Here is a 55,710-nt window from a genome sequence, read left to right as displayed (position 1 = left end):
TTCGGCGACCACCACTTGGCCGAGCACGCTGAGTCCGGCGCCGCCGTACTCCGCTGGCGTCTGCAGCGCCCACAGGCCGAGCTCGCGCGCCTTGGCCTGCAATGCGACGAGCTGGTCGCGGGGGAGTCCGACGGTGTCGTGGTCCAGCTTCTCCTCGACGGGATGCACGTGCGCATCCATGAAGCGACGCACGGTGTCGCGCAGCAGCACGAGTTCCTCGGGCAGCTGCCAGGCGCCGGTGTCGTCGGACGGCAGTTCAGGCATGTCAGCTCCGCGCTGCGGCGATCGTCATATGTCTCTCCTGGTGGTCAATTGCTCAGCCGAGCGTGAACGGGTCCCGGGTCGCCCCGGATAGTTCGACCCAGACGGCCTTGGTTTCGGTGAAGTCCTTCACGGCGTCGATGCCGTTCTCCCGGCCGATACCGCTGTAGCCGATACCTCCGAATGGAACATGCGGGGCAACAACGCGATACGCGTTGACCCACACGGTTCCTGCTCGCATCTTCGCGGCCACCCGGTGCGCACGGTGCACGTCCTTTGTCCACACCCCTGCGGCCAATCCGAACTCGGTGGCATTCGCCGCAGTCACGGCTTCGTCCTCATCTGCGAACGTCATCACTGCGAGCACGGGTCCGAAGACCTCTTCGGTGACAGCCCGCATCGACGGATCCACACCGGTCAGCACCGTCGGCTTGACGAAGAAGCCGCCGAGGTCGTTCGCCGGCTCGCCGCCGTAGGCCACTGTAGCGCCCTGTTCGCGGGCAGAAGCGAAGTGCGACAGCACTTTTTCGTACTGCGCCTGATTGGACACCGGGCCCATCTCGGTCGCCGGGTCCTTCGGGTCGCCTAGCTTGATGGTCGCCGCGCGGGCCACGATGCGCTGGACCAGTGCGTCGGCAACGCTCTCGTGGACCAGAAGACGCGAGCCCGCCAGGCATGTCTGACCGGTGGCCGCGAACACGCCTGCGATGACGCCGTTGGCGGCAGCGTCGAGGTCGGCGTCGTCGAACACCACCTGTGCGGACTTGCCGCCCAACTCCAGGGTGAATCGAGTCATGTTGGCAATCGCCGCCTTGCCGACGTGAATTCCGGTGGCCGTCGAACCGGTGAACGCAACCTTGTCGACGCCGGGGTGCGAGGCAAGGGCGGCGCCGGTCTCCGGGCCCCAGCCGGTGACGACGTTGATGACGCCGGGCGGAAAGCCGGCCTCGGCGAACAGCTTTGCGAACGCCAGCGTCGACGTCGGCGTGTGGTCACTGGGTTTGACGACGAAGGTGCACCCTGCCGCCAGCCCTGCGGCGAGCTTCCAGGTCAGCAGCAGCAGCGGCGAGTTCCACGGGGTGATCGCACCGACCACGCCGACCGGCTCGTGACGGGTGTAGACGAAGAAGTTCGGCTTGTCGACCGGAACGACCTCGCCTTGCAGCTTGTCGGCCAGCCCGGCGTAGTAGAAGTAGTAGTCCGGCAACGCCTTCATCTGGCCGACCATCTCCCGGGTCAGCTTGCCGCCGTCGCGGACCTCCAACTCGGCCAGGTTCTCGGCCTCACGCGCGATGACTTCGCCCAACCGCCACAACAGCTTGCCGCGCGAAGTAGCGGTCAACTGCCCCCACTGGCCGTCCAGCGCCGCGCGGGCGGCGGCCACTGCGCGGTCGACGTCCGCGGCCCCGCCGTCGGGCACGCGCGCCCACGGGCTGCCCGTGAACGGGTCGACGCTGTCGTAGGTGGCTCCCGATGCGGCGGCGGTCTGCTCGCCGCCGATCAGCAAGTCGAACTGCACCAATTGCTCAGTCGTGGTCATATCGACCCCTCCTATCGGGTGCGCGGCGCTTTCTTGTTGGCGCGCGAGTCGGTCCGCCCCGCGCCGGCGTTGCCCAAATCCGTGTAGAACTTGCCGTGTCGTGCGGCGGCGCTGGGCGGCAGGTCGCGAGCCTCCCACATGGCGCGGACCGTGCCCTGAACCCCCAAGGGCCGCCGTGCGGCGATCTCACTCGCCAATTCGGTTGCCCGCGAACGCAACTGATCGTCTGGGACTACTTCGGTCACAATGCCAATCCGCAGTGCGGTTTGTGCCGACATTCGTTCCTCGCTGCCAAGGAGGGCCCACCGCATCACCTCGCCGTAGGGCACGCCGAGGGCGAGCATGCCCATCGGTTCCAGTGCCGAGACGATCCCGGCATTGGCATGCGGATCGAAGAAGGTGGCCGTCTCGCTGCAGATGGAGAAGTCGCATTCGTTGACGAAGTACATCGCGCCGCCCGCCACGATGCCGTGCAGCGCCGCGATCACCGGCTTCCACACCCGGTGGGCCTTCGGTCCCAGCAGTTCTCCGGGGTCTTCCTGGTTGAAGATCGACTTGTGCTTCCACCAGGTTCCTTCGGACACGTCGATGCCGGTACAGAAAGCTCGCTCGCCATTCGCGCGGAGCACCGCGACATGGATGTCGTTGTCGTCGCGCACCCGGGCCCATACCGCAGCTAACTCGTCTGCCATCTGCTCGGTGAAGCTGTTCATCCGATCAGGTCGGTTCAACGACACCGTGGCTACGTGATCGGACACTTCGAACTCGATGGTGTGCAGGTTCCCCAGGTCAGTCACGGGTCGATCATACCTGTATAACTTGGTTAGCGATCTCGCGTTTGAGGATCTTTCCGGCCGGGCCGAGCGGGAATTCCTCGCGGTATTCGAAACGACGCGGTTGCTTGTAGCCGGCCAACTTCTCGCGGCACAGCGAGGTGAGCTCGCGGGTCAGCGCATCGGTGTCGTCGACGTGGGATTTCGCAATGACGACGGCCACCGGGGTCTCGCCCCATTCCGGGTCCGGCACGCCTACCACCGCAACCATGTCCACGTCGGTGTGCTGCGCGATGACCCGCTCGATCTCGGCGGGGTAGACGTTGAAACCGCCGGAGATGATGAGGTCTGTGCGGCGGCCGGTGATGTGGAGGTAGCCGTCGGCGTCCAGGTAGCCCAGATCGCCGGTACGCAGCCCGTCGGACTGGAACGTCTCGGCAGTCTTCTCGGGTAGCTTCCAATAGCCGACGGAGTTGGCGGGACTGACGATGACGATCTCGCCGACTTCGCCGGTGGGGGCGTCGCTGCCGTCGGCGTCGATGACGCGAATCGCGCACATCGGTGTCTCCTGGCCGCACGACGTGGCGATGGACGTCCTGCCCGCAACGATGTCGCGGTGGTCCTGCGGCGTGAGAATGGTTGCCTGCCCGCCGCATTCGGTCAGTCCGTACCGCTGCTGTAGGTCGCAGCCGAGCAGGTCCATTGCCTTGCGTGCCAGGCCTGGCGGCACGGGCGCCGAACCGTAGGAGATTCGCCGCAGGCTCGACATGTCCCGTGGGGGACCGTCTTCCAGGATCGCCAACGTGCGGTGCAGCATCGTCGGGATGAACGTGGTGAAGGTGATCGCGCTGCGTTCGATCTCGTCGATGACCGCCTGCGGATCGAAGCGTTGGTGGATCACCATGGTCTGACCCAGGTAGAGCCAGGACACGGTGCGCACCATGCCACCCGCGGTGAAGAACGGGGTGGTGGCCAGCATGACGTCGGACCGGTTGGCCTCGGTCACCAGGTTGGTGTCCGCCGCCTGATAAAGCAGCCCGCGGTGGGTGTGCATTACACCCTTGGCGCGACCGGTGGTGCCGCTGGTGTAGAGGATGACGGCGATGTCGTCCGGCGAGATGTCGCCGCGCCCAGCGCTCGGCTGGGCTTGCGCCAGTGCCGTCTCGTAGTCGGTGACCAACTCGCTGAGGCCTTTTTGCGATTGGGCGCCGATGCCCAAAACCAGCCCCAGCCCGCTCAGTTCGCCGAGGAATTTGTCGAGGTGATCGGCGTGGATGATCACCGCGCTCGCGCCGCAGTCGTCGCGGGCGTGGGCCACTTCGTCGGGCGCCAGCCGGATGTTCACCGGCACGGCGATCAACCCGGCCTTGGCGAGCCCGAACGAGATCTCCGGCCATTCGATGCAGTTGCGCGCGATCACCATTACGCGGTCGCCGGGTTCCAGCCCACGCTCGGCGAGGAAGCCGGCCAACCGCCGGGCCCGCTCGTCGACCTGGGCCCAGGTGTGCACCCGGTCGGCGTCGACCAGGGCGCGCTTGTCCGGGTAGCGGCGGGCGTTGTTGGTGGCGATATCACCGATAAGCATCAGTTGCACAACCTCATATCAGGAATGCCAACGTATCGACGGCTCCGCCCGCGTCGACCAGGTGCACGACCTTGCGGACCAGCCGTGGGCCGCCCGGTGTTCGCCTGACCGTGTGGCGGACGCGGCCGGCCCAGAAACGTTGGCGGATACGGTATTCAAACAGCGAGAAGTTGGATTCGACCGTAATCAGACCGTCGGCATCCTCAATCACCTCACTGTTGGAGATGATGCGCCGCATTACCGACGGCGGCGTTTGGGAGTGCCGGTTGCCGGTGTTGAGCTGAGCGACGCGGCTCTTGATGCGCCGCCGGTTGTCGTTGATGTAGGCCAGCGTGGTCCGCGGGTCGTCATCGGGGTGCATGGGCACCCGATACTCGACGGTGTCGTCATCATCCGCCCACAGTGCTTCCCACTCGGAGTACCGGCCTTCGTCGGCGAGTCGAGCCTCCAGATACAAGAAGGACAGGATGTCGGCATCGGGCAGTGGCCGCAGCGTCGGGCGGGTCTGGGGCGCCGGCTGTTCCGACTGAGCGTTGACTGTCACGCTCCCGCCCCTCCACCGACGACGGCCGCCCACTGGGAATAGAACCCGCGCTGTGGCGTCTCAGCGCTCTTGTCCCGGTTGATGATTCCGGTCTTGTCGTGCACGTCGTTTTCGCTACCGCGCGCCAGTACGAGCCATTCCGGCAGTTCGGCGGCCAGGCCGGCCTGGTTGCGCATGCCGATCTCGCCGTCGTCGGCGATGAGGAACCCCGCCGGACCCATCGCCCCCTCGGAGCGCCGCAGCGTGCGTTCGTTTAACGCGTCCTGACCAGGTATCAATACCGCGGTGGTGTAGGCCACGGTGCGGTCGGGGGCCTGTGGCTCGACGAACATGACGTTCATCTCCGCCAAGAACAGGTTGGGCCAGATCAGCGTGTGGGGTGGACCCACCACGAGGGCGTCGTGTGCCTGCTCGGGACCGTAGGCCTGCTCCAATGTCTCGACGTAGGAGGCCAGCTTCGCCCGCGGGATCCGGCCGTACCAGACGAATTCCTCGTCGAGCTTGCGGTATTCGTCGCTGTAGTCGATCTCAGAGTGGCCGTTTCCGAGGTCGCGGACCAGCACGTCGACCTTGGTCGGTACGTGTGACACCTTGGCGGGCTTGATGGCGTCGTATACCGAGGCATGCGTGAAGAGCGCGTGGTAGCCGTCGACATTGTTCTCCACCACCATCTTCCAGTTGGCGTGGTGCAGGTGCTTCATCCAGTTGGCCCGCAAGTCGATCTCACGGTTCGGGGACAGGTTGAGCAGTCGATCGATGGCATGTGTCGCGTTGCCGAGGTGCTCGCGCAGCGAGATACCCTCAGCCGCAAGCGAGGCGAAGACGAAGCCGCCGTAACTGTCGACCCGTGGAGCCTGGGCAAGACCAAGTTCGGAGCGGATCTCGTTGAAGGCCTTCCCATACCCTTCCCGCATCGGAACACCTTGCAGCGCACCAGTGTTATTGAATGTCCAGCCGTGGTACGGGCACCGGAACGAGTTGGCGTTGCCCTTTTCCGCGTTGCACAGCTTGTTCGCGCGGTGGGTGCATCGGTTGAGCACCACCCGCACGACGCCGTCCTTGCCGCGCACCACGACGACGGGGTCATACCCGATCATCCGGGTGAGGTAGTCGCCCCGTTCACTCACCTCGCTTTCGTGCGCAACGAAGACCCAGCCGGTCTTGAAGATGGTGTCCATTTCCCGGCGGAAGATTTCGGCCGAGGTGTAGACCGACCCGTGTACTCGGTCACTCCGGATGATCTTGCTGACGTCGAACTCGTCAAGGGGCGGGGCTGATTCGAGTGTCGTCACTCGTCCTCCAAAATGTCAATGGCTGGAATTGCAATGTCGCCGAGCCGGCGAAAGCCGATGTGAACCACGGTGCCGATGGTCGGAGCCGTGTCCGCGGGGAGTGCGGTGGTCATCACCAAGCGGTGGCCACTCGAAAGTTCGACGTCGACGATGGGGTAGGGCCGTTGCGCACGCACCAAGCCGGGCTCGCGCCGGTGCATCAAGGTGGCCGAATGAACGGTGCCATGCAATTCCACAGTGCGCCAGCCACATTCGGCGGATCCGCAGGAGTCGCAGACTTCCTGTTCAAGGTCGAGCGGCTGAGCACATCCCGCGCAGAAGGGCAGGGCGAGCTCGCCGCGGGCTGCCGCTTCGTAGAGCGGTGCCAACCGGTCGCCGGCGGTCTGCGGCGCCAGCGAAGGGTCGAGCAGCCAGTCGTGGACTACTTGCGCGGCGGGCTTGACGGCAGCACTCATGTCGCCCGCTCCAATACCAGCGCAGCGTGGTGGTCGACACGGCCGCCGATGCCGCCGACCAGTGCGACCGTTGCGGCCGGAATCTGGCGGTCGCCGCCTGTACCGCGCAGCTGGATCACCGCTTCGGCCAGCGGCGTCATGCCCTGCAGATAGAAGCCGGAGAGCTGCCCGCCACCCGTATTCGTGGGCAGCGTGCCACCCCGGCCGGTGTGGCCGTCGCGCACGAAGGCGCCGGCCGGTACCTCGCCGGTGAGCCGGTACTCATCGAGCAGCATCAAGGTCACGATCGAAAACGGGTCGTAGAGCTCGGCGACGTCGAGGTCCGACCGTTGCATGCCGGCTTGCTCGAGCGCGTCGTCCACGGCCCGGCCGCCGCCCCCGAACCACGACTCGGCGCCTGCACGCCGTCGCCGTACCGGATGGTGGCGGCCAGTGCCGCGGATGCGAAGTCGTTGGGTGCCAACCGAACTGCGGCCGGTCAGCACCACCGCGACCGCGCCGTTCACTGGCCGGGCGCAGTCCAGCAGCCGCAACGGCTCCGAGATCATCGGACTCGCGTCGTAGCCGGCGTCGTCGAGCGGTTCGCGGTTGACGGCATCGGGATTGCCCCGCGCCCATCCGCGCGCCGTGGTGGCCACGGAGCGCAGTGCATCGGGGGTGGTGCCCGTCACGTGCAGCCACCGTTGCGCCATCAGCGCGTACGTCGGCACCGACCCGAGCAGACCTGACGCACGCTCAAGCCCGCGCACGCCTGAGTTGCCCCCACTGTGGGCGTAGGTCGATCCCGCACCCCGGTCGGCGACCAGCGGCGCGTCGGCGAAGACGCACAGCACGGTGGACGCCTCACCCGTGGTGATCGCGTGGCGCGCACGCTGGATCATGGCGATGGTCGTCGCGCCCTTGATCTCGACGTGCTCGAGGAGGCGCAGGTCCGAGAAGCCGCCCTGCGCGGCGAATCCGACACCCAGCCGGTCCGGCCGAATGCCCTGCGAGGAGCCGACCAGAAGCCCGTCGACATCGGCACGCCCGATTCCGGCGTCGGCCAGTGCGGCCGTGCTTGCCCTTGCGGCCAATTCGAGGGGCGCGGCGCCGGGGCGAAGCGACATCTCGGTCATGCCCAAGCCGACCAGGTCGACGGCCGAGGCGCTCACGGCGCTTCCCTGGGTCGACGTTCACCCCGGTAGTTGCCGACGCGCAGCCACTCCTCGCGGTCTTCGGGCGTAGCCAAGGTGAAGCTGGCCAGCTCCAGCGGACACAGAAACACGTGCTCGCCGCCCTCGAGATCCTCGACGAGCAGGCGCGGGCCATTGCCGCTGACGTCCAGCGACACCCGCACGGCCGCGAACTCGTTCACCAGCTCGGCGAGCACGCGACGTCCCGACGGAGTGTCCACCTGCCCAGTTTTACCGCATATGACTGTCAGAATCAATGGAAGGCGGCCAAGCGGTAGCCACATGATTGGATATCCTCAGGAGGGCATAAGTGTTTCTCTACATGCGAACATATCGACTATGCGACCATATCTGGACACGTAGAACGCCGGTGGCGTAAGTTGACATTGCTGTCAGAAACAAGGGTAAGAAGGGGCAATATGACCGGATCTTTGGGCCCAAACCTTGTACATCAGTCTGGGGTTAGCCCGTCGTGCGTATCGCCGGACGTAGCCCGGCGTTCAGAGTGGGCGGGTTTGTTTCTCGATGTACTGCTCGGTGATGGACAGAGGTGCGCCGCCTTAGGAGACGGTGAAGTAGGACGGCGACCAGAGGTGGCCGTGCATGCGGGCGCGGCGATAGGTCTGGGTTGTCAGTGCGCGGGCTTAGGGTCGGATCATGCAGATGCGCTACCGGTACCGCATCGAACCGACACCAGCCCAGCAGTCGATGCTGTCGCGGGTGTTCGGGTGTTGCCGGGTGGTGTTCAACGACGCACTGCGCCTGCGCGACGAGGCCTATCAGGCCGGGATCAAACTGTCGGACAGCGAGATTCAGCGCCGCGTCATTACCGTTGCGAAGAGCACAGAGGCGCGAGGGTGGCTGTGCGAGGTGCCCAGTGTGGCGTTGGTTCAGTCGGTCAACGACTCCCGCCGGGCGTGGCGCTACTTCTTCGACTCAATCAGCGGGAAACGCAGCGGCCGCAAGGTGGGCCGACCACGCATGAAGTCGCGCAAGGATCATCGGCAGTCGTTTCGGCTCACCCGCAACGGATTTTCCGTACGGCCCAATGGTCGGCTGTTTGTGGCGAAAGTGGGCGAGGTGCCGGTGCGCTGGTCGCGAGATCTGCCGAGCGACCCGTCATCGGTCACGATCATCCGCGAGCCGGATGGGCGCTTCTACGCCAGTTTCGTCGTCGACGTGCCGGCGTCACCGTTGCCGCCGGTGCAGCGGGAGGCCGGGATCGACGTGGGGATCACGCGGTTGGCGACCATCGCCGCGACAGATTGTGTGCGTACGGATGTGGCGAATCCGAAGCATTTGGGTCGCAAGCTGCGCAAGCTGGCGCGGTTGGAGCGGGAGAAGTCCCGCCGGCAGAAAGGATCAGCAAACAGGGACAAGACGCGGCGCAAAGTCGCGGTCGCACACAACGAGGTGGCGCGTACTCGGCGGGACTATCACCACAAGCAGGCTTTGGCGTTGGTTCGCGAGAACCAAGTGATCCACGTCGAGGACCTCAACATTGTGGGCATGGTCAAAAATCGCCGACTGGCCCGCGCGATCTCGGACGCGGGCTGGGGCCAGTTCGTGCGGATCATCGGCGAGAAGGCCGACCGCTACGGGCGCACCGTGCACACGGTGTCGCGGTGGTTGGCATCGAGCAAGACATGCTCGGAGTGTGGGCATCGGCTCGACGAACTCCCGCTACAGGTCCGGCAGTGGACGTGCCCGGCGTGCCGGGCGGTCCACGATCGCGACCACAACGCCGCCAAAGTCATTCTCGCCGCCGGGCGGGCGGAGAGACTAAACGCTTTTGGAGCCCCGATAAGTCCTCCTGCAACTCGGGAGGCACAGGGCGATGAATCAGGAAGCACCCCAACAGCGGCCTAGCCGTACGGGAATCCCCGCCGTTCATGGCGGGGAGCACGTCAACCAATCGCAGGCAACGGAGAAGAAGACCGACGCCGACGGCGTCACCCGGCTGGACACCGAGAACTACCGGAGCCTCTGGATGTATCTCAAGGAGCTGGAATTTCGGCAGGGATTCGTCGACGTGCCGGTCAACGGCGCGGTGGTTCGCACGCGATATGTCGAGGCCGGCAGCCCGGACAAGCCGCATGCGATCCTCCTGCACGGCACGGGCGGCCACTGGGAGACGTTCGCACCCAACCTGGCCGCGCTCTCCGAGCACTTCCATTGCGTGGCCATCGACATGGTCGGAAACGGATTCTCCGACAAGCCGGACTACGACTACGAGATCGCCGTCTACGTGGAACACGTGTTGGGTGTGATGGACCACTTCGGCATGACATCGGCCAACTTCGTCGCCATGTCCCTCGGGGCGTTCGTCGCGTCTGCAGTGACCGTCGGTCATCCCGATCGGGTGGACAAGGTGATCCTGATGTCGCCGGCCGGCCGCGAGGCGTCGGCGTCGAACATGGCGCGCATCCGGGCGGAACGGACCAAGGCGGTCAACGAGCCGACGTGGGAGTCCTTGCACGCCGTGTTCGCACATCTGATTGCTGACGAGAGCAATCGACTGCCCGACCTGATCGGCTTACGCCAAGCGGTATATCGGCGCGAGGACACTCGCAACACCATCGATCGGCTGCTGATCCTTCAGGACGAGAAGGTGCGCAACCGCAACCTGATTCCCGACGACAAGTGGCGCAGCATCACCGCGCCTGTGATGATCGTGGCCTCCGGCAAGGATCACGGCGTGTATCAGGACACCGCACGCACCATCGCCGATTTGATTCCGAACTCCGAGGTGTTCGAGATGGCTACAGTGCGGCACTGGCCGCACTTCGAGGACCCCGAGTCGTTCAATGCCGCAGCCGTCGAGTTCCTGACGCGATGATGAGCGCTCGCGCGAAGCGCATCCGATCATGACCAGGCCGGCCGAGAATGAGCTCGCGGACATCGCACGTCGGCTGTATGAGGCCGAGCAGAACCGCGCGCCGATCCGGCAGCTGTCGCTGGACTATCCCGACATGACGATCGAGGACGCCTACGCGGTCCAGCGGGCGCTCGTCGCGCTCAAGGTCGCCGACGGGCGAGAGGTCAAGGGCCGCAAGATCGGGCTAACGTCAAAGGTGATGCAACGTGCCGTGTCGATCGACGAACCCGACTACGGCGCGCTGTTCGACGACATGTTCGTCGAGGATGGCGGCCGTGTTCCGGTCGGACGCTTCATCCGGCCGCGCATCGAGGTCGAGCTGGCGTTCGTCCTCGGTGAGGAGCTCCGCGGGCCGGGCGTCACCCTCTTCGACGTGCTGCGGGCTACCGAGTTCGTCACCCCGGCGCTGGAGATCCTCGACGCCAGGGTGCAGATGTCGGACCCCGAGACCGGTCACCTGCGCACCATCGTCGACACCATCGCCGACAACGCGGCCGACGCCGGTCTGGTCTTGGGCGGGCGGGTGGTGCGGCCGCTGGACGTGGATCTGCGCTGGGTTGCGGCGTTACTGCTGCGCAACGGCGTGATCGAGGAGTCCGGGGTGGCGGCGGCCGTACTCAACCACCCCGGCAACGGCGTCGCGTGGCTTGTGAACCGGCTTGCCCCACATGGGGTTTCGCTGCACCCCGGCGAGGTGATCCTGTCGGGCTCGTTCACCAAACCGGTGTTCGCCGAGCCGGGGGACACCTTCGTCGCGGACTACGGACCGCTCGGCACGGTGACGGTCTCCTTTGATCGCGAGGCTTCGTGACAAACCGATGGACGGAGCGCATCGCAGCCGGAGCGCCGCGAATCGGCATGTGGCTGGCCTCGGGCAGCGGTTATGTCACCGAGGTCTGCGCGGGATCCGGAATCGACTGGGTGCTCCTGGATCAGGAACACGCGCCCAACGAGCTGAGCACCACACTCGAACAATTGCAAGTGCTCGCGGGATACCCCGACGTCGACGTGCTGGTGCGCCCGCCATCCGCCGACCCGGTATCCATCAAGCGACTGCTCGACATCGGCGCGCAGAATCTCATCGTCCCGATGGTCGATGATGCGAGCGCGGCCGCTAGGGCGGTGGCCGCCACCCGCTACCCGCCGGCGGGCATCCGCGGCGTCGGGAGCGCGCTCGCCCGGGCATCCCGGTGGAACCGCATCTCCGACTATCTGGCCACCGCCGATGCATCGGTGTCGCTGACGGTTCAGGTGGAGTCGCTGTCCGGTCTGGCGCATCTGGGTGACATCGCCGACGTCGACGGCGTGGACGCCGTGTTCATCGGGCCCGCAGACCTGGCGGCCTCGATGGGCAAGCTCGGGCAGCCGGAGCATTCCGACGTAGTGAGCACCATCGAGACCGCGCTGGCGACCATCGTGAAGCACGGAAAGAGCGCAGGAGTCAACGCCTTCAACAAGACGATCGCGCAGCGATACCTCGCAGCGGGGGCCAGTTTCGTTCTGGTCGGCGCCGACGTGGCCCTGCTGGCCCGCGGCGCCGAGAAGCTGGTGGACGAGTACAAGCAATCACGTTCATGATCGAGCTCGCCACCGAAGTTCGCTGGCACGACCGCCGGTTCAGCGTTCCCCTGGAACGCATTCGGTACTCCGAGGAACTCGGCTATGACGCGGTGTTCACGGCGGAAGGCTATGGATCCGAAGGGCTCGTCCCGCTGGGGTACATTGCCGGACACACCTCGAGATTGAAGCTCGGTACCCGCATCGCCCAGGTGACCAGCCGACCTCCAGCATTGGCGGCGATGGCATTCCAGACCGTCGACCACCTCGCCGGTGGTGGACGCGTGATGATCGGGCTCGGCAGTTCCAGTCCGGTTGCCGCGGAGGGCTTCTACGGCCGGAAGTGGGGAAGCCCTACGCGGCGGATGCGGGACTACGTCTCGATCCTGCGACAGGCGTTGAGGGGCGACACCATCGAGCACGAGGGCACCGAGTGGTCAGCACCTTACCGAGGGCAGGACGCCACTGGTGTTGCGCCGGTCGCCGTCGGACTGGACGTCTTGGCCGAGCTTCCGATCCTGATGGCGGCGGCGGGACCCGAAATGGTCAGTCTGGCTGCCGAAGTGGCTGACGGGTGGTTTCCGCCGGCATTCACCCCCGGCATGTTGCCCGCCGTTGTGCCACTGCTTCTACGCGGTTTCGATCGCAGGAACGACGGCAAGGGCCTCCATGACTTCGCGATCTGGGCCCACGTCGACGTGCTCGTCGACGACGACGTGCGAGCGGCCATGCACCCCTTCAAGGAGTTCGTCGTCACCTGGTCGGCGATGTTGCGGCCGTTCATGGAGGCGCGGGGCTATTCCGAGCTCGCGCAGCGGCTCGCCGACATGCTCGCCGACGTGGACGCCGTCGAGGCCGAAGCGCGAGTACAGGCCGGCGGCACATTGCTGGAGGGTGCGCTTTGGCAGGAGGCCCTGGACGCGGTGCCGGACGAATACATCGACGAGGGCTGGCTGGTTGGTCCGGTCTCCCGGATCCGCACGCGTGTCGAACCCTGGCTGGACTGCGGGCTGACGGGGCTCGTAGTCCGCTATGGACCCGAAATGACGCCTGAACCGGTCCCTGAGAACTTGGAGGTGTTCGCGGCGATCGCCGAAGCTGCAGGCAAACGCCCGATGGCGCGAACGTAGATAATTCTGACTTGAGTGTCACTCGTGTGGGCGTCTATCGACTGCAGTTCCAACGCGCATGCTGATCGCATTGATCGAGTGCAAGACCTTTGTTTCTGACTGTTGTGTCACCTATAGTTGGGTACCATGGATCTCGACTTCACGGCTGACCAGCTCGAGTTCCGCGATCGGGTCCGAACGTGGCTCGACGAGCACAAGCCGACCGAGCCCCGGCCCCGCGACGACGCAGGCATCCGCGAGTACGACCTGGCTTGGCAGCACACTCAGTGGCAGGGCGGCTGGGCGGGCATTGCCTGGCCGGAGGCGTACGGCGGCCAGGGCCTGTCTCTGATGCAGCAGCTGATCTGGTACGAGGAGTACGCGGCTCGGGGTTTTCCGGGAATCGATGCATGCTTCGTGGGGAACTCGCATGCCGGACCGACTCTGATCACCAGGGCGACCGACGAGCAGAAGTCGTTCCACTTACCGAAGATCCTTCGCGGCGAGGTGATCTGGTGTCAGGGGTTCTCCGAGCCCGATGCCGGATCGGATCTGGCGGCTCTGCGGACCAAAGCCGTCATCGACGGAGAGCACCTGGTGGTGTCGGGCCAGAAGCTGTGGACCAGCTTCGCGACCGTCGCCGACTACCAGGAGTTGTTGGTGCGCACCGACAACACCGGCAGTAAGCACAAGGGCATCACCTGGGTGATCTGTGACATGAGCACACCGGGCATCGACATCCGACCCATCGAGACGATCGAGGGCGGTTCTGAGTTCTGCGAGGTGTTCTACGACGACGTCCGCATCCCGCTGTCCAACGTCGTCGGCGACGTCGGGGAGGGTTGGTCGGTGGCGATGGCCACGCTGTCCTTCGAACGCGGCACCGCGTTCACCGCCAACCAGGTTCGGCTGGCGAAGATCATCGAGGACCTCATCGACTACGCCCGTGACCACGTCGGCCCTGACGGGCGCAGACCCGCCATTGCCGATGATGAGATTGCGCGTCGGCTGGCCAGGGCGCGCGCCTCGGTTGCGTCGCTGCGGGCACTTACCTACACCAACATCTGCGAGGCGATGAAAACGGAGACGCCGGGGCCGCGCGGGTCGATCGTCAAGCTGATGTACGCCGAATTGGCCAAGGAGATCGGCAAGTTGGCGTTGGACATCGTCGGTCCCGAATCCCTTCGGCACTCTTCGCGGTGGGACGTCGACGGGTGGGTCGGTTACTACTACTACAGCTTCTCGCAGGCCATCGGGGGCGGCACGTCTGAGATTCAGCGCAATATCGTCGGCGAACGTGTGCTGGGGCTGCCCAGGTGACCCAGACAGGAGATGACCGTGGATCTGCTTCCAGGACCTGAGCAACTCGAAATCGTGGCGGCGGCGGGAGAATTCCTTGCCGAGCGGCTGCCCGTGGAACATATCCGCACCAACCGTCACACTGAAGCGGCTGTGCCCGAAGCGCTTTGGCGAGAATGCGCCGAGCTCGGACTGCTCACGCTCGGACTCGATGAGGAGTCGGGCGGCTCGGGGAGGCCCTTCGACGACGAAGTCTTGCTGTTCATCGAACTCGGCAGGCGGCTGGCACCCGGTCCGTTCCTCGCGGGCACACTCGCCGCCCGGGTCGCGGCCCGCTGCGGGGACGCAGCGCTGGCGGAGCGGATAGGGGCAGGCAATGCGACGGTGGCGCTTGCGGTCCTTCGTGGCGACGGCGGGGCGCAACCTGTTAAGGGCACCTTCGACCTGTTCGAGCCGGCGGGGGCCTCGTACGCGTTGATTGTGGCCCGCGATGGCGCTGCATTGGTAAACATCGAGTCGTTTGGCGCGCTGACGCCGGTGGTCGCGGCGGATCCGGGAACTCGAATGGCCTCCGCCACAGTCGAGTCCGCGGAACCCCTACACTGGTTGCCGGCACGGGACGAATGGATCTGGGCGCGTGCCACGGTGCTTGCGGCTGCCTATCTCACGGGCTTGGCGGCGGCCGCGGCTGCCGCCGCGACGGAGCACGCCAAGACCCGCGAGCAGTTCGGTAAGCCCATCGGCGTGCACCAGGCCATCAAGCATGCGTGCGTCGACATGGAGATCGCCGCGGAGGCGGCGCAGGCGCAGACGTTCTTCGCGGGGATCGCCCTGGCCGAGGGACGCACGGATGCGCTGCTGCAGGTGCTGTCCGCCGCGACGGTGGCCGGCTCGGCCGCAGTCGACAACGCGGCTGCGGGCATTCAGGTGTTCGGCGGGATGGGCTACACCTTCGAGAACAACATGCACCTCTATCTCAAGCGTGCCCACGTAATTCGGCACCTCTTCGCCGAGCCCACCGATGTGCTTGCGGAGCTGCTCGCCCAGGACCGCGCTCAGTGAGCGGCGCCTCAAGAAACACCGCCATCGCGGGTGTCGCCCTGTCGGACGTTGGGCGGGTCGACGACAAGGGACCCTACGAGCTCATCGCTCAGGCCAGCCGCCGGGCATTGGCCGACGCCGGGCTGACGCCGGCGGACATTGACGGCCTGGCGTCCACCAGTCAGGGCACGCTGCCCCCGGTCGATATCGGTGAGTATCTCGGCCTGCGGTCACGTTGGATCGACTCGACGGCGGTCGGCGGCGCATCATGGGAGGTGATGGCCGCGCACGCGGCGGACGCGATTGCCGCCGGGCATGCCGATGTGGTGCTCCTGACGTACGGATCGACTGCGCGGGCTGATCTGCGAAAGGGCTTGCGGGGCGCCAACATCAACTGGGGTGCGCGCGGACCACTGCAATGGGAGGCGCCATACGGGCACACCCTGATTTCCAAGTACGCGATGGCCGCGCGCCGGCACATGCACGTCTATGGCACCACCATCGAGCAACTCGCCGAGGTCGCGGTGTCGGCGCGGTTCAACGCGGCTGACAACCCCGAGGCGTATTACCGGGACCCCATCACCGTCGACGACGTGCTCGCGGGCCCGATGATCGCCGACCCGTTCACGAAGCTGCACTGCTGCATCCGCAGCGACGGGGGAGCGGCCGTCGTGCTGGTCAGCGCGGAACGCGCCAAAGACCTACGAAACAAACCGGTCTGGGTGCTTGGCTCGGGCGAGACCACCTCGCACATGCTCACCTCCCAGTGGGACGACCTGACCGTCGGCCCGGCGTCGGTCAGCGGACCGCTGGCCTTCGCGCGGGCAGGCGTCTCACCCTCGGACGTTGACGTCGCCGAACTCTACGATGCGTTCACCTACATGCTGCTGCTCACACTCGAGGATCTCGGCTTCTGTCAGAAGGGGGAGGGCGGCGCGTTCGTCGAGCAGGGCGCATTGCGTCTCGGCGGCCAGCTCCCCACGAACACCGATGGTGGCGGGCTCTCGGCCTGCCACCCAGGCCAGCGAGGTCTCTTCCTGTTGGTCGAGGCGGCACGCCAGCTGCGTGGTGAATGCGGACCGCGCCAGGTCCCCGACGCCCGCATTGCCTGCGTCAGCGGAACCGGCGGATGGTTCTGTTCCAGTGCCACAATGATTCTCGGCGCCGAGGAGCCGTAGGTGGCACGCGCACCGCTGAGTTCCGACGTCGCCGACATACGGTCGATGTTGGAGTTCGCGGCCGCCGCTCACGCGGATGTCGAGGCCTACGTCGAGCCGGGAGCGCGAATCACGTTCGCGGAGTGGATCGATCGGGCAAGAGCCATTGCCGCCCAGTTCGTCGAAATTGGAGTGGCCAAGGGCGACGTGGTGGCGCTGTGGCTGCCCTCGGGCATCGACTATGCGACGTGCTACGCCGCGGCGGCGATGATCGGTGCGATCACCACCGGACTGAATCCGCGGCTGGGCTGGCGTGAGCTCGAATCCATTCTGCAGCAGGCTGATCCCAGGTTGATCGTCGCTGACGGCAGTTGCGGTGCGCTACCCGATGGGGGGCGCCGGATGCTGTCAAGGGCGTCGCTAGATACAGCTACCTCACGATCGGCACCCCCTGCTGTGGACTTGAGCAGACGGGATCCGGTCGCCCTCGTCTTCACCAGCGGGACTACGGGGACGCCGAAGGGTGCGGTGTACGACGCCGACCGGCTGGCAGCGGGTGCGGCGGCGGCCGGCGTCATGAGCGCGCCATACGACCGTCGCCTGACATCCACCCCGTTCGCCCACGCCGGTTACATGTTCAAGCTCTGGGACCAGCTGGTGTGGGGCAGCACCCTGGTGGTACCGCCGACGCCGTGGTCGGCGCAGGGCATGTTCGACGTCCTGCGCGCTGAACGGGTCACCGTGGCAGGTGCCGTTCCAACGCAGTGGGCCAAACTGCTCGAGGTCGACGACGTGAGCGCAGATACGTTGCCGCACTTACGGTTAGGGATCGCGGCCACGGCGCCGGCGCCCCCCGACTTGGTACACCGGGTCGCCGAGCGCGTCGGAGTTTCGCTCGTGGTGCGATATGCGATGACCGAGTGTCCGACCATCTGCGGCACCGAACCGACCGATCCCCCCGAAGTGCAGTTCCGTACCGTGGGGCGGCCCGCCACGGGAATGGATGTCCGCATCGGCTCCGATGGAGTGGTCGAGGTGAACGGACCCTGCGTGATGCGCGGCTACTGGCGCAACCCGGAGCTAACCGCCGAAGTGCTGCGGGACGGATGGCTGCGCACCGGTGACGTCGGCGTGCTCGGCGAGGACGGGAACCTCACCCTCGTCGGACGCAGCGGCGACATGTACATCCGGGGCGGATACAACATCCATCCCGGCGAGGTCGAGCGGACGATCGCCGGGCATCCCGGCGTGAAACAAGTTGCTGTGGTTGGCCGTTCCGCACCGGTGATCGGCGAGATCGGCGTCGCATGCGTGGTCCCCGCGGACGGCGCCGCCCCACCGACCCTGTCCGAGCTTCGCGAACACGTCACCAGCGAACTGGCGGACTACAAGGCGCCCGACGAACTGCTCATCGTCGACGAGCTGCCCTTGACGGCGATGCTCAAGCCGGACCGGATAGCCCTGAGTGAACTGATCATTCAGCGCGACAGCGACATTCAACGTCGACAACCGACAAGAGGATAGGACCGACAATGGGTAGACACGACGGACGGGTAGCGTTCATCACCGGCGCGGCGCGGGGTCAGGGCCGCGCACACGCGGTTCGGCTCGCCTCCGAAGGCGCCGACATCGTTGCGGTGGACATCTGCCGCGACATCGATTCGATGGACTACCCCAACGCCACGCCCGACGAGCTCGACGAAACCATCAAGCTCGTCGAGAACGAGGGCAGACGAATCGTCGCTCGCCAGGCCGATGTCCGCGACGCCGACGCGCTGCAGCAGGCCGTCGACGACGGCATCCGTGAATTCGGCAGGCTGGACATCGTGATCGCCAACGCGGGCATCATCCGCCTCGGCGGCGACGGGGACCGCCGCCAGATCTTCCGAGACATCGTCGACGTGAACCTGGTCGGGGTGTGGAACACGGTCGAGGCGGCGCTGCCCGCGCTTATCGACGGCGGCCGCGGCGGGTCCATAGTCCTGACGAGTTCCAGCGCAGGCCTCAAGGGCATTGGCACCGACCGGGTCGGCGGGCAGGCGTACACCGCCGCCAAGCGCGGTCTCGTCGGACTCATGCAGGTGTGGGCGAACGAGTTCGCGCAGCACTGGATTCGGGTGAACACGATTCACCCCACTGGCGTAGCGACCGGCATGGTGATGAACGAGACCATGGGCAAGCTGCTCGAGTCTGGCGACACTGCCATCGAAGCCATGCAGAACGCGTTGCCCATTCAGATCTTGATGCCCGAGGACATTGCCGGCGCGGTGGCCTGGCTGGTCTCCGACGAGGCGAAGTTCATCACCGGGGTGGCCTGGCCGCTGGACGCCGGATTCACGGTCCGCTGAAACAGGTGCTCAGGGTTGATCAGGGCGCAGCACGATGAACAATCCCTCGGCTTCTGCGCAGAGGGTGTCGCCGTGACACAGCTCCGCGCGCAGGATCCGTTTGCGTCCCTGCTCGCTGACGAACCACCCGCGTACCGTGAGTTCCTTCCCGATGGGTGTGATCGACCGGTAGTCGGTGTGCAGGTACGCGGTTCGCGAAGGCTCCCGATCCCCGGAGTTGGCGAGCTGACCCAACACCTCGTCGAAGAGCAGCGGAATGGCGCCGCCGTGGGCGGCGCCACCACCACCAAGGAAGTAACGGCCGAACGTGACGGTGCCGGACACGCCGTCGTGATCTCCCGCTGTGATCGTGATGCTGGGCGCCATGGTCTGACCGTGACCGGGGAGGTCGAGTCTTCTGGCGAATATCTGCCTACGCTCCGGAACGGCGTCGGGGGACAGTCTGTCGGCCCAACTCTTCAGGTCTTTGGTCAAAGCCTCGATGGTCGCTGTGTCCGGAGCGGCGGCGGCCACGTCGTCGAGGAAGTCCCGCAACGCGGCGATCATGTCGCCGTACTCCGGGCCACCGCCCGGGCTGCGGACAGTCGGTTCCTGCCAGGACCGCATCTGCGGGAAACCACCACGCTCGACGGGCTGCTCGGTCACGGTGCTCCTCGGTTTGTCATTTTTCAAGACTAATGCATTGACATTAATCTTAGGCGCTGCGATGCTGGCGTGGCGTGCGTCACAACACGTCGCGAACGAAACTGCCCGCACACCGTAGGAGCGAAAATGCCGGAAGTCGGAACGGGATCGGCTGGTCCACTGGCCGGCCTAGTGGTGGTCGACCTATCCACGACACTGCCCGGCGCGCAGGCGACGCAGTTCCTCGCCGACTGCGGCGCCGAGGTGATAATGGTCGAGCCGCCCGACGGCAGTCCGCTGCGCGGCCTCGCGAGCTGGCCCGCTCTGCTGCGTGGTAAGCGCAGCGTGACACTGGACGTGCATGACGACGCCGATCTCGACCGGCTGCGGGCGCTGCTGCAGCGCGCCGACGTCATGGTGAACACTATGCGGCCCACAACCGCCGAGCGGTTGGGTCTCACCCACGACGCACTGTCGCGGCGGTACCCGCGACTCGTGGTGGCAACAATCACCGGATGGGGCTCGACAGGTCCGTTCCGGGATTACAAGGGCTGGGAGGCGCTGGTGATGGCCAAGACCGGCGTCATGCACGAGAAGCGCGGCCTCACCCCGCGACCGGGTCCGGCCTTCGTCACCTTCTCCTATGCGTCCTGGGGCGCGGCGCACGCCGCCGTTCAGGGAGTGCTCGCGGCGTTGATCGAGCGGGAGACCAGCGGGCTGGGTCAGGTCGTCGAGACCAACCTGGTGACCGGAATGGGTTCGATGGATCCGTACAACTGGTTCTACGAGATGGTGCTCGAACGCTATCCGGGCGCATACGAGCCGATGGATGCCGCCTATGACGACCAGGGCAGGCCGCAGGCGTACCTCATTTACGCGCTGCTGGTGTGTCCGACCAAGGACGGCCGATGGCTGCAGTTCGCCCAGGTGTCACCCAAGCTGATCGGTGCGTGGCTCAAGGAACTGGATCTGCTGGGAGAACTCGCGGATCCGAAGTGGCAGGGCTTCCCCATGCTCCCAACTCCCGAACTCCGCACCGAGTGGTGGGACATGATGATCGAGCGGGTGCGGGGCCGCACGCTCGCCGAGTGGCAGCAGGCCATGGCGGAGAACCTCGACCTCAGCGGGGAGCTGTTCCGGACTCCTGAGGAGTCGCTGGACCATCCTCAAACCGCACACGAAGGCCGTGCCGTCACCGTGACCGACCCCGAGTTCGGGCCGGTGCGCCAGCCGTCGACCCTCATTCACGCAGAGGGCAGGCCGCTGACCGAGCTGCGGCCCGCCCCACGACTCGGTGAGCACAACGATGCACCGATCGTCGCGGATCCGGTGGAAGCCACGACGATCAACGGCGTCGCTGCGGATCGCCCGCCGCTTAACGGTGTGACGGTGCTGGAGTTCGGCAGCATGTTCGCGGGCCCGTACGGCGCCACGCTGTTGGCCGACCTGGGTGCGCGCGTGATCAAGGTCGAGCCGCTCGAAGGGGACAACATAAGGAGTCTGGTCGCGTTCCCGGAGGCCGGCGGGGGAAAGGTACTGCAGGGCAAGGAGAGTGTCGCCATCGACTTCACCAAGCCGGAGGGGCTCGACCTGGTGTACGAACTCGCGAAGCGGTCCGACATCGTGCTTCAGTGCTTCCGCGGGAAGGCTGCCGAGCGGGCGAAGATCGACGAGGCGTCGCTGCGGGCGGTCAACCCCGACCTGGCCTTTGTGACTACCTCCGGCTACGGGCTCGACGGCCCGTTCGCGCACCGCGCGGCTTACGCACCGTCGGTCGGCGCGGCGTCGGGCCTTTCGCTGATCGACAGCCACGATTCGGGTGACCCACCTGCTGACGTGGACGACCTTCACCGACGGGCAGTCCAGCTTCACGCGGGCGGCACCGTCCCCGCGGTGCAGTCCGACGGCATCGCGGCGCACGGCGTCGGTTCAGCGCTACTCGTCGCGTTGTACGCCAAGCGCCGCGGCATGAAGCTGACGAACGTGGTCACCACCATGCTCGGCACCGTCCAGCAGGCGATGATTCCGTACAACGCGAGCTACGCGTCGCGTCCGGCGGAACGTGCCGCCGATGACCAGTTCTTCGGAATGAATGCGCTCTACCGGATGTACCGCGCGGCCGACGGCTACGTCTTCCTCGCCGCACCGCTGCCGCGCGAATGGCCTGCGTTGGCCAAGGCCATGTCACCCTACGTCGAGCTGCACACCGACGAGCGATTCGCCGACGCCGACGCCCGCGCGGCTCACGACGACGACCTGATCGCTGCGCTGACACCGGTGTTCGCCACCAAGACCAAGTTGGAGTGGGAACACGAACTGACCGCGCAGGACGTCGGATGCGTCGAGGTGGTGGAGGCGAACTCAGAACTGGTGCTTCAGACTGACCCGTACTTCGAGGCCGGCTACGCGGTGGAGGCGGTCAGCCCCATCTTCGAGGAGCACCGTCGTCTAGCGCCGTTGTGTCGGTTCTCGCGATCGCGGACACGGGCGGATGCGGGCTGCACGATCGGTCAGCACACGGACGCAGTACTGCGCGAACTCGGACTCGACGAGAACGCGATCGGCGCCCTGCGGGAGAACGCGGTGATCGGCGGCGGCAGCTAGACCGTCAGGAGTCGTCGGCGGCGATCAGCGCACGGGTTTCGTATGACACCGGTGCGGTCAGCATGCCCACCCAGGTGTCCACATAGTTGTGCAGCTGCGCCTCGCTGACTCCGTGCCCGGATCGGGCGGACGCAGCCAGCACGTTGATCAAGCTGATGTACAGCTGGAACGTCCGTCCGCGCCTGATCCGCTCGGGCAGGTCCTGCAGCGCGGCGTCGACCAACTCCTCCAGCTGCTCCTGGGTCCACTCGTCGTCGACGTGATCCGGCCAATAGTCGCTGCGCGCCCGGGGATCCTCACTGAGCCGAGCCAGGAACGGCACGAACATCTCGCCCGCGGCGATGCTGTTGGCGAGCGGCCGCACCAGCAGCCACACCACGGCGCGGGGATCCGCCTCCTTGCCCTGCTCGCGCATAGTCGCGAGCATCCGCTGTCGATCGGCTCCGAGCGAGGCCTGGCGGTAGGAGACGAGCGCGCGGATGAGGCCGTCGCGAGAGCCGAAGTGGTACCTGATCACGGAGGTGTTGGACTGTCCTGCAGCTTGCTGGATCTCCCGCAACGTCACCGCCTCGATGCCACGCGTGGCGAATAGCCGTTCGGCGACCTCCATGAGCATCACGCGCGTGGATTCACCCGAGGCGTTGCGACGCCGCGTGGCCGCCTGCGAATCGGCGCTCAGTTCGCTCATCGCGGTTCCTCCCGTCCGTCACAGTTCTACCGCTGGCCACGCCGATGTCGAGATAATAATGGACAAGCATTAAAAATGCTGGACTTTCCTGCCCCCTGGCTGGCATCATCAGCAGCAGCGGCTCGGACCCTTGGAGGACGAATGAGCATGATCTGGACGAACTCGGGAGACTCTCACTTTCTGGAACCCGACGACCTGTGGCAATCGCGGTTGCCCAAACGACTCGCCGACCTGACGCCGCGCGCGGAGAAGGATCCCGACGGGGAGTACGAGACCGTCTTTGTCGACGGGCAGATCTTCCGGCGCAAGCTCCCGTCGTCGGCGATGACGGCCTTCTTCGAGGAGAGCATGAAGCCGCAAGGCATCCGCGATGCCAAGGCCCGCATCGGGGACCTGGATAAGGAAGGCGTCTGGGGTGAGGTGATCTTCCCCTCGCTGGGAATGTGGGGTTCGACGTTCCGCACCCCCGAACTGCTCAAGGCGTGCATGCGCGCCAGCAACGAATGGGCGCTCGAGGAGATCTGCGCCGTGTCGCCGCGCTACGTGGTGACCGCGCAGGTGTCGACGCTGGTTGTCGAGGACGCGATCGAGGAGTTGCACTGGGCCGCGGGACAGGGCTTCAAGGCGGTCTTCCTGCCGACCACACCGCACCCGAGCGCCCCCGACTGGCACCGAAAGGAATGGGAGCCATTCTGGGCCGCCGCCGAGGAAGCCCGCATGGTGATCGCCTTTCACATCGGCACCGACCCCGTGGACATGACGGTCGGCGGCGCCAGCGGTGGTGCGGGCATGGTCTACCGCGGACCGGGTGGGGCAGTGCTGAACTATGCGGAGACGACCTTCTCGGGGCAGCGCGCGGCGATGAAGATGGTCGCCTCCGGGGCCCTGGATCGCCATCCCGATCTGAAGGTGCTCATCTCCGAAGGTGGAGCCACGTGGGTGCCGTTCCTTGGCGACCGGATGCTCGAGGGATACCGCCAGCACCATATGGCGGTACGGCCCAAGCTTTCCCGCAGCCCCAAGGAGATCCTCTACAGCCAGGTCTACGCGTCGTTCCAGCATGACGAAACTGCCGTGGCCGCCTTCGACCACATGGGCTACAAGAACGTGATGTTCGGCAGCGACTACCCGCACATGGAGGGAACCTTCGGTCACACGCAGGACACCCTCAAGGGCCTCTTCGACGGCGTGAGCGACGAGACTAGGCTACGGATCACCCAGGGCACTTTCTATGAACTGTTCCCCGACGTGCCGCCGATCCCGGCCGAGAAGTTCTGAGCGCATGTCGAATACGTCGGGCCTACGCGATGTCGCCATCGTCGGCGTTGGCGCCACGCCCTACTACAAGCGTGGCGGCTCGCTGCCCAAGTCGATCACCGAGTTGGCCGGTGAAGCCATCCTGGCCGCCTGCGAGGATGGCGGTGTTCCGGTCACCGACATCGACGGTTTCGCCTATTACTCGGGTGCTAGCGCAGGCTACACCGAGAAGATGGACACCGCTGATTTCGTGGAAACCCTTGGCATTCCCGAAGTTCGGTTCACCGCGGCGCTGACGTCCGGCGGAGGTGGTTCGGCGGGGGCAATCGGGTTGGCGCGTGCCGCGATCGTGGCGGGTGACGCCTCGGTGGTGGTCACGGTGATGGCGTTGCAGCAGGCTAAGCAGCGCCTGGGGTCGGTGTTCTCAGCGATGGACCCGGATCCGATCAACTCGTTCCTGCAGCCGTCGGGCCTTTTCGGACCGGGCCAGCTGATGTCCGTCCTGGCCCGCCGGCACATGCACCTGTATGGCACCCGCCGCGAAGCCTTCGCGGAGATCGCAATGTCGACGCGGACCAACGCGTTGAACCGACCGAAGGCCATGCACCGCCAGCCACTGACGTTGGAGGACTACTTCAACGCCAGGATGATCGCAGAGCCCTTGTGTCTCTACGACTTCTGCCAGGAAACCGACGGCGCCGTCGCGGTGATCACCACCAGTATGGATCGGGCCAAGGACCTCAAGCAGCCGCCGGTACCCGTGGTCGCCGCCGCGCACGGCGGTGTGCGCGATTGGGGCAGAGCGTTCGCGTGGATGGGGATGCCGGACGAATACTTCGCGTCCTCCGGCAACGCGCCCATCGCCAAGCGACTCTATGAGCAGGCCGGCGCCGGGGCCGCCGATATCGACGTGGCGCTCTTGTACGACCACTTCTCGCCGATGGTGCTGATGCAGCTCGAGGACTACGGGTTCTGCGGCAAGGGCGAAGGTGGCGCGTTCGTCGAGAGTGGAGCCATCCGGTTCGACGGCGGCAGCATCCCGGTCAACACCCACGGCGGACAACTGTCTGAGGCCTACATCATCGGAATGACTCACATCCTGGAGGGGGTCGAGCAGATGCGCGGTACGGCCATCAATCAAGTGAAGGACGCCGAATTGGCTTTGGTCACAGGCGGTCCTGCGAGCTTGCCGGTCAGCGGCCTCATTCTGGGGAAGGCAGCGTGAGCACCGCGGCAGCAATTCTGGCCACCACCATCCCCGGCGAGCACGTCCGGATTGCGGTCAACAAAGACACCGAGCCTTTCTGGCAGGCCGCGAAGGAGCGTCGCCTCGTCGCGCCGCAGTGCGCGGAGTGTCAGACGTTCCGGCTGCCCCCGACACCGTTCTGCCCCAATTGCCAGTCCAAGGAAGTGAATTGGGTCGAGCTCAGTGGTGTGGCAACGGTGTACAGCTTTGCGGTGGTGCACGGGTTTCCCGGCATGCCGGACTTGCTGTTGGTGCCTGCCGTCCTCGACCTGCCCGACGCGCCTGGAGCCCGGCTGGTGTCCAATGTCGTTGACGTCGCACCAGCCGACGTCTCCATCGGCATGTCGCTGCGCGTGGACTTCTCACCCATCGCGGACGGTTGGCTACTGCCGATCTTCCGTGTCGCTCAAACCGATTAAGGAGTGGAACGCCATGTCCGACGACAGTGCGCTTCATGAGAAGCCGCTGGAGTTTCTCACCAGCATCGCCAATACCGGCGGAGACTGCGACGGCCAGGCCATTCTCCCCGTGAACGGTCACTTCCGGTGCACGTGCTCGTGCGGCGAGTGGGACGTGAATGTCGATGACCCGCAGGAAGGCCTGCGCCAGGCGAGGATTCACACAGCTAGCGCGACCGACTAGTTTCTGAGGAGCCGAACGCATGGGTAGTCTCGACGGCAAAGTTGTCTTCATCACCGGTGCAGCGCGTGGTCAGGGCCGCGCTCACGCGGTGCGACTGGCCGCGGACGGCGCGGACATCGTGGCGCTGGACATCTGCCGTGACATCGATTCCATCGACTACCCCAACGCCAGCCCGGAAGACTTGGACGAGACCGTCGAGCTCGTCGAGAAGGAGGGCAGGCGCATCGTCGCGCGTCAGGCCGACGTGCGTGATGCCGATGCCGTCGAGCAGGTCGTCGCAGATGGTCTCGGCGAATTCGGTCGACTCGACATCGTCATCGCGAACGCCGGAGTCATCCGGCTCGGCGCCGGTGGAGACCGGCGAAAGGCGTTCCGCGACATCGTCGATGTCAACCTGATCGGCGTCTGGAACACCGTGGAGGCCGCCACCCCCGCACTGGTCGAAGGGGGGCGCGGTGGGTCGATCGTGATCACCTCGTCGAGTGCCGGACTCAAGGGCACCGGCACCGACAGGGTGGGAGGGCAGGCCTACACAGCAGCCAAGCGCGGACTCGTGGGCTTGATGCAAGTGTGGGCAAACGAATTGGCGCAGTATTCCATTCGCGTCAACACGATTCATCCGACGGGCGTGGCCACGGGGATGGTGATGAACGACGCGATGGCGGCGATGTTCGAAGCAAACGACCCCGCGCTGTCGACGATGCAGAACGCGTTACCGATTCAGATCCTGATGCCCGAGGACATCGCGAACGCGGTGGCCTTCCTGGTCTCTGACGAAGCCAAGTTCATCACCGGCACTGCTTGGCCGCTTGACGCCGGCTTCGCCGTCCGCTGACCGCCCGAGAGGAAGTAATCGACAATGACGAGTTCCGTTGACGTAGAGCGTCCCAAAGTCGAATTGCGCATCGGTGCCGAACGGTTATCCACCGGCTCGGGCGGTGTGCGTCAGCACATCGATCCCACGACCGGTCGGCCAGACGCCGACGTCCCAATGGCCGGGCCGTCCGAGGTTGACCGGGCCGTGCGGGTGGCGCACGCGGCATATCTGAACTGGCGCCGCACCAAACCCGCAGACCGTCGGCAGCTGCTGATGCGCCTCGCCGATCTCATCGAAGCGCGCTCGGAGGACTTCGCGCGAATGGCCGCGCTGGACAACGGCACACCGATCGCGACCTCGTCGGTCATGCTCCCCGTGGCGGTCGAGTGGACCCGCTACTACGCCGGGTGGGCAGACAAGCTCAGCAGTGAGGTGACCGCGACGCTGCGGGCGGACGGCGAGTTCAGCTACACGCTGGCGCAGCCATGGGGCGTCATCGGTGCGATCATCACGTGGAATGGCCCGCTGATCTCGTTGGCGATGAAAGTTCCTGCGGCAATCGCGGCAGGAAACACCGTCGTCATCAAGCCGTCGGAGTTGACGCCCTTCACCGCGGGGCTCTTCGCCGACGTCGCCGCAGATGCCGGGATTCCCGCCGGCGTCATCAACGTCGTGCCCGGTGGGGCCGAAGCAGGCGCAGCGCTTGTCGAACACCCGTTGGTGAAGAAGATCAGTTTCACCGGCGGACCCGAGACGGCGCGAAAGATTTTGCGGTCCTGCGCCGATCAGATCAAGCCGGCGGTGATGGAACTTGGTGGAAAGTCGGGCAACATCGTATTCGCCGACGCAGACCTCGACACCGCATGCGGAATCGGAACGATGATGTCGGTCGGAATACTCAGCGGGCAGGGCTGCGCCTTCCCCACTCGAATGATCGTCGAGCGATCGATCTACGACGAGGTCATCGAGCGGGTGAAAACGATCGCCGGTTTCTTGAAGGTGGGCCATCCGTTCGAGGCCGACACGATCTCCGGACCGGTCGTCAGTCAGCAGGCGCTGAACCGGATCTCGGGAATGGTCGAGCGGGCCATCGCGGACGGCGCGCGCCTGGTAATTGGCGGCGGACGCCTGGGCGGTGAGTTCGCCGACGGGTACTTCCTCGAGCCCACCATCCTCGCCGACGTGGACCCGCAATCGGAGCTGGCGCAGACCGAAGTGTTCGGGCCAGTGCTCTCGATGATCCCGTTCGACGACGAGGAGCATGCGATCGAGATCGCGAACGGCACCCCGTACGGTCTGTCGGGCTACGTCTTCACAAACAATCTGCGCCGCGCGCACCGGGTGGCCGAGGAACTCGACACGGGCGAGGTGCTTATCAACGGCGCCCCTAACCTCGGTTGCACGCGCCCGTTCGGCGGCATCGGCATCAGTGGGATGGGCAAGGAAGGTGGCCGAGCGGGCCTCGAGGAGTTCCTGCATTTCAAGACCGTGAGCATGGCGTGACGGCGGCGACTGGTCAGGTGGCCTCCGACGAAGACGTCCTCGACCACGCCAGCGCTTCGCTAACCCTGCACGTGCGCGACCTGGACGCGTCAGTGCGTTGGTATTCCAGTGTTTTCGGGACCCGGCCCGTCCACCGCGGCACCGACACAAGCCTCGACGGCGTCGGCACGTCCTTCGCCGTGTTTCTTCTTGCGGGCATGAAGGTGTTCCTGAGCGAAACGGGAGCCGACCACGGCGATTGCGACCACGAATCACATCCGCCCACTCTTGTCTTCATGACGCGAAGACCACTCGGACCGCTTCGCCACCAAATCGAGAGTCGCGGCGCGCTTTTCAGAGATGAGACCGTGGATGGGTTCCCGGCCGATGCCGACGGCGTCCGTGCGGGTCGCAATGCTGAGTTCCTGTGGTTCTACGACCTCGACGGCAACAAGATGGAGTTTTGCCGAGTTTTGAAGAAGGACTGACGTCATGACGCGGGGGATCGAAATGCGCTGGAGGGGGCTGTCATGATCTTGCCTGCCGACTACATCCCAATGCCCACCGAGCTCAGCCCTCCCACCGGCTCGTCGGTGGGTTTCACCGCCGCAGCCGCCGTCATTGTGGTGGCGTTGCTGGTGTGGTGGTGGTTCTCAGGCGAACGCCGGAGGGGACCCATCCTGCCGTTGCTCTTCGTTGGCATCGCCATATCGGCCATCGTGGTCGAACCGGTCTACGACAACACCCTCGAGTACTGGTATCCGCCGGACAACGCGCTCGGATTGTTCAACACATATGAGCGAACCGTGCCCTTGTTCACCGTGATTGGCTATGCCTGGTTCTTCGGTGGGACGTCTTACATTCTGTGGCGGCTGTTCCAGCGCAGGGTGAGCAGACGACAGATCTGGGGTCTGTTCGGAATCGTGGTCGTTATCGACGCGCTGGCGACCGCCACGGCAGGCTGGCTTGGGATCAGCGGGTTTTACGGCGACCAACCGTTCATGTTCGGCGGAGTAAATGTGTGGTTCGCCTTCGCCGACGCGACCGGTTCGATCGTCGGTGCAGTGATTCTCTACCTCTTGGTGCCCCGGATGCAGGGCTGGAAGTGGCTGTGGTTGTTGGTGATCCCGACGATCTCGTACGGCGCGGTTCTCGGCGGCGTGACGTCACCAGTGGTCCTCGGCCTGCATTCGGATTGGACGACGTCGGGCCGATGGCTTGGCGGCGCAGGAACCATCGCGCTGTGTTGCGTCGTCACGTATGGGTGCGTTGCGATTGCGGAGAAGGGCTTGTCCTTCGGAGCAGTGTCGATTCCGCGCAACGACACGGCACCCGAACCTGCGACCAGCGTCCCGCCGCACTGATCATGGCTGACGCGCCAGTTCCGTTGACGTTCGACGTCACGGCAGGAGTGGGCACCGGTGAGCAGTTGACGCAGGCGGCATGGGCGTTCCTTCCCGACCGCCCTGCCGATGCGCGAGCGGTGCTTCTATGTCTCGCCGGTGGTACCTATGACAAGCACTATTGGCACATCGACATCGACGGCCATCGCGGGTATAGCTTCGGTCAGCACCTTGCCGATTCCGGCTTCATCGTGATCGCCGTCGATCACCTCGGCATCGGCGCAAGCAGCGACCCTGTTGCTTCGGGTCCTCTGGGATTGCGGTTGCTTGCCGCCGGCGACGCCGAAGTGGCGCGACAGGTCCGAAATCGGCTGAGCCGCGGCACCTTGCTCGACGGCGTCCCGCTGACTGATGCGCCGCTGGTAGGTGTCGGGCATTCGATGGGCGCCTGCTTGACCACAATGGTGCAGGCCACGGCCCACCCGTATGACGCCGTCGTGCTTCTGGGCTACGGCGTGCAGATCACCAACGTATACGAAAAGACCTCTGATGCAGCCGAACTCGAGCAACGCATCCAGCAAACGATCGAGGCGTCGTGCCAACTCACTGGTGCCGAGCCCACAGACAGTCACACCGTCGCGCCCCGCGATTACCTAGCTGATTTGTTCTACGCGGGGGAGGTCCCGCGCGAAGTGGTCGACGCCGACACCGCCGTACAGAGTCGCGTTCCGCTGCGGGCCGCCGCCGAGGTCACCACCCCGGGATTCGTCGAGGATTACACCTCAAGTGTTGATGTACCTGTCTTTTTGGCGTTCGGCGCAACGACTGATGTATCGCCGAATCCTTATGCCGAGCCAGCCAACTACTCCGCCGCTCCCGACGTCACCCTGCACCTGGTCCCGAAGTCCGGCCACTGCCACAACTTCGCGAGTCACCGTGCCCTGCTATGGGACCGCATCGCGGCGTGGGTACCGACCGTCGTCCGATCCTCCAACCGGTAGGAGCGCCGCATGACCGAGGTCATCGGTTTCATTGGCGCAGGGCAACTCGGAGAGCCGAGGGTGTCTCGTTTGATCGATGCCGGTCACCCCGTGCTCGTGCACACCCGCCGCCGTGAGGTGCGGGACCGGGTGGTGTCGCATGGCGCAGCCGTGGCCGATTCGGTGGCCGATCTGGCCCGATAGGGGCCGGGATTGCGGTCACGATCCTCTAGCGCGAACGCGTCTACCGCGACATTGGGGCGGGGAAGCGTTGGTGCCGTGGGGATCCAGGAGGCAATACGCCTAGACGTGGCGGACGTGGTTCCCGCGACTGAAGGCGTCCCCGTGATGACCAAGATGGTGTCCTATGACGAGTCGCAGAACGTTGATGAGGCCCAGCGTCGGTCCCGCGACTTGTCCAACGTGGTCGACGGCGGGTGTCGTCGGCGTCGGTCACCCGGAACTGCGCGAAGCGTTGGCCACCGCGGCCACCAAGGCCGCGGCCACGGTCATGGCCGCTCCGTTCGAGGCCTTCGCGCCCGACATCCTGACAACGCTGGCGTCGCCTGACAGCTTGTCAGATCCTGTCGAGGTAGTGCTCCACCAACGCGACAGACGTCCGCGGATAGCTCATCGCCGTCGTGGCGTCCAAGCCGTCGCGCACGAGTAATCGGGCGAGCCGGTTGTTGATCAGCGACAGCACGAAAGCCGCCACCAGTTGGTAGTAGGCGATATCGCCAGTCAGGCGGCCACCAAAGTCGAGATAGCGGCGCACGAACCCGTCGTCGTCGGGGATGCCGGGTAGCCGGGTGAAGCCCAGCGCTTCGCACAGAAAGCGCTCGAACATCAGCCACCAACCGAGGTCGATGTCCGGCGGCCCGGTGCCTGCGGTCTCCCAGTCGAACAGCGCGACGACCTCGAGATTGTCACCGAAGCACATGTTCCCCACCCGTGCGTCGCCCCAGACGATGGTGTCGGTGTCGGTGTCGGTGTCGGGCGCCGAGTGGACGATGACCCGCAGTGCCTCGGCCAACGTGTCGGCGCCCACCACGAGATCGGCGCGGCACCATTCGAACCAACCGCGGAGCTCGTCCACATAGCGGTGCAGCGCGGTGCGGGTCGGGTCGGCGTCACCACGGAGGAAGGCCAACGTGTCCGGGTCGTCGACGCGGTGAAGCGCAACCAGCGCCCGCAGTCCGTTGTCGCATAGCACTGAGCGCTCATCGGCCGACAGGTCGACCGTCCACCCGCGCTTGTGCCAGCTCGGAACGTCCGAAGGTGTCTGCCCCGACACCCGTCGCATCAGATAGAAGGGCGACCCGAGGACCGTCGCGTCGCGTTCGATTCCGATAACCTCCGGCACCGGAAGGCCATGCGCGCTCAGACGTTTCATCACGTCGGCCTGGCGCGGCGCGTCGGGAGTGGTGAACAGCTGGTGGTTCTCGGCCTGCGCGCGCAGTACCAGGTCCGCGGCGTGGTGTGCACCGAATGGGTCGGTCCAGGTGGCGGTGAAGAAAGCCGTCTTCCCGGAGTAGCCGGCCTGCGGAGCCGTGAACTCGGAGATCTCGAACGCGTTCACGCCACCGGGCGCCAACCGTTCGGGAAGCCACGCCCGCATGACCTCGCGCATGCGGTCGCCGACGTCACCGCGCGCGGATGTGTACGGCATAGACCTCCTTTGCAAACCTGAACACTACTGTCAGAATAGCGGTCATGGAGCGACATGAATCCGGTGGCATCGCGCTCGGCGCCTACGTGCTTCCCGGACGTGTCACTGATCCCGGCGCGGCCATCGGTCAGGCACGAGCCGCAGAGCGGCTCGGTCTGCGCACGGTGTGGCTGAGCGAGCGGTGGGGCACCAAGGACCTAGGAGTGATCGCAGGCGCATTAAGCCAAGTCACGTCGAGCGTCCGAATCGCTTCGGGTATCACGCATTTGCAGTCCCGGCATCCCGCGCTGCTGGCGTCGCTTGCGATGACGACTCAGGCGCTCTCGGACGGGCGGTTCGTTCTCGGCGTCGGGCGCTCGGTCGACGCCATGTGGACGGCCGTTGGGCTGCCGCGCTCCACCAGCGCCGCGATCGTCGACCACGCCGACATCTTCCGGCGGCTGTGCCGCGGCGAGAAGGTCCACTATGACGGACCCGCGGGGAAGTATCCGTCGCTGCGGCTCAACGACCTTCCCGACCAACCGGTGCCGCCGTTGGTCTTCGCCGCGATCGGCCCCAAGGGCCTGGAACTTGCGGGCCGTCACTTCGACGGTGTGCTTTTGCATCCGTTCCTCACTCCTGCAGCCGTTCGCCGTTCAGTCGAGCGCCTGCGCGACGCCGAACACGCGGCTGGGCGGCGGACGGGCAGCGTGCGGGTGTATGCCACCGTCGTGGTGGCGTGCGAGCTGCCCGCCGAAGCGGAACTCGCCGTGGTGCGTGCCCGGGCAGTGACGTACTACCAGATTCCCGGCTTCGGAGAGCGCCTGGCGGCGGTAAATGGGTGGAATCGGGAACCGTTGACACGGTTGCGATCCCATTCGTTATTGGCTGGTATCAAAGGCTCGGCGGACTCTGTGCTCACCCGCGAAGAACTGGTAGAAGTCGCGTCGGTATTGCCCATGGCCTGGACCGGCGAGGCGGCGGCGGTTGGAACGGCGCGTGCCTGCCACGCGATGTTCGAGCGCTACCGGGACGCCGGCGCCGATGAACTGGTTCTGCACGGCAGCACGCCCGACAGGTTGGGTACGCTGTTCGCGGATCCATTAAACTAGTTAAACATTGAGCGGATTATAGTTACGATGCCATCGTGGACCTCAAACTCCAACGCATCGCCGCGTGGGGCGGCATCGCCATGCTCGCTCTGTTCTTTATCTTCTTCATGCTCATCGCAAAGCTGATTCCGCCGCTCTCGCCGACCGCCAGCGCTGCGGCCATCACCGACTTCCTCATCGCCAACAAGCTGCGGGTACGGGTCGGTCTCGCCTTGAGCCTGCTAGCAGCCTGCGTCGCGTTACCCTGGTTGGCCACCATCTGCCTGCGCGTACGTCGCGTCGAAGGCAAGTGGGGAGTGCTGTCGATGACCCAGATCTTCGCTGGGGTCATCTTCGTACCGGGCTTCCTCTTTCCCATGATGGTGATGGCTGCAGCGGCCTTTCGTCCCGAAGAGCGCGATCCGCAGATCACCCAAGCCCTTAACGACGTGTTCTGGCTGATGTTCGTCGGGATCGTCGGGACCCTGGTGATCCAGGCCTTGGTCTTGACTTTGGCGTCCTTTCTCGATCGGACGGAACCGGAAACATTTCCGCGGTGGTTCGGCTACCTGAACGCGTGGTACGCGCTTCTGGCCTTGCCGGGTGGGGCGGTCATGATCTTCAACGACGGCCCGCTGGCTTGGAACGGGATTTTCGCCTTTTGGGTTCCATTGGTGGCGTTCTCTGTGTGGATGATCGCGGTGACCGTGGTGTTGATCCAGTCGATCAGTACAGAGCAGTCGGCGGAGCCGGTGACCGCCGCGGCGTCGTGACCGTCGAAGCGCCCTCGACCACTGCAGCGCCTGCCCGACGGCTCCCTGGCGAGAGTGGCACCTGGGTCTTCCTTCTCGGCGACATGCTGGTCTTCGGCGCGTTCTTCGCCACCTTCATGGTCGAACGCGACAAGGCGCCCGAACTCTTTGACGTCGCGCGCAAGACGCTCCACCTCGGGGTCGGCCTCGCCAACACGCTGGTGCTGTTGACGAGCTCACTGTTCGTGGTTGTCGCGCTGGGAGCGCTGCGCTCGGGAGCGCATCGGCTAGCGCGCTCAGTCGTGTCAGGTGCGATCGCTTGCGGCGCAACGTTCATTGCGCTCAAGGCCTTCGAGTACTCCTCGTTGGTGGTGGATGGGCACGGAATCGGGGCGAACCACTTCTACCTCTACTACTTCATCCTCACCGGCGTGCACCTGTTCCACGTCTGCGTCGGCATGGGTGTCCTGACATTCCTGCTGACCCAGACTGGGCGGCCCGAGCTCGGTGCGACGCGGATGGCTGTCGTGGAGGGCGGAGCCTGCTTCTGGCATCTCGTCGACCTGCTGTGGATCGTGCTGTTTCCGTTGCTGTACCTGGTGGCCTGATGACCGGTCCGTCGGCCCTCACGTTCGTCCGCAGCCGCGCGGGACTGTCGTGGCTGGTTCTCATCGTGGCGACCCTGATCTCTTATGCGCTGGGCGCCGACCACGGCACCGGATCGGTGATGGTAGTCGTAGTGCTCGCGATTGCCGCGATCAAGGTTCGGCTCGTCGGGCTCGACTTCATGGAACTGCGCAGTGCCCCAATACCATTGCGCCTGATCTTCGAGGGTTACTGCCTCGGGCTGTGGGCTATGCTGTCCGGACTGTACTTGTTCGGTTGACCATCAGTGCGACCGAACGCCGAAGTCGATGTCCTGGATGCCTTTGAACGGCGTGAAGCCGTCCTTGCCCAACCATGACGGGCTGGCGCTGTGCCCGGGCTCCGGCCGCGCCCAGTCGACCCACGGCCCCCAGTCCTCGCGGCGCAGTTGCTGTTCCAGCGTCTGCGGATGTCTCTTCGCGGCCGCGGAGTAGCGCCGCGCAAACTCCTTCATCTCGGCCATCACCCAGACGTCCTCCTCGGAACGCCACTTTCCGTCGCCGGCGTACTCGATGAACTGATAGGACGGGAAGTCGATGGGCGGTGCGCCGGGCTCCGGATTGTCGGCACGATTGAACACCTTGTAGGCGACCCGCGCCCCGTCGATGACGTAGAAGATTAGCGGGCTGTAGACCTGCGGCGCGGCACCCATCGTGCCTTCGAGGAATTTGGTGATCTCGTCGGGACCGGTGAAGGTTCCGTAAAAGTGGTCGAAGTAGGTCGCGTCGTCGGTGAACAGGTTGGCCCAGGCCGCCCAGTCCTCGAGCACGGGGCCGGTCATGAAGTAGCGTCGGAACTCTCGCTCGACTTCTTCGATGTCTGCCATGGTCGTTAACCTCCGAGTCGTAGTCCTGTGTTGCGTGTGCCGAATATCTCGGTAGCCATGATGGCGCCGAGTTTGCCTGCGTCCCAGCGCTTCTGGCCGTTAGATGCCGATGCTGCCGGATGCCAGCCTTTGAGCAGCTGAAGGTGTTCACCCATGGCCCGAATCACCTGACCGCTGACGTGTCCGGCCTCCGGGCTGGCCAGCCAGGCCACCACCGGGGAGCCGAGCGACGGATCCTTGGGATCGAACTCGTCGTCCGATCGTTCGTCGGGTTCGATGGGCGCCTGCGCTCCTGGCATCGACGCCGACATCCGGGTGCGTCCGCCCGGGCTGATCGCGTTCACGGTAGCGCCGATCGACGCCAACTCGAGGCTCAGCGTCTGGGTCAATCCCACGATCGCCGACTTCGCGGTGCTGTAGTTGGTCTGTCCGAAGTGACCGTGCAAGCCTGCTCCGGAGGTGGTATTGATGATGCGTCCGTACACCTTTCCGCCTGATGCCTTGGATTCCGCACGCCATTTGCGGGCAACGGCGCGGCTGGTGAGCCAGCTGCCGCGGACGTGCACCCGCATCACGAGGTCGAAGTCGTCGACGCTCATGTTCCAGATCGCCTTGTCGCGCACGATGCCCGCGTTGTTGACGACGATGTCGAGGCGGCCGAGCTGCGAGTAAGCCCGCTCCACCGCGAGGTCGACCTGCTCCTCGTCGCCCACGTCGCTGAAGTCGGAAACCGCTTTCCCGCCCCGGCTTTCGATAATGGCCACCACCTCGTCGGCAACTTTTCCGGTGCCTTCACCGGACAGACTGGTGCCGAGATCATTGACGATCACGGTGGCGCCGTGCTTGGCCAGCTCAAGCGCGTGACCGCGGCCGATGCCATGGCCTGCGCCGGTCACCAGGGCGACCTTGCCCTCGAGTAGTCCTGTCACTGGTTCTCCTCGCTAGGTGTGAACACCGTAAGGTAGGGACTTTCGGGATCGTCCTCGTCGACCGCACGAAACAACGCCGTGACCGGCATCCCGACCCGCAGCCGATCCGGCTCGACGCCGTCGATCGTCGTCATGAGCCGTGGCCCCTCGTCCAGTTCGACGATCGCAGCTACGTAAGGCAGCCGCTCCTTGAAGGGGGGCAGATCATTCACGTACACAGTCGAATACGTGTAGAGCGTTCCGAATCCGCTGGCCTGAACGGGGTGGACATCCTCGCTCCAGCAGTGCGGACAGAACGGTCGCGGGTAGTGGTGGACCTTGCCGCAGGCCGCGCATTCGGTGATCAGCAGTCGACCTTGCCGAGCCGCCTCCCAGTATGAAGCACTTGCGGCGTCGATCGTCGGAATATCTGCCCTTGCCACGGCCGTCACCACCCGGTGAACTCGGTCGGACGCTTCTCGACGAACGCCTGCACGCCCTCTTTGGAGTCGTGCGAGTACGACTGGAGTTCCTGCGCCATCGCCTCCGCGACGAACGCGCCAGGCCGGTCGGTGTCGGGGGAGTCGTTGAGAAGCCGCTTGGTGAACGCGATGGCACTGGTCGGCGCGCCGGCCAGCCGTCCCGCGAAGTCGGCGACGGTGGAATCGAAGTTCTCGACGCTCACCACCCGGTTCACCAGCCCCAGCCCCAACGCCTCAGAGGCCGTGAGTCGTTCGCCGAAGAACGCCATTTCCTTAGCCTTCTGCATGCCGATGCGGCGAGGTAGCAGGTAGCACCCACCGCCGTCGACGACGAGCCCGCGTTTGACGAAAGACTCTGCGAAGTAGGCGTTTTCGGTGGCAATCACTAGATCGGAGGCGTAGACGACATGCGCCCCAAGCCCGGTTGCGGCCCCGTGCACCGCGGCGATCACCGGCTTGTTGCAGTCCAGGACACACGCCACCAACTTCTGGGCCCCGTTCATGATGCGCCGCATGGGCTCCATCACGCGTTTCTCACCCTGCGCGCGCCGATCGGCCAGCGAACCCACATCAGCGCCGGAGCAGAAGTGTTTGCCGTTGGCGCGCAGCACCACGACGCGCACCTTCTCGTCGCCGTCGGCGGTGGACAACAGCGCGATGAGCGCGTCCCTGTCGTCGGGCCGGACCGCGTTGGCAGCCTCCGGCCGGTTCAGGGTGATGGTCATGACTCCGTCGGAGATGTCCGACAGGACCGTTTGGGGTGTGCTCACGGTGTGTAGGTCGCCTTCAGATGTTTGATGCCGTTGACGAAATTCGACCTCAGCATGACTGGCTCACCTGCCGCCGTGATGTCGGGGTATCGCGCATAGAGCATGTCGAAGGCCACATTCAACTCGAGGCGGGCCAGGTGAGCGCCCAGGCAATAGTGCGGACCCGGACCACCGAAGGCAATGTGGTTGTTGGGTTTTCGAGCAATATCGAAGATTTCGGGTCGGGCGAAGACCGCGGGGTCCCGATTGGCGGCGGGATACCACATGACAACTTTGTCGCCCGCGTTGAACGTATGGGTGACCTGGCCATCCTCATTGGTGAGCGTCACCCCGTCGCGGGTCACGGTGCGGCGCATGTGGATCACCGGACTGGCATACCGCAGAATCTCTTCGATGGCTGTCGGCGCCAGCTCTTCGTAGTTGGCCAGCAGCCTGTCGCGTTGGTCGGGGTGCTCGCTCAGGATCAGCAGGCCATGGGTGAGCGCGTTGCGCGTGGTCTCATTGCCCGCGCCGATCAGCAGGATGAAAAACTTGGCCAACTCCTGCGGGGTCAGGTTCTCCTCGTCTGAGGTGACCAGCTTGCTGATCACATCGTCACGGGGATTGGTTATGCGATCTTCGGCGATGCCCTTCAGCAGTTCGATGAGTCGCTCGCTCGTCTCGGTCACCGCCTTCTCGATGCCGGACACGGTCTGGTCGGGAACATATTCGGGGTCCGATGCGCCGAGCACGACGTTTGTGGCGCGCAGGATGAACCGCTCGTGCTCGCGCGGCACACCGAGCATGTTGTCGATGATGCGCAGCGGCAGCAGGGTGGCGAACGATGAGACGAAATCGCACTCGCCCGAGCGCGGCATCTCCTCGAGGATCTCGGCGGTGGTCTCCTGCACCTGGCCGCGGAGTTCGGACAGGATCCGGGGACTGAAGCCCCTCGAGACGATCTTGCGGAGCCGTTGGTGTTCGGGATCGTCCATGTCGATGATCGAGCCCCGGTATTCGCGCATTTCGGCGGTCTGGTCGAAAATCTGGGTGCCCTGCCCGGAAGCGAACTCGGCGGGGCGACGGCTGATGGCAATGACATCGCGGTGCGATCCGACCGCCCAGAATCCGCGCACGCGCGGGGAGCCGGGACGGTTGGTACGGACGAACACCGGGCCCCCAGCCTCGCGGAGGCGTCGGTACAGCTCCGTCCGGTCGCCAGGCCGCTCCTGCCACCATTGCAGGTCGACCAGCGGGGCGAAGTGCTGCTCATCGATGTCCGTCGCGCTCACAGCATCCGATTCTGGCACTCATGTCACTTTTAGGCAACGTCGCAGTACCGGCCGATATAAGCGGTTGACTTCGAATCGCACTCTTGAACACAGGAGTCATCTAACATTAGCGTCACTACTGGGTCCGGGCGCACCGAGCCGGGCCGACGGCAAGATTGGGGAGTGCAGATGACATTACGGGTCGGCATCATCGGCGTCGGCTGGGGTGCCCATGTGCAGGTGCCGGGATTCCGGGCGGCCAAGGGTTTCGAGCCCGTGGCACTCTGCGCACGCACTCCGGAGCGCCTCGCACGGGTGGCCACCAAGCTTGGCATCGAAGAGACCTCGATCGATTGGAAGTCGTTCGTTACGCGAGACGACCTCGACGTCATCTCGGTCGCGACGCCGACGACCCTGCACCACGACATGACGCTGGCCGCGCTGGCCGCAGGTAAGCCCGTGCTGTGCGAGAAGCCGCTTGCCGGTGACCTGGATGCGGCGCGTGACATGGTGCGCGCCGCCGCCGAGGCCAACGTGCCCACCGCCTGTTGCTTCGAGAACCGGTGGAACCCAGACTGGTTGGCCGTCGCGGACCGGGTGCGTTCCGGCTTCCTGGGCACGCAGTACCTCGCGCGCGTGAGCCGCAGCGCATCGTATTGGCACCCGAGCCATCCCCTGCAGGCTCACTGGATGTACGACCGTGAGCAGGGCGGCGGATACCTGGCAGGCATGTTGGTGCACGATCTTGACTTCCTGTGCAGCTTGCTCGGTCGGCCGGTGTCGGTGTGCGCGGAGGTGCGCACCAGTGACCCCACTCGTGAGCTGCCCGATGGTGGGACGCTGCGCGTCACCGCCGACGACACCGCGGCGCTGCTGATGCGCATGGAGTCCGGGGTGACCGCTGTCCTGAGTGTTTCGGTGATGGGCGCCCACGCCGACCACTACCGACTGGAACTCTTCGGCTCCGACGGCACGATCATCGGTGACGGCGATTTACGCTCTGCGGCATATCGTCTCGGCGCCGCGGCTGACGACGGGCTGAGGCCGCTGACCGTCGACGACCGCGAGCCTGCGCATCCCGAGCGGCTCCCCGACGGGCTGGCGGGCCATGCCAGCCGGGCGATGGCGCTGATGCTGCAGGACTGGCTGCCCGCGTTCGACGGGGGTCCGAGCGAAGCTGCCACCTTCGAGGATGGACTGCTGTCACTCGCAGTGATCGACGCCGCGCGCCGCTCCTCCGAGGGTGGCGGCTGGGAGCCCGTACAGGCCTGAGGCCCCTAGCAGTTGTGCCAGGCGGTCATCACGTCCCGGGTCGTCGGTGTGGGACCGAGTAGCCGGAGCGAATGGCGGAGCATGGCGTCGACGAATTCCGCTGGGAGCCCTGATACTCCGTCGCTGAGCACGGCGACGCGGTACCCGAGATTGACCGCCTCGATGGCCATGCCGATGATTGCCTCGTTCACCGACACCCCGCCGATCACGAGCGACTCGATGTCGAGGCTGCGCAGGATGGCGTCGAGGTCGGTGCCGGTAAAGGCGGACATGCCATGTCGGCGCGCATGCACGACGTCGGGTTCTAAGGGCGCCAATTCAGCGATGATCTCGGCCGCGGGACTGCCCTCCGCCATGTAGCTTGCGTCGTGTCCGAGCGTCGCGGCCAGTAGCGGAGTATTGATCCGGACGCCGACGTGATTGGCCCGGAACTGCAGGGTGGCATGAATGACCGGTACGTCGAGTTCGCGTGCCTGGGCGCAGAATTCAGCTAGCCTCGTTGGTAGTCGCGCGGCAGCGACCGCACCCGAGAGCTCACGCATTGCCTCTGGCGCCAGGTCGCCGACGATGCCGCGCTGCATCTCGGAAATGATGACGGCCGTGCCTCGGCGGGGGATCAGGTCAGACAATTGCATGCGCGTACCGCGGTCAGCCCGCTGACGGCTCCGCCGGCGGGTAGAGCAGGACGCCGCGGATGTTGGCTCCCGCGTGCATGTCGGCGTAGCCGTCGTTGACCTTCTCCAATGGATACGTTCGGGTGACCATGGTGTCGAGGTCCACCTGGCCGGCGCTGTACAACTCGAGAATCTTGGGGATGTCGGCGCGCGGATTGCCCGAGCCGTACAGCGTTCCGATGATCTGCTTCTCGGTCAGTGTCAGGTCCATCAAATTGGCCCGGATCTCGCGCTCCAACATCGGATGGATGTTGGTGACCACCAGCCTGCCCCGCTTGGCCGTCATCGCGAGGGCCTGGCCGACCAGCTGGCCGTCGCCGACGCCCATCGCGCAGATGAACTTGTCCACGCCGCGGTTCCAGGTGGCCTCGGCGACAACGGCTTTCGCTTCCTGCCAGTCCGCCACCGTGTGGGTCGCACCCATCTTCGCCGCTTCTTCCCGCTTGTACTCCGACGGGTCGATCACGGTTATGGTGCGCGCACCCGCGAGCCGGGCGCCCTGGACCGCCGCTGCGCCTATGCCGCCGACGCCGGCGACGGCCACGGTGTCTCCCGGCCGTACGTCGGCGGCGTACACCGCCGATCCCCATCCGGTGATGAAGCCGCAGCCGAGCAGGCAGGCGAGGTCGAGTCGGTAGTGCTCCGGGATCTTGACGCAGCTCGCCTCGTGGACCACGGTGTGATGCGAGAACGAACCGACGCCGCAGGCTAACGCGAGGTCCTTGTCGCCGATATGGTGGCGGGCGGTTCCGTCGTGAATCTGCATGCCGGAGTAGATCTTTGCGCCAAGATCGCACAGGCTCTGATGACCGGTCGAACACGACGGGCACCGGCCGCAGGATGGAATGAAGCTGAACACCACGTGGTCGCCAGGAGCGAGCCACGACACATGATCGCCGACGGCCTTGACCACGCCGGCACCCTCGTGCCCACCGATGCAGGGCAGGGCGATCGGCATGTCACCAGTGACGAGGTGGTCGTCGGAATGGCACATACCTGATGCATGAAGTTCGACCAGTACCTCGGTCGCCTTCGGCGCGTCGAGCTCGATGGTCTCGATCGTCCACGGCGTGTTGCGCTCGTACAGGACCGCCGCCTGGGTCTGCATGCTCATGGGCACGCCCTTTCTGTCCTCAACGGATGATGGCCTGATATTCGATGAAGCCGGCGATGCCCTCGGGACCGCCTTCGCGGCCGATGCCGGATTGCTTGAACCCGCCGAACGGGCTGGCGAAGTCCAGCACGGCTGTCGAGTTGACGGCCACCGATCCGACCTCGAGCCGTGTCGCAACCGCCGAAGCACGCGCCGCGTCGGACGACCACACCGCACCGACAAGTCCGTAGCGAGAGTCGTTGGCGATGGCAACCGCTTCGGCGGCGGTATCGTCGCCAACGTCGTCATAGGCGATGACGACCGCGACCGGACCAAAGACCTCCTCGCGGGCGATCTCCATGTCGTTGGTCGCCGCGACGAGCGCCGGGGCGACGTACCAGCCTGGGCGGTCCGGCCGTTCGCCGCCCACCAGGATCGTGGCGCCCTCTTCTCGCGCACGCCGCAGGAAGCCCTCCGCCTTGTCGCGAGCCGCCTCGTTGATCACCGGTCCGATGTCGGTGGACCGGTCGGCCGGATCTCCTACGGTGAGGCCGGCGACCGCATCGGTCAACGCCGTCACGTATTCGCCGTAGCGGCTGCGCGGCAACAGGATTCGCGTCAGGGCCGCGCAGAGCTGGCCATTGTTTCCCATCACGCCGCTGACCAATCCGGGCACCGCGCTCTCCAGCTCCGCGTCGGGCAGGACGATGGCCGCGGACTTACCACCCAGTTCGAGGCTGTATCGGCGGATGCGAGACCCGCACGACGCGGCGATCCGCGCACCCACTGCCGTCGATCCGGTGAAGCTGACCTTGTCGACTCCCGGATGCTCGGTGAGCAGCTCGCCCGTGGCGGCACCGCCGTTCACGACGTTGACCACGCCGTCGGGGATTCCGGCCTGTTCGATCGCGTCGGTCAGCGCGGCGAATTCCAGCGGTGCGTCGGGTGCCGGTTTCAAGACCACCGTGCACCCTGCGGCCAGTGCGGGGCCGAGCTTCAACGCGGCGATGAACAACGGCGTGTTCCATGGCACGATCGCGCCGACCACCCCGACGGGTACGTGGCGCACCTCGACCGTCCCGCCCGTCATCGAGGGACGGGTGGCGAAGAAGGGATAGTCGGCGGTGATGGAGGCATAGGCCTTTAGCACGCCGACGGCGGTGATCACCTGACCGAAGGTGCTCCAGGATCGCGGTGATCCGATCTCGGCGGTCGTCAGGTCGGCCAGTTCACCCTTGCGCGCCTCGAGCGCATCGGCCAACCGGCCGAGTGCGGCGCCGCGCTCGGCGGGAGAGGTGGCGGCCCATGCGGGCAGGGCAGCGCGAGCGGCTGCAACGGCGGCGTCGACGTCGTCTCGCCCGGCGACACTGACGGTCCCCAGCACCTCGCCGCTGGCCGGGGACGTCACGTCGATCGTCTCGGCGGGGGCACCCGTGATCCATTTGCCTGCGACGTAGCTTGCCGCCAACTCGACCATGAAGACCGATTCTGGCACCAATGTCATCTTTCGACAAGCGGCTCATTTGTGCTGTAGACGCCCTATCGGTTTCCTTCCGGTACTTTTTCTGACACTATTGGTCACTATGACTGCACCGTCCGAAGGCGACGCCGATCTGGGCCACGGACAGCCCTGGGAGGTCGTCGTCGAGCGCGGCAAGATCGCCGAGTTCGCCGAGGCCATGCTGAGCGACGAGCCTGCCTACCGCGGCCCCGACGCGATCATTCCGCCCACGTTCCTCACCAGCGCCGCCCGGTGGGCGCCGCCCGGTGTGCGGGTCAGCGTGGGCTTCGACCGCAAGCGCCTGCTACACGGCGAACAGGAGTACGCCTTCTATGGCGACCTGCCCGCTGCGGGCGACGTGCTCACCGCTCAGGAGCGGGTGGTCGACCGGTTCGAAAAGCCGGGTAAGCGCGGCGGCACGATGCGCTTCGCCACTGTAGTAACCGAATACCGGGATGCCGCAGGAGCATTGGTTGCCGAGGCGAAGGCGACGTTCATCGAAACGGCGGCCGAGAAGTGACGGCCGCAACTGCCTTGCGGGTCGGCGCGGAGGCCCCACCACGCGAATTCGGTCCGCTCACCCGTCAGATGTTCGTCCGCTATGCGGGGGCGTCCGGGGACCTGAACCCCATGCATTACGACGACGAACTCGCGCGGTCCGCCGGATACCCGTCGGTGTTCGCGCAGGGAATGTTCTCGGCAGCGCTGCTCGCGGGATTTGCGACCGATTGGATGGGCGCGGGCAACGTGCGCCGTTTCGGGGTCAGATTCCGCGAACAGGTCTGGCCGGGTGACGTACTGACGTGCGCGGGGACCGTCACCGAGATCTGCGAGGAGGGGGACGCTGACCGCCTGTCTGTCGAGTTGACCGTCACCCGCCAGACCGGCGGGGTCGCAATCACCGGTTCCGCACAATTCCTCATACCGCGAAACGCGCCACCGAGTGCCACGTCGAACGCGGATCGGCCATAGGCTTAACCGATCATGTCCGAAGCCTCGATCGTCCGCCGGGCCAGTTACGGCCCGTCCAGCCCCGCCATCGGTGCCCGCGGGGCCAGTACGAGGAGCAAGATCACCGAGGTTTCCCTGGAGTTGTTCGGCCGACTCGGGTACTTCGACACCTCCGTCGATGCGATCGCCAAAGGTGCCGGAGTGTCCCGGGCCACCCTGTACCAGTACTTCAAGGGCAAGGACGAGATCTTCCTTGAGTTGCTCAATGAATGCGGGAGCGCGTTGTTCCGAGTGGCTCGCCGCATCGGGCCGCTCGGGCCGGACGAGGTGGGATTCGACAACCTGAACTGGTGGCTCGGAGAGTGGAGCTGGGTATTCGACAAGTACTCCACGATGTTCGTGCAGTGGACGGCCATCGCCTCCTCGGACACCAAGGTGCGCCCGGAGATCACCCGATTCGTGCGCAGCTACAACCACCGCGTCGCCGAGCGGCTCGGCGCGTCGGGCCTGCGAGGCCTCGACCAGGAAGTGGCGGCCATGACGATGACCGCACTCGTGCACCGCATCAACCTGTTCGTGCACACCAACCGCGCCTACGGCCGTACTGCGAAAGATGCGGTCGACACGCTCTCGGTCTTCCTGCAGCTGATGTTGTTCCCCGACACGCCGCCTGCGGTGTTGACCTCGCTGCGGCTACATGGCAGCACCAACCCGGCCGCAGACGTGGACGCCGTCGAGCTGCCAGACGAACCGACGGTCGAGGGACTTTCGATCAGCGAACGCACCGCCAGTCTCAGCAAGCGGGCCGTCGCCACGGTCACGGCGCTGGCCGAAGCCGGTGCGGCTCAGTTCCGCGCTCGCGGCTACCGCAGCACCAGCGTCGACGACATCGTGGAGGCCGCCGACGTCGCGCGAGGCACGTTTTACAAGTACTTCAGTGACAAGCAGGATCTGCTCGCCGCCGTGGCGGCTGAGATCTACGGGGCCGGAAAGGCTTTCGCAGATAGAATTTCGCACGTCGACCCAATCACGGAAGGGCCGACTCTGCGACACTGGCTAGCCACCTACGTCGAGTTCTACGACCGGTATTCCGGCTGCATCGAGGCGTGGGCGGAGGCTGCCACCGACGACCCAACGATCGTCGGCATCGGTGAGCACGGCCAGGTCCTGATGGACCTCGGCGCGGCGAGAATGCTGATTCGTCGACCTGGTCCATACCCGTTCGATCCATTGGTTTCGGCGCTGATCTTGCGCGCGCTCGTCACCCGGGTGCCGCAGGCGGCGTTGGATCTGCCGGAGCCCATTGACGGTGACGGTCTGGTCGAGCTATTGATCAGCTGTCTTCAGCGCGGGTTCTTCGGTCACACGACCTAACGCACCGGGGGCGGACGCGGCGACGGCCATCCCTGTGATCCATTCCGGAACCGGCTCGTAGGCCAGAGGGTTGACTGGCCTACCGCCACCGGCGGCACCGGCGGCGACCCAGGTCCTGACCTCGTTGGCGCCGGCACCTGCCCGCGTGTGCGCGGAGTCCACGAGTCGAATCAGCGTCGCGGCGTCCCAGGTCGACATCGCCTGCAGCACCTCGGCATCCCAGTCCGGCCGTATCTTGTTGCGCGCATCTGCCATTCCCGCAGCGATGATTCGCGCCCGTTCGTCGTCGCTGAGTTGGTACGTGTCGACTTCTAGGCTTGGTGGCGAATGGGACAGACCGCCGGTGCCGATGAGCAGCACCCGCTGATTCACCGTGTCGAGGAAACGCCCGACCGCCGCGCCGAAGTCGGCGACTCGCCGACCGGTCGGCAGCGGGGCTGTTGCGCAATTCACCGCAATCGGAATGACAGGCTTGGCATGTAGTGTGCCCAACAGATCCCGAATCGGCTGTGCGAAAGCATGGTCCAGTTTGACGTCGCGACAAACCGCGACGTCGAATGCCTCACTGAGCAAGTGCTCGCACAGCGCGCGTGCCAACGCCGCCGGCACCGCCAGTTCGCCTGCGGGATGGCCGCCCTCCGCGATGATCGAAGCGGACAGTGCAACCCCGAACGTGGGTACCACAGTGGTGAATGCGCGACGGTGATCGCCACCGAACACGATGACGATGTCGGGGTCGAAGCTGTTCACCGCATCGGCAGCGGTCGCCAGGGCGGAGCGAAATTCGGACCCGAACGCCTTCTCGACGTCGCGCTCCTTGCCGGGGCTGTGGCTCGCGCAGACCACCAATCGACTCGAAGTCATCGGAGTCAGCCCGCCCCGGATATCGCGCCCTCAGGGCAGTTCGCGGCACCGTTGCGTGCTTCATCTGGGTGCTCCGGCGGCACCTCACCATCTCCAATCACGTGGTGATACCCGCGTCGTCATACTCGAATACGTTGGGCGCCAATGTATAAACACATGCCATGGCCCATGCACCTATCGGCGTCGATCCTTGCGCTCAAGCGGCACCGCCTGCCCCGGGACTTGCGGAAGGTCGGTGGAAACCTTGGGAAGTTCGTCGGTGGTCAATCCCAACCTCGATTCCTATCCGCGCGCACCCTGTGGGAAAACTGTGACCTGGCTACTCCCCAAAGTGTGCCATCACCGTCAGATATAGACAACTCCCTGCATCATCGCCCCAGAGATCCTTGCGCGAAATAGCGCGTGCTCGCGGAAAATATTGCGAAATACCGCTGGGAGATGTTGTGACATCATTGTCAGACATCGCCATACCCTTGGCGTTGTGACAGTGAACTTCCCCTTGGATCGGGGACGCGTGTCGCCGACAACGGATTGACCATCCACGCAAGAACAACCTCGGCAGTTCCCACACAGAAGGGAACGCGCGCGAGTCAAGTCGACACCATCGACATCGGCGGCGAGAACCCGTCATTCGCCAACGCCGTGGCCAGCCCGCTGCCGATGGGCCCCTCTTCGTCGAACAACGTCGCGACGCCGGTGGCAACGCCCTCATGGTCGTAGTGCGTTACCGATGCCAGTCCGATGTAGACGCCTTTCGGCAAGCGACTGAGCGAGATCGTGTAGTCGGCGTTGATGAACTGCAGTCCCGCAATGCCCCAGTGGGTTAGGGAACTGGTGAGGTCACCGGCCATGACTGCGCGAGTGAAGGGTGACAGCGGCTCGTCATCGACGAGCGTCTTCGTCTCCCGAACCCACGCGAACTTCTGCCCGTTGTGTCTCCACTCGGTGACGCCGACACCGGGAGTGCCAGCAACCGGGTCGCGACCGTACGAATGCAACAAGAGGGGCAGGTCGTCGGGCACGACGTCGGGCTCGGCGGGGACTGCAGGCATCGCAACGGGCCACGTCCACACCTTGTCCATGGCCAACTCACTGCGACGCAGGTACAGAGCACTGGCCCGTGCCACGGTGGCGTCGTTCTGAGTCATGACCGCGTCGACCAGCCGAAGTCTGCGGCCGTCGCGCACCACCGACGAATGCACCTGTACGGCCTGCAGTGCCACTGGCCTGAGTAGGTCCACCGTCAGCCGGGCGGGTTGCAGATCGATGTCATCGACTTGTTGCTCGACCGCACGCCCGAGTAGTCCACCGATGTAGTTGCCACTCAGGGAAGGACCCCACGGCCCTCTCGCTAAAGGAGTTGGCACATAGTCTGGGCCGTTGGTGACGAAGAAGCACGTGGGCATAGTGCCGGCCGAGTCCACGGTCATATTATTTTCGATACCTCTCGTCGCGCGGTCGCCCGGCGCCGCAAATGATTTCAGCTCCGCAGTCGGCATCGGGCGAGGAGGATCTCCGCCAGCCGCTCCGGGTGGCTGAACATCAATTCGTGGCAGGCAGCGATCGGGATGACCTCCTGCACGCCGCCGAGCGCGGCCATGCTGGCGTGCTGCGACGCCTGTGAGAGCGCTCGGTCGCGAGTAGTCAGTATCCAGGTGCGCGGCACGTCGTCGGGCATTTCGCTGCGATCTACCGGCTCGCCGGGGATCTTCGGCGACTCGGCAGACAGCAGCGCCATCGTAAGTCGACGTTGTTTGCGAGTCATGCCGTTGCAGAACGCATATCGGGATACGAGGCGTGGAATCTTCATCGGTCGGCCGCCCTTCGCGGCCTGCCGCGCGAAGACGGCCAATGGACCGCGCAACGTGTCCGCGATGGACAGGCCCTGCGGCGGTACGAACGCGGCGGCCAGGATCATCTCCCGCACCCGGGAGGACCCGAGTTTGGTGACGACACCGGGCACCGTCACCCCGGCCATCGAGTGGCCGACGATTACGATGTCGCCAAACCCCTCCCGCTCGATGTCCGCCACGACGGAGTCGACCCATTTGGCGATGGTGGCAGATGCGAGGTCTCCGGGCGTGCGGCCGCGGCCGGGGAGATCCACGGCCAGGGTGCGCAGTTCCGGTGCCTGGCGGTGCAATTCGGCGACGACGAGATTCCAGCAATCACCGGCATGCTCACCGCCGTGGACGAGGACGAGATCGGGGAGTGGCGTCTTTGTCACCGCGTTCGTGGTCGCTTCTTGTTGTTGAGCGAATCGGGATTGGCACCCGCGTTGCCGATGTGGGCGTTGGACATGTCGTCGCGGGCGGCGATGGCGGCCGCCGTCTGCCGGGTGAAGCCGTTCACCCGCTCGGGACGGTTCAGCGCCGCGGTCGCCAGATGGTCATCGACGCGAAATTCGACGGTGGCCAGGTCGGTCTGCTCGATCAGGGACGCTCCTCAAAATTCGATCCGGCGACACCTCGGATGCATCACACAACGTCTTTACCGGGTTACGAGCTTGTGTAGTCGTGGGGAACATATAAATGTATAGCTGATTATGGTGCCTTCGCGCATCAAAATGAAGGTGGAATTCAACTCGTGTGTGCAGCGCCAGTAGACGAACAAGCTCGGGGCTTGTGCACCGGACGGTAACATAGTTAACCTAGTTCTATGCGTCGGGTGCCGCTGGCCCGGCGACACCCAGTTGAATCTGGCAGTCAGCTGGCTGCCACACCGCTCAGCGGAGGGCACGTCGACGGGTTCCCACCACGGACCAGGTGTCCCCTCGAGCACGGCAGCACAGAAGGACGACATGATCGAGAGTCAGCCCAGCGCAGTCTGTCCCGTCAAAGAGTTGGAGATGAACACGGCCGGTAGTCCCGCGCTGACGCACTTCCGGCGGCTGGACGAGTGTCAGGACGCGGGCGGCCCGGTCTTTCGCAACAGCGAGGCGGGGGCGGAGTACTGGGTGTTCACAGACAACTCGGTGATCCTGGATGGACTCCAGCACCCGGAGCTCTGGTCCAGCAGCGTCATCGTGCCGACCGAACCGGAACCGCCCTACAAGTGGATTCCTATCATGATCGATCCGCCCGACCACGCCAAGTGGCGTCATGTGCTGGCAGAGTACTTCTCGCCCGGACGCGTCAAGGGCCTGCGCGATGCGCAGGAGAGCCTCGCCGCCGGACTGATCGAGCAGGTCGTCGGCGAGGGTAGATGCGACTTCGTCGAACGGATCTCGCGTGTATTCCCGTCCACGGTGTTCCTGACGATCATGGGCATGCCCGTCGAGGACCTCGAGCAGTTCATGGCGTGGGAAGACAAAATTCTGCATCAGAGCGGCGTAGGCGAGGAGGTGAACGCCGCCCGTTTCGAGGGCATGCAGCAGGTGATGGGCTACTTCTCCGGTCTGATTCAACAGCGCCGGGAGGATCGTGATCCGCAGGCTGACGACATCGTCAGCAAGGCGATTGACTGGACCATCGACGGCCAGCCGATCAACGACCTCGAGCTGCTGAACTGTCTGCTACTGCTGTTCATGGCCGGGCTCGACACGGTGTCCAATCAGCTCTCCTACGCCATGCTGCACTTGGCCACCCATCCTGCCGACCGTGCCAGGATCGTCGCCCAACCCGAGCTCATCCCAAGGGCGGTTGAGGAGCTGCTACGGGTCTATCCGATCGTGCAAACAGCCCGAAAGGCAACGCAGGACATGGACTTTCATGGATGCCCTGTTAAGGCCGGCGACATGGCGGCGTTCCCGCTTGCCTTCGCCGGACGCGACAAGGCGGCCTACCCTGATGCCCGCAAGGTTGACCTCGACCGCGGCGTTACGCGTCACCTGTCCTTCGGCGGTGGGCCGCACCGGTGTCTGGGTTCGCACCTCGCCCGCCAGGAGCTGGTGGTGGTTCTGCAGGAGTGGCACAAGCGCATTCCAGACTACGAAGTCGCCGGGCAACCCATCGAACACGGCGGACAGGTGTTCGGCGTGGATTCATTGAACCTGACGTGGCAGTGACGTGAGCCTGCCACGCGCACAGGACAGGATCTGGCACGACATCGGGCTTCCCGCGGAAATCGTCGAACTGCGAGCAGAAGTCCGACTCGCCGTCGAGAAGGCCGTCGCACCCCACGCCGCTCAGATAGGCCAGCGCGAAGAGACCGCGGACAGCTTTCCATGGAAGGCTTTTCGCGGACTTGCCGACGAGGGCGTCTTCGCGATCCCGTTCGGCCCGAAATTCGGCCGTGGCCTGCAGTACCCCTTGCTCGGTACCTGCACGGCGACCGAGGAGATCGCCTATCACAGCAGCAGCATGGCGGGCGTGTACGACGGCCAGTGCATCCTGGCGCCAAAGGCGTTGTCGTTCGGCTCGAGCGAGTTGCAGGCAAAGCTCGTTCCTGGACTCGTCAGCGGTGACCTCGTCTTCGCCTTCGCCACAACCGAACCCGATGCCAGCAGCGATTTGTCCGTCGAGGCGATGCAGACGGTCGCCGAGGAGACCTCCGACGGCTTCGTGGTGACCGGGCGAAAGCGCTGGATCACCAACAGTCCAGTGGCCGCCTGGGTCGCGGTGCTGTGCCGCAGCGGGCGAGGCATGACGATGCTCGCCATCGATCTGAAGAACAGCCCCGGCATAAGAATCGGCACGCCCGACCTGAAGATGGGACACCGCGGCCAGCTCACCGCGGACATCGTCTTCGACCAAGTCGTCGTCCCGCGCGCGAATGTGCTGGGGGAGCCGGGCAACGGATTGTCGGTCGCTCTTGCCACGCTGACCTACGGCCGCATCGGTATCGCCGCTGCTGGAGTGGGCGTCGCGCAGGCTGCCCTCGATCTGGCGGTCGAGCGGATGCGCACGCGCCACGTGTTCGGCAAGCCCCTTGGTGCGATGCAACATTGGCAATACCGGCTCGCCGAACGTGCCACTGAGCTCGAGTGCGCGCGAAACTTGTATCAAAAGGCGGCGCTGCGAGTCGATAGCGGGGAGCGTCACGCCGAGCCTGAGGCGTCGATGGCCAAGTCGTTCGCCACCCGGCTGGCCGCCGACCTGGCCCGTGACGCGATCCAGGTCTACGGCGGGTATGGGTTCGCTCGCAAGGTGTCGGAGACGGGTGAGACGTTCCGGCTCGAAGAGCTCTACCGGGATGCGAAGATTCTCGAGATCTTCGAGGGCGCAAATGAAGTGCTGCAGTGGGTGATAGCCCGACAGCTGATCGGCCGAGATGTGACGGGTTAGCGTGCATGCGACGTTCGTTGACGTTCGACGTCACCAGAGGCGTTGGGTCCGATGAGGAACTGACTCAGGAGGCATGGCGGTTTCTGCCTCAGCATCCTGCGGACGTGCGTGGCGTGCTGCTCTGTCTCGCCGGGGGTACATACGACAAGCACTACTGGCACATTGACATCGACGGCTACCCCGGGTACAGCTTTGGCGAGCACCTGGCGACTCCGGGTTCGTCGTCATCGCAGTGGATCGCCCCAGGATCGGTGGCCGCTCGCCGCGCCGTATCCGCCGACGCTTAGAGGAGAGCAATGACCAATACCGTCGGATTCCTCGGCGCCGGACAACTCGGAGAACCCATGGTCGAGCGGTTGCTCGGCGCCGGCCACGACGTGCTGGTCTACGCCCGGCGCGAGGAGGCCCGCCAACGACTGGAGGCGAAGGGTGCAGCGATCGCCGATTCGGTGGCCGGCCTGGCGCGCGGCAGCGACTTCCTCATCTCATGCCTGTTCTCCGACGCGCAGCTGCGCGAAACCGGCGTCGGGCCAGACGGTTTTATCGCCAACGCGAAGCCGGGCTTGGTGTTCGTCTCTCATACGACAGGCACACTGGCCACGCTCGAGGCGTTGTCGGACGGTTCTCCCACGGCGCCGATTATCCTCGACGCCCCGGTCAGCGGGACCGCGGACGACATCGCCGCGGGTACGTTGACGGTGCTGATCGGGGGACCGGGGGACGCGGTCTCCGCCGTGACGCCGATCCTGGCCGCCTACGCCGACCCGGTAGTGCCGACCGGTGTGCTGGGCAGCGCGTTGGCGCTCAAGCTGATCAACAACCTGTTGTTCGCCGCCAACGCCCAACTCCTGGCAGCCGCAACCCAACTGGGTGGCCAGCTGGGCGTCGATTCCGACGTGCTGTTGTCCACGCTGCGAGTGTGTAGCGCCAACAGTCATGCGGCCGCCCACGCCCACCGCATCGGCGGGATGGACCGGTTCGCCGAGCTGGCCGGACCGTTCCTGCGCAAGGACATCGCGGCATGCCGCGAGGCCGCCGCCGAGGCGGGCGTGGAACTCGGGTTGCTGGGCACCGCTGTACGGGAGGGTCCGCTGGAGCTCGACGCCGTCGACTCAGCGACCGGAGCAACACCCTGATGACGGGTCGACTCGCGGGCAAGGTCGCATTCATCACCGGTGCCGCCAGGGGCCAGGGCCGCGCACACGCGGTGCGGATGGCTGAAGAAGGGGCCGACATCATCGCCGTCGACCTCGCCGGCCCGTTGCCCGAATCAGTGCGTTACCCATCGGCAACCGCAGACGACCTCGCCGAGACCGTGGAGTTGGTCAAAGCGAAAGGTAGCCGAATCTTGGCTACCGCCACGGACATCCGCGATCTGGACGCGCTACGAACCACTGTGAACGAGGGCGTCGAAGCCTACGGGCGATTGGACGTCATCGTGGCCAACGCCGGGATCTGCATCCCGTCGCCATGGAACGAGATCACCCCAGAAGCGTTTCGCGACATCATCGACGTCAATGTGACGGGTACGTGGAACACCGTGATGGCCGGTGCGCAACGGATCATCGACGGTGGCCGCGGCGGGTCGATCATCCTGATCAGCTCCTATGCTGGGGTGAAGGTGCAGCCCTACATGGTGCACTACACCGCCAGCAAGCATGCCGTCACAGGCATGGCCCGGGCCTTCGCCGCAGAGCTGGGCAAGCACGAAATCAGGGTCAACAGCGTGCACCCCGGGCCGGTCAACACGCCGATGGGGGGCGGGGACATGATCGCCGCGCTGTTTGCCGCGATCGAAACCAACCCCGCTCTCAACAACATGGGGACGCCGTTCCTTCCACAGTGGGCCTGCGAGCCGGAAGACGTTGCGGCCGCGGTGTGTTGGCTGGCCTCTGACGAGTCGCGCTTCGTAACGGCCACCCGTTTGTCGGTCGACCAGGGCATGGCGCAGTTCTGAGCGTTTCGCCTCACTTTCTTCTTCGGTGACGCGTCCCAGAGGTCGCGGTGGTGACAGGTATTCGTCGTCACCCGCGGAGCAAACGGATTGGCCGGTAAGGGGCACTAAGGCTCGTCGGCAAGGCGGCGCAGATCACCATCGTGTGCCCCAGGAGCTGTTCGGGCCCCTGCCGCGACGTCACATCGCGATGACGATGCCCTGAGTGAGCGCAACGATGACGCCGAGAACGACGAGAAAAGTTAAGGATCCTCCGACCAGTTTGACGGTCTCGCGCCACAGGGCGGCGTTGCTCTGTGGCGGAAGGAAGAATTCCGCCGGCAGCTCTTTCACATCGAGGTCCCTTCAAATCACGGAACGTAGGGGCTGTCGGCGCCGGTAGCCGCGCGCATCACCAGGAGCGGAACGACAAGGAACACAAAGAAGCTGACCTGGAAGACGATGAACCAGGCACCGAGCCGCAGGAATTCGAAGCGCCAGCGCGGAATGGTGACCTCGTAGTTCAGCCACGCGTCGAACTCATGCTGCTTGGTCGGTTGCACCTGCTTGGTGGCCACGGCGACCGAGCCGGCAGCGACGGTGTCGCCGGGAGGAGGCGGAATGACCTTCGGCATGGTGAATCGATCCAATCGGCAGAATCGCTCGAAGTGGTTGAGGCCACGTATCGGCGGTTTGCCGGCCCAGTAGGCGATCAAGTTGGGCCACACACACATGATGCCGATCGTCCAGAGCAATGTGATGCGCCCGCCGTTGCCCCATTGGAGCACGGGCCCGATGCCGGGGTCATACGTCCACCAGCCCATCGCCGTCGCCGTGCCCTCGACGACGAAGTCCCAGACGTAGTTGACCGGAATAGCAAGTATCACCATCGATTTGAGCATGCTCCAACCGAACCGGATGGAAACCCATTGGCTGAGCCACAGCACCAGCAGCGCATGCACGCCCCAGTACACCGCGTAGGCGAACGGCATGAATAGCGGATCGTGTGGGGTCTTGACAGGCAGCCACTCGAGCACGTGGTGTTGTGCAAACAACGGACTGTAGAAGAGCATCTGGCCCCAGTCGCCGATGGTCTCCATCCAATACACCGCAAGGCTGTTGAAGAGGAACAGGAACCCCCAGGTCAGGCGTCGGCGACGAATCGCGTCGGCTATTGCCAGCACGATGAAGATGCTCCCGACGATGGGGATGACCCAGTTGAAGAACCACACGCCGGATGGTTCGACGGTCGCGGGTGGTGCCAGATCCGAAGCGGCTGACAGCATCGTTGCCTCTCAACGAGCAAGTGTTGGAGCGGAGTCCAACACGTTTTTGGTACATGTGTAACCTAGTTCACTACATGTTGTTTGTCACCTGAATCTGCAATGGGGGTGCCGCTCCGTGACGACTCGAACGCTGCGGCATCGTGCCAGCGCGGCGGCAGCGAATCTCACCGCGGCGGGCGAGCTTGTCGCCGCAGTCTTGCCGACGCTGCCCGGATCCGGCCCGTCGTCAGCGGCGGATGTCACGGCCGAATGGTTGACGAGGCACCTGGCGAGTACGACGCCGGGTGCTGTGGCGCAGCGGATTTCACCGCTGGACGGCACAACGGGTACGACAGACCGTCGGCGCCTGGCGGTTGAATGGAACGACTCGGGTCGGACAGCGGGACTGCCCGACCGTCTGTTTCTCAAGAGCACCCCGCTGTCTGCAAAGAACCGCACGATGGTGGCGGCATTGGGGATGGCCGTCAACGA

61 protein-coding genes (2 of these 61 cut by a window edge) are annotated in these 55,710 nt (G+C 65.3%); 34 read left to right on the top strand and 27 right to left on the bottom strand.

Going from position 1 to position 55,710, the window contains the following annotated elements; genetic code table 11:
- The 9 genes in view from OCQ_RS13935 to OCQ_RS13895 are tightly spaced (at most 52 nt apart) and all read right to left on the bottom strand, a layout consistent with a single transcriptional unit that may run on beyond the window.
- A protein-coding gene (locus OCQ_RS13935; protein ID WP_014384961.1) for an acyl-CoA dehydrogenase family protein crosses the window boundary here: on the bottom strand, nt 1-264 show its start. It extends 918 nt beyond the left edge of the window; the window shows 264 of its 1,182 coding nt (coding positions 1-264); it begins with the start codon at nt 262-264; its stop codon lies off the left edge, out of view.
- A gap of 52 nt (nt 265-316) precedes the next feature.
- Nucleotides 317-1,801 carry an aldehyde dehydrogenase gene (locus OCQ_RS13930; protein ID WP_014384960.1) on the bottom strand — a complete coding sequence of 495 codons (1,485 nt, stop codon included), beginning with the start codon at nt 1,799-1,801 and terminating at the stop codon, nt 317-319.
- A gap of 11 nt (nt 1,802-1,812) precedes the next feature.
- Nucleotides 1,813-2,598, bottom strand: a complete 786-nt coding sequence (locus OCQ_RS13925; protein WP_014384959.1) for an enoyl-CoA hydratase/isomerase family protein — start codon at nt 2,596-2,598, stop codon at nt 1,813-1,815.
- A 7-nt stretch (nt 2,599-2,605) separates the two neighbouring features.
- On the bottom strand, nt 2,606-4,159 hold the full coding sequence (locus OCQ_RS13920) for a class I adenylate-forming enzyme family protein (RefSeq protein WP_179960076.1): 1,554 nt from the start codon (nt 4,157-4,159) through the stop codon (nt 2,606-2,608).
- Between the two features lie 13 nt (nt 4,160-4,172).
- Nucleotides 4,173-4,703 (bottom strand): aromatic-ring-hydroxylating dioxygenase subunit beta, encoded by a 531-nt coding sequence (locus OCQ_RS13915; protein WP_014384957.1) that lies wholly within the window; start codon nt 4,701-4,703, stop codon nt 4,173-4,175.
- A complete protein-coding gene (locus OCQ_RS13910; RefSeq protein ID WP_014384956.1) occupies nt 4,700-5,995 on the bottom strand; it encodes an aromatic ring-hydroxylating oxygenase subunit alpha in 1,296 nt (431 codons plus the stop codon). Before OCQ_RS13910 ends, OCQ_RS13915 begins: the two co-directional genes overlap by 4 nt.
- Nucleotides 5,992-6,450, bottom strand: a complete 459-nt coding sequence (locus OCQ_RS13905) for a Zn-ribbon domain-containing OB-fold protein (protein WP_014384955.1) — start codon at nt 6,448-6,450, stop codon at nt 5,992-5,994. Before OCQ_RS13905 ends, OCQ_RS13910 begins: the two co-directional genes overlap by 4 nt.
- On the bottom strand, nt 6,447-7,565 hold the full coding sequence (locus OCQ_RS13900; RefSeq protein WP_041785632.1) for a thiolase family protein: 1,119 nt from the start codon (nt 7,563-7,565) through the stop codon (nt 6,447-6,449). Before OCQ_RS13900 ends, OCQ_RS13905 begins: the two co-directional genes overlap by 4 nt.
- 32 nt (nt 7,566-7,597) lie before the next feature.
- Nucleotides 7,598-7,843, bottom strand: coding sequence for a hypothetical protein (locus OCQ_RS13895; protein WP_041785005.1), 246 nt, complete (start codon nt 7,841-7,843; stop codon nt 7,598-7,600).
- 436 nt (nt 7,844-8,279) lie between these two features.
- On the opposite strand from OCQ_RS13895, the gene OCQ_RS13890 reads away from it, so the two are divergent.
- The 10 genes from OCQ_RS13890 (at nt 8,280) to OCQ_RS13845 (ending at nt 19,011) form a co-directional block, all read left to right on the top strand.
- A complete protein-coding gene (locus tag OCQ_RS13890) occupies nt 8,280-9,491 on the top strand; it encodes an RNA-guided endonuclease InsQ/TnpB family protein (RefSeq protein WP_014384952.1) in 1,212 nt (403 codons plus the stop codon).
- Nucleotides 9,492-9,612: 121 nt separating this feature from the next.
- Nucleotides 9,613-10,461: an alpha/beta fold hydrolase gene (locus OCQ_RS13885; protein WP_139826539.1), complete on the top strand. Its 849-nt coding sequence runs from the start codon at nt 9,613-9,615 to the stop codon at nt 10,459-10,461.
- A 28-nt stretch (nt 10,462-10,489) separates the two neighbouring features.
- The gene (hpaH, locus tag OCQ_RS13880; protein WP_014384950.1) at nt 10,490-11,311 is read left to right on the top strand and encodes a 2-oxo-hept-4-ene-1,7-dioate hydratase; all 822 of its coding nucleotides are present in this window, start codon (nt 10,490-10,492) and stop codon (nt 11,309-11,311) included.
- Complete coding sequence (locus OCQ_RS13875) at nt 11,308-12,078, top strand: aldolase/citrate lyase family protein (RefSeq protein ID WP_041785004.1); 771 nt, start codon at nt 11,308-11,310, stop codon at nt 12,076-12,078. The genes hpaH and OCQ_RS13875 overlap by 4 nt, the downstream gene beginning before the upstream one ends.
- Entirely contained in the window at nt 12,075-13,187 is a 1,113-nt protein-coding gene (locus OCQ_RS13870) for an LLM class flavin-dependent oxidoreductase (RefSeq protein ID WP_014384948.1), read from the top strand. Before OCQ_RS13875 ends, OCQ_RS13870 begins: the two co-directional genes overlap by 4 nt.
- A 126-nt stretch (nt 13,188-13,313) precedes the next feature.
- Nucleotides 13,314-14,486, top strand: coding sequence for an acyl-CoA dehydrogenase family protein (locus tag OCQ_RS13865; RefSeq protein ID WP_014384947.1), 1,173 nt, complete (start codon nt 13,314-13,316; stop codon nt 14,484-14,486).
- A 12-nt stretch (nt 14,487-14,498) separates the two neighbouring features.
- The gene (locus OCQ_RS13860; protein WP_014384946.1) at nt 14,499-15,527 is read left to right on the top strand and encodes an acyl-CoA dehydrogenase family protein; all 1,029 of its coding nucleotides are present in this window, start codon (nt 14,499-14,501) and stop codon (nt 15,525-15,527) included.
- Nucleotides 15,524-16,684, top strand: a complete 1,161-nt coding sequence (locus OCQ_RS13855; protein ID WP_014384945.1) for an acetyl-CoA acetyltransferase — start codon at nt 15,524-15,526, stop codon at nt 16,682-16,684. The genes OCQ_RS13860 and OCQ_RS13855 overlap by 4 nt, the downstream gene beginning before the upstream one ends.
- A complete protein-coding gene (locus OCQ_RS13850; protein ID WP_014384944.1) occupies nt 16,685-18,187 on the top strand; it encodes a class I adenylate-forming enzyme family protein in 1,503 nt (500 codons plus the stop codon).
- Between the two features lie 8 nt (nt 18,188-18,195).
- Nucleotides 18,196-19,011 (top strand): mycofactocin-coupled SDR family oxidoreductase, encoded by an 816-nt coding sequence (locus tag OCQ_RS13845; protein ID WP_014384943.1) that lies wholly within the window; start codon nt 18,196-18,198, stop codon nt 19,009-19,011.
- A 9-nt stretch (nt 19,012-19,020) separates the two neighbouring features.
- On the opposite strand, the gene OCQ_RS13840 is transcribed toward OCQ_RS13845, so the two are convergent.
- Nucleotides 19,021-19,617 carry a PaaI family thioesterase gene (locus OCQ_RS13840; RefSeq protein ID WP_080588065.1) on the bottom strand — a complete coding sequence of 199 codons (597 nt, stop codon included), beginning with the start codon at nt 19,615-19,617 and terminating at the stop codon, nt 19,021-19,023.
- Nucleotides 19,618-19,782: 165 nt separating this feature from the next.
- Between OCQ_RS13840 and OCQ_RS13835 the strand changes: the two genes are divergently transcribed.
- A complete protein-coding gene (locus tag OCQ_RS13835) occupies nt 19,783-22,239 on the top strand; it encodes a CaiB/BaiF CoA transferase family protein (RefSeq protein WP_041785002.1) in 2,457 nt (818 codons plus the stop codon).
- Nucleotides 22,240-22,243: 4 nt separating this feature from the next.
- On the opposite strand, the gene OCQ_RS13830 is transcribed toward OCQ_RS13835, so the two are convergent.
- Complete coding sequence (locus tag OCQ_RS13830; protein ID WP_014384940.1) at nt 22,244-22,927, bottom strand: TetR/AcrR family transcriptional regulator; 684 nt, start codon at nt 22,925-22,927, stop codon at nt 22,244-22,246.
- A 141-nt stretch (nt 22,928-23,068) separates the two neighbouring features.
- Here OCQ_RS13830 and OCQ_RS13825 point away from each other — a divergent pair, with 141 nt between their 5' ends.
- Genes OCQ_RS13825 through OCQ_RS13780 form a run of 10 tightly spaced genes read left to right on the top strand, consistent with a single transcriptional unit; the run spans nt 23,069 to nt 30,898 of the window.
- The gene (locus OCQ_RS13825) at nt 23,069-24,205 is read left to right on the top strand and encodes an amidohydrolase family protein (RefSeq protein WP_014384939.1); all 1,137 of its coding nucleotides are present in this window, start codon (nt 23,069-23,071) and stop codon (nt 24,203-24,205) included.
- 4 nt (nt 24,206-24,209) lie between these two features.
- Nucleotides 24,210-25,409: a thiolase C-terminal domain-containing protein gene (locus OCQ_RS13820; protein ID WP_014384938.1), complete on the top strand. Its 1,200-nt coding sequence runs from the start codon at nt 24,210-24,212 to the stop codon at nt 25,407-25,409.
- Nucleotides 25,406-25,849, top strand: coding sequence for a Zn-ribbon domain-containing OB-fold protein (locus tag OCQ_RS13815; RefSeq protein WP_014384937.1), 444 nt, complete (start codon nt 25,406-25,408; stop codon nt 25,847-25,849). Before OCQ_RS13820 ends, OCQ_RS13815 begins: the two co-directional genes overlap by 4 nt.
- A 13-nt stretch (nt 25,850-25,862) precedes the next feature.
- Nucleotides 25,863-26,072: a hypothetical protein gene (locus OCQ_RS13810; protein WP_014384936.1), complete on the top strand. Its 210-nt coding sequence runs from the start codon at nt 25,863-25,865 to the stop codon at nt 26,070-26,072.
- Between the two features lie 19 nt (nt 26,073-26,091).
- Complete coding sequence (locus OCQ_RS13805) at nt 26,092-26,907, top strand: mycofactocin-coupled SDR family oxidoreductase (protein ID WP_014384935.1); 816 nt, start codon at nt 26,092-26,094, stop codon at nt 26,905-26,907.
- A 24-nt stretch (nt 26,908-26,931) separates the two neighbouring features.
- Nucleotides 26,932-28,392, top strand: a complete 1,461-nt coding sequence (locus OCQ_RS13800) for an aldehyde dehydrogenase family protein (RefSeq protein WP_014384934.1) — start codon at nt 26,932-26,934, stop codon at nt 28,390-28,392.
- Between the two features lie 17 nt (nt 28,393-28,409).
- Nucleotides 28,410-28,859, top strand: a complete 450-nt coding sequence (locus OCQ_RS13795) for a VOC family protein (protein ID WP_139826533.1) — start codon at nt 28,410-28,412, stop codon at nt 28,857-28,859.
- 42 nt (nt 28,860-28,901) lie between these two features.
- Entirely contained in the window at nt 28,902-29,735 is an 834-nt protein-coding gene (locus OCQ_RS13790; RefSeq protein WP_014384932.1) for a hypothetical protein, read from the top strand.
- A gap of 23 nt (nt 29,736-29,758) precedes the next feature.
- Entirely contained in the window at nt 29,759-30,715 is a 957-nt protein-coding gene (locus OCQ_RS13785; RefSeq protein WP_232065603.1) for an alpha/beta hydrolase, read from the top strand.
- Between the two features lie 9 nt (nt 30,716-30,724).
- Nucleotides 30,725-30,898: an NAD(P)-binding domain-containing protein gene (locus OCQ_RS13780; protein WP_014384930.1), complete on the top strand. Its 174-nt coding sequence runs from the start codon at nt 30,725-30,727 to the stop codon at nt 30,896-30,898.
- Between the two features lie 373 nt (nt 30,899-31,271).
- On the opposite strand, the gene OCQ_RS13775 is transcribed toward OCQ_RS13780, so the two are convergent.
- A complete protein-coding gene (locus tag OCQ_RS13775) occupies nt 31,272-32,363 on the bottom strand; it encodes a phosphotransferase family protein (protein ID WP_014384929.1) in 1,092 nt (363 codons plus the stop codon).
- Between the two features lie 44 nt (nt 32,364-32,407).
- Here OCQ_RS13775 and OCQ_RS13770 point away from each other — a divergent pair, with 44 nt between their 5' ends.
- The 4 genes from OCQ_RS13770 (at nt 32,408) to OCQ_RS13755 (ending at nt 35,071) form a co-directional block, all read left to right on the top strand.
- Nucleotides 32,408-33,454, top strand: a complete 1,047-nt coding sequence (locus OCQ_RS13770) for a TIGR03857 family LLM class F420-dependent oxidoreductase (protein ID WP_014384928.1) — start codon at nt 32,408-32,410, stop codon at nt 33,452-33,454.
- A gap of 35 nt (nt 33,455-33,489) precedes the next feature.
- Complete coding sequence (locus tag OCQ_RS13765; RefSeq protein WP_014384927.1) at nt 33,490-34,206, top strand: hypothetical protein; 717 nt, start codon at nt 33,490-33,492, stop codon at nt 34,204-34,206.
- A gap of 83 nt (nt 34,207-34,289) precedes the next feature.
- Entirely contained in the window at nt 34,290-34,793 is a 504-nt protein-coding gene (locus OCQ_RS13760) for a cytochrome c oxidase subunit 3 (RefSeq protein WP_014384926.1), read from the top strand.
- Nucleotides 34,793-35,071 carry a cytochrome C oxidase subunit IV family protein gene (locus tag OCQ_RS13755; RefSeq protein WP_014384925.1) on the top strand — a complete coding sequence of 93 codons (279 nt, stop codon included), beginning with the start codon at nt 34,793-34,795 and terminating at the stop codon, nt 35,069-35,071. The genes OCQ_RS13760 and OCQ_RS13755 overlap by 1 nt, the downstream gene beginning before the upstream one ends.
- A 3-nt stretch (nt 35,072-35,074) precedes the next feature.
- Here OCQ_RS13755 and OCQ_RS13750 read toward each other — a convergent pair whose 3' ends face one another.
- Genes OCQ_RS13750 through OCQ_RS13730 form a run of 5 tightly spaced genes read right to left on the bottom strand, consistent with a single transcriptional unit; the run spans nt 35,075 to nt 39,087 of the window.
- Complete coding sequence (locus OCQ_RS13750; RefSeq protein ID WP_014384924.1) at nt 35,075-35,656, bottom strand: nuclear transport factor 2 family protein; 582 nt, start codon at nt 35,654-35,656, stop codon at nt 35,075-35,077.
- 5 nt (nt 35,657-35,661) lie between these two features.
- Nucleotides 35,662-36,585, bottom strand: coding sequence for an SDR family NAD(P)-dependent oxidoreductase (locus tag OCQ_RS13745; RefSeq protein ID WP_014384923.1), 924 nt, complete (start codon nt 36,583-36,585; stop codon nt 35,662-35,664).
- Nucleotides 36,582-37,016: a Zn-ribbon domain-containing OB-fold protein gene (locus OCQ_RS13740; RefSeq protein ID WP_139826540.1), complete on the bottom strand. Its 435-nt coding sequence runs from the start codon at nt 37,014-37,016 to the stop codon at nt 36,582-36,584. Before OCQ_RS13740 ends, OCQ_RS13745 begins: the two co-directional genes overlap by 4 nt.
- Nucleotides 37,013-37,816 carry an enoyl-CoA hydratase/isomerase family protein gene (locus OCQ_RS13735; RefSeq protein ID WP_014384921.1) on the bottom strand — a complete coding sequence of 268 codons (804 nt, stop codon included), beginning with the start codon at nt 37,814-37,816 and terminating at the stop codon, nt 37,013-37,015. The genes OCQ_RS13740 and OCQ_RS13735 overlap by 4 nt, the downstream gene beginning before the upstream one ends.
- Nucleotides 37,813-39,087 carry a cytochrome P450 gene (locus OCQ_RS13730; protein ID WP_041785000.1) on the bottom strand — a complete coding sequence of 425 codons (1,275 nt, stop codon included), beginning with the start codon at nt 39,085-39,087 and terminating at the stop codon, nt 37,813-37,815. The genes OCQ_RS13735 and OCQ_RS13730 overlap by 4 nt, the downstream gene beginning before the upstream one ends.
- 168 nt (nt 39,088-39,255) lie before the next feature.
- Between OCQ_RS13730 and OCQ_RS13725 the strand changes: the two genes are divergently transcribed.
- A complete protein-coding gene (locus OCQ_RS13725; RefSeq protein ID WP_041785618.1) occupies nt 39,256-40,338 on the top strand; it encodes a Gfo/Idh/MocA family protein in 1,083 nt (360 codons plus the stop codon).
- Between the two features lie 5 nt (nt 40,339-40,343).
- Here OCQ_RS13725 and OCQ_RS13720 read toward each other — a convergent pair whose 3' ends face one another.
- The 3 genes from OCQ_RS13720 to OCQ_RS13710 are packed head-to-tail and all read right to left on the bottom strand — an operon-like array spanning nt 40,344 to nt 43,609.
- Nucleotides 40,344-40,967, bottom strand: coding sequence for a cysteine hydrolase (locus OCQ_RS13720; protein WP_158023544.1), 624 nt, complete (start codon nt 40,965-40,967; stop codon nt 40,344-40,346).
- 19 nt (nt 40,968-40,986) lie between these two features.
- Nucleotides 40,987-42,120: a Zn-dependent alcohol dehydrogenase gene (locus OCQ_RS13715; RefSeq protein ID WP_041785616.1), complete on the bottom strand. Its 1,134-nt coding sequence runs from the start codon at nt 42,118-42,120 to the stop codon at nt 40,987-40,989.
- A 25-nt stretch (nt 42,121-42,145) separates the two neighbouring features.
- Nucleotides 42,146-43,609: an aldehyde dehydrogenase gene (locus tag OCQ_RS13710; protein ID WP_014384916.1), complete on the bottom strand. Its 1,464-nt coding sequence runs from the start codon at nt 43,607-43,609 to the stop codon at nt 42,146-42,148.
- A gap of 79 nt (nt 43,610-43,688) precedes the next feature.
- On the opposite strand from OCQ_RS13710, the gene OCQ_RS13705 reads away from it, so the two are divergent.
- Genes OCQ_RS13705 through OCQ_RS13695 form a run of 3 tightly spaced genes read left to right on the top strand, consistent with a single transcriptional unit; the run spans nt 43,689 to nt 45,931 of the window.
- Entirely contained in the window at nt 43,689-44,126 is a 438-nt protein-coding gene (locus OCQ_RS13705) for an FAS1-like dehydratase domain-containing protein (protein WP_014384915.1), read from the top strand.
- Nucleotides 44,123-44,578, top strand: coding sequence for a MaoC/PaaZ C-terminal domain-containing protein (locus OCQ_RS13700; RefSeq protein WP_041784999.1), 456 nt, complete (start codon nt 44,123-44,125; stop codon nt 44,576-44,578). Before OCQ_RS13705 ends, OCQ_RS13700 begins: the two co-directional genes overlap by 4 nt.
- A gap of 12 nt (nt 44,579-44,590) precedes the next feature.
- Nucleotides 44,591-45,931, top strand: a complete 1,341-nt coding sequence (locus tag OCQ_RS13695; RefSeq protein WP_014384913.1) for a TetR/AcrR family transcriptional regulator — start codon at nt 44,591-44,593, stop codon at nt 45,929-45,931.
- Here OCQ_RS13695 and OCQ_RS13690 read toward each other — a convergent pair.
- The 5 genes from OCQ_RS13690 to OCQ_RS27225 form a co-directional block, all read right to left on the bottom strand.
- On the bottom strand, nt 45,884-46,795 hold the full coding sequence (locus tag OCQ_RS13690) for a 3-carboxyethylcatechol 2,3-dioxygenase (protein ID WP_014384912.1): 912 nt from the start codon (nt 46,793-46,795) through the stop codon (nt 45,884-45,886). The two genes, OCQ_RS13695 and OCQ_RS13690, sit on opposite strands and share 48 nt — an antisense overlap.
- A gap of 5 nt (nt 46,796-46,800) precedes the next feature.
- The gene (locus OCQ_RS27350; RefSeq protein ID WP_407937428.1) at nt 46,801-46,878 is read right to left on the bottom strand and encodes a hypothetical protein; all 78 of its coding nucleotides are present in this window, start codon (nt 46,876-46,878) and stop codon (nt 46,801-46,803) included.
- Between the two features lie 507 nt (nt 46,879-47,385).
- On the bottom strand, nt 47,386-48,225 hold the full coding sequence (locus OCQ_RS13685) for a thioesterase family protein (protein ID WP_041784998.1): 840 nt from the start codon (nt 48,223-48,225) through the stop codon (nt 47,386-47,388).
- 50 nt (nt 48,226-48,275) lie between these two features.
- Complete coding sequence (locus OCQ_RS13680; RefSeq protein WP_014384910.1) at nt 48,276-49,022, bottom strand: alpha/beta fold hydrolase; 747 nt, start codon at nt 49,020-49,022, stop codon at nt 48,276-48,278.
- A complete protein-coding gene (locus OCQ_RS27225; RefSeq protein ID WP_014384909.1) occupies nt 49,019-49,147 on the bottom strand; it encodes a hypothetical protein in 129 nt (42 codons plus the stop codon). The genes OCQ_RS13680 and OCQ_RS27225 overlap by 4 nt, the downstream gene beginning before the upstream one ends.
- A gap of 448 nt (nt 49,148-49,595) precedes the next feature.
- Here OCQ_RS27225 and OCQ_RS13675 point away from each other — a divergent pair, with 448 nt between their 5' ends.
- The 4 genes from OCQ_RS13675 to OCQ_RS13655 all read left to right on the top strand — a co-directional run bounded on the left by OCQ_RS13675 (nt 49,596) and on the right by OCQ_RS13655 (nt 53,977).
- A complete protein-coding gene (locus OCQ_RS13675) occupies nt 49,596-50,801 on the top strand; it encodes a cytochrome P450 (protein ID WP_014384907.1) in 1,206 nt (401 codons plus the stop codon).
- 1 nt (nt 50,802) lies between these two features.
- Nucleotides 50,803-52,020, top strand: coding sequence for an acyl-CoA dehydrogenase family protein (locus tag OCQ_RS13670; RefSeq protein WP_014384906.1), 1,218 nt, complete (start codon nt 50,803-50,805; stop codon nt 52,018-52,020).
- 296 nt (nt 52,021-52,316) lie between these two features.
- Nucleotides 52,317-53,156 (top strand): NAD(P)-dependent oxidoreductase, encoded by an 840-nt coding sequence (locus OCQ_RS13660; RefSeq protein WP_014384904.1) that lies wholly within the window; start codon nt 52,317-52,319, stop codon nt 53,154-53,156.
- The gene (locus OCQ_RS13655; RefSeq protein WP_014384903.1) at nt 53,156-53,977 is read left to right on the top strand and encodes a mycofactocin-coupled SDR family oxidoreductase; all 822 of its coding nucleotides are present in this window, start codon (nt 53,156-53,158) and stop codon (nt 53,975-53,977) included. Before OCQ_RS13660 ends, OCQ_RS13655 begins: the two co-directional genes overlap by 1 nt.
- 177 nt (nt 53,978-54,154) lie before the next feature.
- Here the strand turns inward: OCQ_RS13655 and OCQ_RS26805 are convergent, their stop codons facing one another.
- Together OCQ_RS26805 and OCQ_RS13650 are read right to left on the bottom strand one after the other, a co-directional pair.
- Nucleotides 54,155-54,307 (bottom strand): DUF7156 family protein, encoded by a 153-nt coding sequence (locus OCQ_RS26805; RefSeq protein WP_014384902.1) that lies wholly within the window; start codon nt 54,305-54,307, stop codon nt 54,155-54,157.
- 17 nt (nt 54,308-54,324) lie between these two features.
- Nucleotides 54,325-55,239, bottom strand: a complete 915-nt coding sequence (locus OCQ_RS13650; protein ID WP_014384901.1) for a spirocyclase AveC family protein — start codon at nt 55,237-55,239, stop codon at nt 54,325-54,327.
- Between the two features lie 115 nt (nt 55,240-55,354).
- Here OCQ_RS13650 and OCQ_RS13645 point away from each other — a divergent pair, with 115 nt between their 5' ends.
- Nucleotides 55,355-55,710: the 5' end (the start) of a phosphotransferase gene (locus OCQ_RS13645; RefSeq protein WP_014384900.1), read on the top strand. The gene runs 826 nt beyond the window's last position; 356 of the gene's 1,182 nt are visible here — the first part of the coding sequence; its start codon is at nt 55,355-55,357; the stop codon falls past the right edge of the window.

Origin of the sequence: Mycobacterium paraintracellulare, from assembly GCF_000276825.1 — a bacterium.
Taxonomy (GTDB): domain Bacteria; phylum Actinomycetota; class Actinomycetes; order Mycobacteriales; family Mycobacteriaceae; genus Mycobacterium; species Mycobacterium intracellulare.
Note: the sequence above shows the minus strand (reverse complement) of the source record. Positions and strands in the feature narration are given on the sequence as shown.

What these genes read in the sequence shown, in the direction of transcription:
- OCQ_RS13930 (WP_014384960.1), bottom strand. Translation starts at nt 1,801, where the DNA reads ATGACCACGACTGAGCAATTGGTGCAGTTCGACTTGCTGATCGGCGGC.
- OCQ_RS13920 (WP_179960076.1), bottom strand. Translation starts at nt 4,159, where the DNA reads ATGCTTATCGGTGATATCGCCACCAACAACGCCCGCCGCTACCCGGAC.
- OCQ_RS13905 (WP_014384955.1), bottom strand. Translation starts at nt 6,450, where the DNA reads ATGAGTGCTGCCGTCAAGCCCGCCGCGCAAGTAGTCCACGACTGGCTG.
- OCQ_RS13900 (WP_041785632.1), bottom strand. Translation starts at nt 7,565, where the DNA reads ATGACCGAGATGTCGCTTCGCCCCGGCGCCGCGCCCCTCGAATTGGCC.
- OCQ_RS13890 (WP_014384952.1), top strand. Translation starts at nt 8,280, where the DNA reads ATGCAGATGCGCTACCGGTACCGCATCGAACCGACACCAGCCCAGCAG.
- OCQ_RS13885 (WP_139826539.1), top strand. Translation starts at nt 9,613, where the DNA reads ATGTATCTCAAGGAGCTGGAATTTCGGCAGGGATTCGTCGACGTGCCG.
- hpaH (WP_014384950.1), top strand. Translation starts at nt 10,490, where the DNA reads ATGACCAGGCCGGCCGAGAATGAGCTCGCGGACATCGCACGTCGGCTG.
- OCQ_RS13870 (WP_014384948.1), top strand. Translation starts at nt 12,075, where the DNA reads ATGATCGAGCTCGCCACCGAAGTTCGCTGGCACGACCGCCGGTTCAGC.
- OCQ_RS13865 (WP_014384947.1), top strand. Translation starts at nt 13,314, where the DNA reads ATGGATCTCGACTTCACGGCTGACCAGCTCGAGTTCCGCGATCGGGTC.
- OCQ_RS13860 (WP_014384946.1), top strand. Translation starts at nt 14,499, where the DNA reads ATGACCGTGGATCTGCTTCCAGGACCTGAGCAACTCGAAATCGTGGCG.
- OCQ_RS13845 (WP_014384943.1), top strand. Translation starts at nt 18,196, where the DNA reads ATGGGTAGACACGACGGACGGGTAGCGTTCATCACCGGCGCGGCGCGG.
- OCQ_RS13840 (WP_080588065.1), bottom strand. Translation starts at nt 19,617, where the DNA reads ATGCGGTCCTGGCAGGAACCGACTGTCCGCAGCCCGGGCGGTGGCCCG.
- OCQ_RS13835 (WP_041785002.1), top strand. Translation starts at nt 19,783, where the DNA reads ATGCCGGAAGTCGGAACGGGATCGGCTGGTCCACTGGCCGGCCTAGTG.
- OCQ_RS13830 (WP_014384940.1), bottom strand. Translation starts at nt 22,927, where the DNA reads ATGAGCGAACTGAGCGCCGATTCGCAGGCGGCCACGCGGCGTCGCAAC.
- OCQ_RS13825 (WP_014384939.1), top strand. Translation starts at nt 23,069, where the DNA reads ATGAGCATGATCTGGACGAACTCGGGAGACTCTCACTTTCTGGAACCC.
- OCQ_RS13820 (WP_014384938.1), top strand. Translation starts at nt 24,210, where the DNA reads ATGTCGAATACGTCGGGCCTACGCGATGTCGCCATCGTCGGCGTTGGC.
- OCQ_RS13810 (WP_014384936.1), top strand. Translation starts at nt 25,863, where the DNA reads ATGTCCGACGACAGTGCGCTTCATGAGAAGCCGCTGGAGTTTCTCACC.
- OCQ_RS13805 (WP_014384935.1), top strand. Translation starts at nt 26,092, where the DNA reads ATGGGTAGTCTCGACGGCAAAGTTGTCTTCATCACCGGTGCAGCGCGT.
- OCQ_RS13800 (WP_014384934.1), top strand. Translation starts at nt 26,932, where the DNA reads ATGACGAGTTCCGTTGACGTAGAGCGTCCCAAAGTCGAATTGCGCATC.
- OCQ_RS13790 (WP_014384932.1), top strand. Translation starts at nt 28,902, where the DNA reads ATGATCTTGCCTGCCGACTACATCCCAATGCCCACCGAGCTCAGCCCT.
- OCQ_RS13780 (WP_014384930.1), top strand. Translation starts at nt 30,725, where the DNA reads ATGACCGAGGTCATCGGTTTCATTGGCGCAGGGCAACTCGGAGAGCCG.
- OCQ_RS13775 (WP_014384929.1), bottom strand. Translation starts at nt 32,363, where the DNA reads ATGCCGTACACATCCGCGCGCGGTGACGTCGGCGACCGCATGCGCGAG.
- OCQ_RS13770 (WP_014384928.1), top strand. Translation starts at nt 32,408, where the DNA reads ATGGAGCGACATGAATCCGGTGGCATCGCGCTCGGCGCCTACGTGCTT.
- OCQ_RS13760 (WP_014384926.1), top strand. Translation starts at nt 34,290, where the DNA reads ATGCTGGTCTTCGGCGCGTTCTTCGCCACCTTCATGGTCGAACGCGAC.
- OCQ_RS13755 (WP_014384925.1), top strand. Translation starts at nt 34,793, where the DNA reads ATGACCGGTCCGTCGGCCCTCACGTTCGTCCGCAGCCGCGCGGGACTG.
- OCQ_RS13750 (WP_014384924.1), bottom strand. Translation starts at nt 35,656, where the DNA reads ATGGCAGACATCGAAGAAGTCGAGCGAGAGTTCCGACGCTACTTCATG.
- OCQ_RS13725 (WP_041785618.1), top strand. Translation starts at nt 39,256, where the DNA reads ATGACATTACGGGTCGGCATCATCGGCGTCGGCTGGGGTGCCCATGTG.
- OCQ_RS13715 (WP_041785616.1), bottom strand. Translation starts at nt 42,120, where the DNA reads ATGCAGACCCAGGCGGCGGTCCTGTACGAGCGCAACACGCCGTGGACG.
- OCQ_RS13710 (WP_014384916.1), bottom strand. Translation starts at nt 43,609, where the DNA reads ATGACATTGGTGCCAGAATCGGTCTTCATGGTCGAGTTGGCGGCAAGC.
- OCQ_RS13705 (WP_014384915.1), top strand. Translation starts at nt 43,689, where the DNA reads ATGACTGCACCGTCCGAAGGCGACGCCGATCTGGGCCACGGACAGCCC.
- OCQ_RS13695 (WP_014384913.1), top strand. Translation starts at nt 44,591, where the DNA reads ATGTCCGAAGCCTCGATCGTCCGCCGGGCCAGTTACGGCCCGTCCAGC.
- OCQ_RS13690 (WP_014384912.1), bottom strand. Translation starts at nt 46,795, where the DNA reads ATGACTTCGAGTCGATTGGTGGTCTGCGCGAGCCACAGCCCCGGCAAG.
- OCQ_RS13685 (WP_041784998.1), bottom strand. Translation starts at nt 48,225, where the DNA reads ATGACCGTGGACTCGGCCGGCACTATGCCCACGTGCTTCTTCGTCACC.
- OCQ_RS13675 (WP_014384907.1), top strand. Translation starts at nt 49,596, where the DNA reads ATGATCGAGAGTCAGCCCAGCGCAGTCTGTCCCGTCAAAGAGTTGGAG.
- OCQ_RS13660 (WP_014384904.1), top strand. Translation starts at nt 52,317, where the DNA reads ATGACCAATACCGTCGGATTCCTCGGCGCCGGACAACTCGGAGAACCC.
- OCQ_RS13655 (WP_014384903.1), top strand. Translation starts at nt 53,156, where the DNA reads ATGACGGGTCGACTCGCGGGCAAGGTCGCATTCATCACCGGTGCCGCC.
- OCQ_RS13650 (WP_014384901.1), bottom strand. Translation starts at nt 55,239, where the DNA reads ATGCTGTCAGCCGCTTCGGATCTGGCACCACCCGCGACCGTCGAACCA.